This window comes from Stenotrophomonas sp. (genome assembly GCF_032066555.1).
GTDB lineage: Bacteria > Pseudomonadota > Gammaproteobacteria > Xanthomonadales > Xanthomonadaceae > Stenotrophomonas.
Window position 1 is genome coordinate 1 of the sequence record NZ_DAMBKV010000014.1, and the last position, 57,671, is coordinate 57,671.

Here is a 57,671-nt window from a genome sequence, read left to right on the forward strand (position 1 = left end):
GCCCCTCTCCCGCTTGCGGGAGAGGGGTTGGGGTGAGGGCAGCTGTTGCGGTGTTGGCGGGAAAGCCTCTGCCGAGCATGGCTCGGCACTACCTTGTTCCGGCATGCTCTAATCGCGCACCTGCTGCTGAAGGATGTTGTCGTTGTCTACTTCTGCTTTCCAGCCTGTGGCGGCCAATGAGCGCATCGCCACCTTGGACGTGCTCCGCGGCTTTGCCCTGTTCGGCATCCTGCTGATGAACATGGAAGCCTTCAGTGGCCCGTTGGACATGTCCTTCACCGGCATCGATCCGCATTGGCAGGGGGGCGACTACTGGGCCGATGCCTTCGTCTATGTCTTCGTGCAAGGCAAGTTCTTTACCCTGTTCTCGCTGTTGTTCGGTGCCGGATTCGCGGTGATGGCACAAAGGGCCAGCAGTGCCGGGCGCGACTTCACCCGCTTCTACCTGCGCCGCAGCCTGGGCTTGCTGATCATCGGTGTGTTGCACGCGCTGCTGCTGTGGTCAGGTGACATCCTGGTTGCTTATGCGCTGCTGTCCTTCGTACTGCTGGCCTTTCGCGAGGCCGCGCGCAGTTGGTTGCCGGCATTGGGAACACTGGCTTATCTGGGCGCAGCTGTACTGATGTTGCTGCTGGGAGCCTTGATGCAGTTCGCCCCTGCCGATGCCGCAAGCACACAGGCCGCTGCTGCGGTGAATGCGATCGAAGCGCAGCGGCAGGCGTACGCGCATGGCAGTTACCTGCAGGCGGTGGCGCAGCGCCTGCGAGACGTGGGGGCGTCACTGGGGGCGCTATTGGTCGTGGGCCCTCAGGTGTTGGGCATGTTCCTGATCGGCGCGTGGTTCGCGCGCAGTGGCGCCATCGCCGACACTGCGCGCTATCCGCGGCTGTGGGCGGGACTGCGTTGGTTGCTGTTGCCGGCGGGCCTGATGGTGATGCTGCTGGGTGTCTGGTTGCATCCGTATAACGCGCCGGGGCGATTCGATATGCGTAGTGCCGGTGCCTATGCGCTGACGGCGGTTGCCGGTTTGATGATGTGTCTGGGCTACCTCGCATGGGGTGTGCGCTGGAGTCGCCATCTGCAATGGTTGGCGCCGGCCGGGCGCATGGCTTTGAGCAATTACCTGGGGCAGTCCCTGGTGTGCACGCTGGTCTTCTATGGTTATGGCCTGGGTTGGTTCGAACAGATGGGGCGCGCCGCGCAACTGCTGTTCGCGGTTGCACTGTTCGCCTTGCAGGTGCTGCTCAGCCAGCTATGGTTGCGACGTTTCCAGTATGGCCCGGTAGAGTGGCTGTGGCGTGGGTTCACATACTTGCAATTGCCACCACTTCGGCGCTGATGCATTCGGGATACTAAAATCCGGGGGGTGAACTCCCCCAAAGACGACGTCCTTGTTGTTGGCGCCGGTGCGACCGGCTTGGCCACTGCGCTGGCGCTGAGCGAGGCGGGCCGGCAGGTGCGGGTGATTGACGCTGGCAAACTTGGCGGCGCGACCTCGCACGGCAACTGCGGCACCATCACTCCCAGCCACGCACCGCCGCTGGCGGCGCCGGGCGTGCCGCTGCGCGCCTTGCGCTGGATGCTGTCGCCGCAGGCACCGTTGTATATCCCTCCGCGCCTTGATCCCGCGCTTTGGCGCTGGCTGCTGAAGTTCGCTGCGCGCTGCAATCGACACGACTGGCTGCGCAGCGCGCAGGGGCGCGCCGCATTGTTGAACGACTCGCGGCAACGTCTGGCCGATTGGGTGCAGCACTATCAGCTGGATTGCGAGTTCGCCGAGAAGGGGCTGGATTATGTGTTCCGCCAGCAGCGCAATTTCGACGTCCATGCGGCCGAATGCGGCGCGTTGGCCGAGCTGGGTATCGCCACCGAGATTATCGATGGCGGTGCGTACCTCCGTGCTGAGCCCGCGTTCAATGATGGCGTGGTTGGCGCGATCCGTTTCCCGGGCGATGCCAGTCTGCGCCCTGACCGCTACACCGCCGAGCTGGGACGGATACTGCGCGCGCGCGACGTGTTGATCGAAGAAGACTGCTCGGTGCGGTCATTCGAACCGCACGGGCACGGCGTGCGCGTGCAGACCAATCGAGGCAGCCGCGATGCCTCCGAGCTGGTATTGGCGACCGGTGCTTGGTCGCCACGGCTGGCGGCCCGATTGGGGTTGCGCGTGCCCATCCAGGCCGGCAAGGGCTATTCCATCACCGGCAGCTGCGCGATGCAGGTGCCGAGCCGGCCGGTGGTACTGAAGGATCGTTCGGTATTTGTCATTGCCTGGGCGGAGCAGATGCGCCTGGGCGGCACCATGGAGTTTTCCGGGCAGGACCCGCGTTTGAATGGAACCCGCCTGCAGGCGCTGGAACAGGCAGCACGGCAGTATCTCCGCCAGCCAATTGGTGAGGTCATCCATGAGCGCTGGTACGGCTGGCGGCCGATGACCTGGGATGACATGCCGATATTGGGGCGCTCACCTTTGCATGCTCACGTCTGGCTAGCAGCGGGTCATGGCATGCTCGGCATCAGTATGAGCAGCGGGAGCGGACAACTGATGGCTGATTTGATCACCGGGCGGGCGCCCGCAATCGACCCTGCACCGTATCGTGTGGAGCGTTTCCAATGAGTGCGCGCAATTACGATGTGGTGGTACTGGGGGGCGGCTCGGGCGGCTTGGCTGCCGCATTCCGCGCAGCATCCTACGGCGCCAAGGTGGCGATGCTGGAGCCCGCGCCGCTGGGCGGGACCTGCGTCAACGTGGGCTGCGTGCCGAAGAAGGCGATGTGGCTGGCCGCGGACCTGGCCGAGCGCATTGGACTGGCGCGGCGGATGGGTTTCGATGTGCCGGCGGAGCCGGGGCTGGCCTGGTCGACACTGCTGGAGCGACGCCAGCAGTACATCACCAATATCCACTCCAGCTATCAGAAGCGGCTTGATGAAACCGGGGTGGTGCGGATCAGCAATCGTGGGCATCTGATTGATGCGCGCACCGTCGAGTGCGAGGACGGCACCCAGTTCCGGGCCGAACACATCGTCATCGCCACCGGCGCGCATCCGCTGAAACCGACTTTGCCCGGGGCCGAGCTGGGTGGTGTTTCGGATGATTTCTTCGCGCTGCAGGCGCGGCCCGGTCGCGTCGCCTTGATAGGCGGTGGTTATATCGCGGTGGAGCTGGCCGGGGTGCTGCGCGCCTTGGGCAGCGAGGTTGCGTTGCTGGTACGTGGGCAGCGTCTGCTGGACAAGTTTGATGCGGAAGTGGCGGACCAGTTGGCGGAAAACCTGCGGCTGCAAGGCGTGGAGCTTCACTTCGGTTGCAAGGTGGAAGCGTTGCAGCGGCAGCACGCGCAGATCCGCGCGCAGCTGCACAACGGCCCCGAGCAGGCGGTGTTCGACACGGTGTTGTTCGCGACCGGGCGCGGCCCGAACACGCCGGGGCTGGGCCTGGAACGGGCAGGGGTGAAGCTGGGCGAGAAGGGCCAGGTCGAAGTTGACGATTACCAGAACACCTCGGTACCCGGCATCTATGCGGTTGGCGACGTTACCGGTCGGGTGACCCTGACGCCGGTTGCGATTGCTGCCGCGCGCAGGCTGATGGACCGCGTATTGGGCGGGCAGTCTCAGGCCAGGCTCGATTATGAGAACGTTCCCAGCGTCGTGTTCGCGCATCCGCCGCTGGGCAGTGTCGGTCTGAGCGAGGAAGAGGCAGGCAAGCGTTTTGGCAAGGTCAGCACCTATTACAGCCGCTTCCGACCGATGCTGCAGGCGCTGGGGCAGGGTGAAGTGCGCAGCCTGTTCAAGATGGTCTGTGTTGGCGAGGACGAGAAGGTGGTTGGCATCCATCTGCTGGGCGAGGGCGCCGACGAAATCCTGCAGGGGTTTGCGGTGGCGGTGAAGGCCGGGGTGACGCGCAGGCAGATGGAGGAGACGGTGGCGATCCATCCGACCTCGGCCGAGGAAGTTGTGCTGATGCGCTGAGGGTGAGTGGGCAGCAGCAAAAGCAACAGCAACAGCAACAGCAACAGCAACAGCAACAGCACAAAGGCACCCCTCCTCAATCCTCCCCTGCGCTGCGCGCAAGGGAGGAGGCTGATCCTGCAGTCGCCGACAATGCTTCGGCCGTTGCTCCCTCCCTTTGCCGTAGGCAAGGGGAGGGTTGGGGAGGGGTGCAGTTGATCTTGCTTCTTCTCCGGTAAGAAACTTGGTCCTATCCGCCAGCCCGTACAAATCCCTTGGCGCCCATAATAGAAAGCCATCTCCCCCGGATGCCGTAACAGCGTGACTGCTCTAAACCAGCGCGAGGCAACCATGGCCACGCCAACACTACCCACCAGCTCGCGTCGCCTGTTGATCAGCGGCCTGCTGTTGGCGGCCACCGGCGCCATCGCTGCTTCCGGCAAGGCCGTGATCGTCAAACTCGCCTACCGGCATGGTGCCGATGCCACCGCCTTGCTTGCGCTGCGGATGATGATCGCGTTTCCGTTCTTCATCGCCATGGGCATGTGGGCGGCAAGGCGTGCGCAACCCTTGTCGGCTGGTGATCATTGGCGCGTACTGCTGCTCGGCTTCAGTGGCTATTACCTGTCGAGCTATCTGGATTTCCTTGGCCTGCAATACATCAGCGCCACGCTGGAACGGCTGATCCTGTATCTCAGCCCCACGTTGGTGGTGTTGATCGCATTGGTGATGCTCAAACAACGGCCCACCCGCATCCAGATAGCTGCCTTGCTGGTCAGCTATCTGGGTGTCTTGCTGGCCTTCGGCCATGACATCCAGCTCGAAGGCCGGCGTACCTTGATTGGCTCGGCCCTGGTGTTCGCCAGTGCGCTGAGCTATGCGGTGTATCTGTTCGGCAGTGGTCAGGCGGTGGCACGGATCGGTGCGGTGCGCCTGACCGCCTATGCCAGCATGGTGGCCTGCGTGCTGTGCATCGGCCAATACCTGCTGTTCCAGCCGTGGGCAGCGCTGTGGGAGTACGCGCCGCCGGTGTACTGGCTGTCACTGCTCAACGGCACGGTCTGTACCGTCTTGCCGGTGCTGGCGATCATGATCGGGGTCAAGCGGATTGGTTCCTCGCTGGCCGCACAGGTGAGTATGCTGGGGCCGGTTTCCACGATTGTGCTCAGCGTATGGCTGCTCGACGAACCGATGGGCATTTGGCAAAGCGCCGGGACGGTGCTGGTGCTGCTGGGCGTGCTGCTGGTGGGCAGCGGCGTGGCGAAGAAGAAGTGATGAGCCCGGAGGCCAGTGCCGCCGCTGGGCATGCACGCATCCTCGAGGCGATTCGTGCCATTCCGCGTGGGCAGGTGCTTGGCTATGGCGAAGTGGCGGCCAAGGCCGGGCTGCCCGGAAGGGCAAGGCTGGTGGCGCGCCTGCTGGGCAACAATGAGGACCCGGAGCTGCCCTGGCATCGAGTGCTGCGCTCGGACGGTCGCATCGCAATGCCGGAGGGCTCGCGCGGTTGGCGCGAACAGAGCCAGCGGCTGCGGGCCGAGGGCGTGGCGGTGGAGAACGGCAGGGTGAAGCGGCCCAAACCGCCGCGCAGCCTGGACGAGGCGATCTGGGGTCCTGGCTAGCCGCTGCGGCTATGATGTAGCCAGTTTCCCCGGATGCCATCATGTTCCCGCGCCTACCCAAGATCACCCAGACGCTGTTGATCGCCAACGTCGTCCTGTTCCTGCTGCAGCAATTGCCGCAAACGGCGGGCATCTTTACCCAGTTGATGCTGTGGCCGTTGGGTTCGCAGCAGTTCTTTGCCGACTCACCGGGGTTTGAGCCGTGGCAGCTGTTGAGCTATGGCTTCCTGCATGGCGGCTTCGGCCACCTGTTCTTCAACATGCTGGCGCTCTTCATGTTTGGTGCGCCGTTGGAAATGACCTGGGGTGAGAAACGCTTTCTGACCTATTACATGGTCTGCGTGGTCGGTGCCGGCCTGTGCCAGTTGCTGGTGGCCGCATTTGCCGGTGAATACAACCCGGTGTTGGGCGCCTCCGGTGGCGTGTTCGGGCTGCTGCTGGCCTACGGCATGTTGTTCCCGAACCAGCGGGTGATGTTGTTGTTCCCGCCGATCCCGATGAAGGCACGCACTTTCGTGATCGTGTTCGGTGCGATTGAACTGCTGCTGGGCTTCACCGGCTGGCAGCCGGGCGTAGCCCACTTCGCGCATCTCGGCGGCATGTTGTTTGGCTGGCTGCTGATCCGCTACTGGCGCGGCCAACCGCCGTTCAACAAGCGCGGCCCACACCTGCGCCGCGTCAAATAACAGGCAACTGTAGTGCCGAGCCATGCTCGGCAGGGGCTCTACCAACAGAGCCGAAAGATGTAGTGCCGAGCCATGCTCGGCAGGGACTCTACGAACAGAGCCGAAAGATGCAGTGCCGAGCCATGCTCGGCAGGGGCTCCACCAACAGAGCTGAAAGATGCAGTGCCGAGCCATGTTCGGCAGGGGCTCTACCAACAGAGCCGAAAGATGCAGTGCCGAGCCCTGCTCGGCAGGGGCCTCACCGGTAAAGCCCCTGCCGAGCATGGCTCGGCACTACAGTAAGAATGCAAAAAGGCGCGGAGTCCGCGCCTTTTTGCTTGCTTCAATACCGCATCAACGCCAGATCCTGATCTGCTCGGCGTCGGTACGCTGCATCGGCTGGCCCGGCTTGCAGCTGAAGCTGGCGCCAAACGCCGGCAGGTTGGACAGCGGTGCATTGCTGCGCCAGCGGCCCGGGGCGCGCACATCGGTACGCAGGCGCTGCAGTGCCTCGTTCGGCGATAGCTGCTGCGCCCACAGGCTGGTCCAGCCCTTGAAGAAGTCCTGCTTGTCGGCCTGCTTGGCATCGGCCTGAGCGGCACTGAATGCCTCCCAGGCGATCTCCATGCCCGACAGGTCGGCCATGTTCTCGTCGCGGGTCAGCTCACCATTGACCTTGGCATCCTTGACGCCGGGGAACGGGTAGGCGCTGTACTGCGCGGCGACACGATTGCCGAGCAGGGTCCAGGCGCTCTTGTCGGCCGGCGTCCACCAGCTGCGCAGTTCGCCCTTGGCATCGATCATCGCGCCCTTGACGTCGATCGCGCGGCTGACTTCATGCGCGACCAGGCCGCCGAAGGCACCGAACTTCTCGGCATTGCTGGCGTTGCTGGCAAAAATCGGGCCCTGCAGTGCGGCAGCGGTGACGATCAGGCGGTTCTGGGCGATGTCATAGGCAATGGAGGGCTGCTGCGGCAGCACGTCCCAGCGACGGTCGGCGTTGCCCTTGCCGATGCGCTTCATTTCCTGGGCATGACGCCAGGTGGAGGCGATCAGGATGTTGCCGCCAAAGCTGCCGCGGCCCATGGGCTGCACGGTGTAGTCCAGGTCGCGCAGCGGGGTGCCGATCTCGATCTTCATCGCGGCCAGCTTGGCCTCGGCTTCGGTCTTGGCCTCGGCGCTGAGCCAACTGCTGCGCTTGACGGCAGCGATCTGTGCCTCGCGGACCTGGTCGACCATGACGCCGGCCTGGCGGCGGGTGTCGCGGTTGAGGTAGGTCGCCGCGTATTCGTGGCCGAGCATCGGGCCGGCGGCCACGTTGATGGCGTCGAGCACGGCATCCGGACGCGACGGCGCGATGATCTGGCCACGCAGCACGCGGCCACGGAACTCGAACTCGGCGTCGCGGTAGGCCTTGGAGAGGTACGGGGCCATCGCGTCACCCACGCGCCAGCGCAGGTAGGCCTTCCACTGATTGGCCGGCAGGCGGCTGACCATGCCATTGAGCTGCTGGAACAGGGAAGGATCGGCCAGTGACACCAGGTCGTCGTTCACACCCTGAGCCTTCAGGAAGGCATCCAGCTGCAGGTTGCGATAGCGGCTGTTCAGGTCCTTGGTGGCGACCGGTGCGTAGTTGTTGAACGGGTTGTTGATGTCGGCCACCGAGTGGGCGCTGCGTGCCAGTTCGGTTTCCAACTGGATGACCAGCGCCGATTCGGCATCGAGCTGTGCGGCCGGGGTGCCGGTCAGCGCCAGGATCTGCTTCACATACCCACGGTAGCGGCCCATCAGCGCGACGGTGTCAGCATCGGTACGGGTGTAGAAGGCCGGGTCCGGCAGGCCGGTGCCGCCCTGCATGAAGTAACCGATGTGGCGGTCCAGCGCCTTCAAGTCCACGTCCGGGGCGAAGTTGAAGGCCACCGGGATGCCGACCTGATGCAGCGCAGCGATCGAGGCCGGGATGTCCTTGGCCTTCTTGATGGCGTTGATGCGGGTCAGCAAGGGAGCGATTGGCTTGGAGCCGTCGGCTTCCACGGCGGCCTCGTCCAGGCCGCTGGCCCAGAAATCGCCGAGCAGCTTCTGCACATTGCCCTGCGGCGCGGTCATTGCGCGATCCAGCAACTGGCGCTGCTGGGTACGGGTGTTGTCCGCCAGGGTGCCGAGGGCGCTGACCGCGCCGGTCTGCGGCACCGGATTGGCCTTCAGCCAGTTGCCGTTGGTGGTTTCGTAGAAGTCCGTACAGGCCGCGCTCACTGCCGGTGCCCGTGCCGCAGGCTTCTTGCGGGCGGCCTGCGCATCGTTGGTGGACAGCACGGTCACCAGGGAGAAGGCCAGGGCCAGGGTAAGTGGGCGAACGTTGGGCATGTGGTGCATATCCGCAGAAGGACAAAGTGGGCGGAGTTTAACAAGCTGGCGGCGGATTGGTGCCGGGGCAGGGCACGGAATTGGGTACTGCATCAAAACCGGTGGTTGTGGGAGCGGTGTGAGCCGCGAAGCCACTGCGGATGATGCGGCTGGTATTGACTGGTTTGCGTTGATTTCTGGCGTCTTGGGCTTGCTCAGCTTAGCGGCTTACGCCGCTCCCACATTCCTGTTACGCGGGCAAAAAGAAGGCCCGGCATTGCCGGGCCTTCTTCGGTGCTCACTGCGGGGCAGCGGTTACCAGATCACCACCTGCTTGTCGCCGGTGCGGACCATCGGCGAACCGGCCTTGCACTGGAACGCCGCAGCAAAGGTCGGCAGGTTCGACGGCGCACCCATGGCGCGGAACTGCGCCGGGGCGTGCGGGTCGGTGGCCAGGCGGACCTTGGCGTTTTCAGCGGTGTACTTGGTGCGCCACACGGTGGCCCAGTTGAAGAAGAAGCGCTGGTCGCGGGTGAAACCGTCAACCTTGGCGTCTTCCTTGCCGGCCGACGCCTTCTGCAGGGCGTCGTAAGCAGTGGCCAGACCGCCGAGGTCGGCGATGTTCTCGCCCAGGGTCAGCGAGCCGTTGACCTTCTGGTCGCCCACCTTGTACTCGTTGAACTGGTTGACCAGCTTGCCGGTCAGGCCGGAGAAGCCCTTGGCATCGGCCGGGGTCCACCAGTTCTCGAAGTTACCGGTCGGCCCGAAGCGGCTGCCCTGGTCATCGTAACCGTGGGTCATTTCATGGCCGATCACCGCGCCGATGCCGCCGTAGTTCAGCGCGTCGTCGGCGTTCGGGTCGAAGAACGGCGGCTGCAGGATGGCGGCCGGGAACACGATCTCGTTCTGCAGCGGGTTGTAGTAGGCATTGACGGTCTGCGGGGTCATGCCCCACTCGGTCTTGTCCACCGGCTGGCCGATCTTGCCCAGCGCCCACTTGTAGTTGAAGGCGTTGGCGGCGCGCACGTTGCCCAGGTAGTCATCGTGGGTGGTGCTCAGGCCCGACCAGTCACGCCACTTGTCCGGGTAGCCGATCTTCGGGGTAAAGGTTTCCCACTTGGCGATGGCCTTGGCCTTGGTCTCGTCGCTCATCCAGGTCAGGTTCTGGATGCGGTCCTTCAGTGCGTCGGCCAGGTTCTTGACCAGCACTTCCATCTTCGCCTTGGCTTCCGGCGAGAAGGCAACCTTGACGTACATCTGGCCGAAAGCATCGCCGGCATCGTTCTCGATGGTGCCCAGCACCTGCTTCCAGCGCGGCTTGATTTCCTTCTGGCCGTTCAGTTCCTTGCCGTAGAACGCGTAGTTCTCCTGCACGAACTCATTGCTCAGGTACGGTGCGGCACCGTCCACGGTATGGAAGCGCAGGTAGGCGCGCCACGCGGCCGGGTCGGTATCGGCCAGCATCTTGCTTACTTCCTGGTGGAAGGCGGGCATGGCCAGCGAGAATTTCTCCGGCGCGGTGATGCCCTGGGCCTTGAAGAACTCGGTCCAGCTGAAGTTCGGGGTCAGCTTGTCGGCATCGGCAACGGTGACCGGGTTGTAGTACAGCGAGACGTCGCGCGACAGCTCGACGCTGGACTTGGAGGCCTTGGCCAGGCGGGTCTCGAACTTGATCACCTCCTCGGCCTGCTTGGCGGCGTCGGCCGCGGCCACGCCGCTTAGCTCCAGCACCTTGGCCACGTGGGCCTTGTAGGCGTTGAGCTTGTCGGCCTTGCTGGCGTCGGTGTAATAAGTGGTGTCCGGCAGGCCCAGACCGCCCTGGCTGGCGTAGGCCATGTTCATGGTCGAGTTCTTGAAGTCCGCTTCCGGACCGAAACCGAACAGGAAGTTCTCGCCCTTGGCGGCGGTGCTGCGCAGGTAGTCGGCCAGTGCGGCGCTGTCCTGCAGGCCGTCGATGGCGGCCAGGTCGGCCTTCAGCGGGGTGATGCCCAGGCTGTTGATCTTGGCTTCGTCCATGCCCGAGGCCCAGAAGTCACCGACGATCTTCTCGATGCCGGTGGCGTTCTTCATCGCCGCGGCCTGCTCGGCCAGCTGGTGCTGCACGGCCACCGAACGCTCGTCGAGGATGGTGAAGGCGCCCCAGCTGGTGCGGTCGGACGGAATTTCGTTGGCGGTGAGCCACTTGTCATTCACGTAGCCGCCGAAATCGGTACAGGCGTCCTTGCTGGGGTCCAGGTCGGCGGCGGTGAAGGCGTTGTAGGCCGGCAGCTTGGACTCGTCCAGCTTCAGCTCGGTGGCGGCCGGCGCAGCGGCGGTGGCGGCGGGCGGGGACTGCTCTTCCTGCTTGGGGCAACCGGTCAGCGCGGCGGCGACGGCCAGCGACAGCAGGAGAATCTGGGGTTTGCGAACGATCACGGGAAAGGCCTCCAGGCCGATTTCAGAGCATGAGTGAGGCCCCGAAGCCGGGACCGAAGCAGGAAGATACGCCTGAAACCGATGAGGAAAGGGTGTAGAAGGTCATGGTCGCTCCCGGGTCTTTCCTATGGGCGGCAGCCGCTCGCCGGTGCTATACAGCGGGAATGACCAAGACATCAAGCAAGCAGTGGGATGCGATCCTGATCGGCGGCGGCCATAACGGCCTGGTGTGTGCGGCGTATCTGGCCAAGGCCGGCAAGCGCGTGCTGGTGCTTGAGCGGCGATCAGTGGTTGGGGGCGCGGCGGTCACCGAGGAGTTCCATCCCGGGTTCCGCAACTCGGTGGCCTCTTATACGGTGTCGCTGCTGCAGCCCAAGGTGATTGCCGAGCTTGAGCTGGAGCGGCATGGTCTGCGGGTGGTTCCGCGCAAGCTCAACAACTTCCTGCCGCTGGGCAAGGATGACTATCTATTGGTCGGTGGCGGACGCACGGCAGAACAGGTCGCGCGTTTTTCCGCACGCGATGCCGCGCGCCTGCCCGAGTACGAGCAGCGGCTTGAGATCTTTGCCGACGTGTTGCGGGCACAGGCGCTGCAGGCGCCGCCCAATATCAGCGGCAACGGTTGGCTGCGTGCCTTGCCTGAACTTTGGAAGGCAGGGCAACTCGGCCGACAGCTGCAGCGTCTGGATCCGGGCTTGCAACAGGAGTTGATGGATCTGTTCACCATCTCCGCCGCCGAATACCTGGACCGCTGGTTTGAGAGCGCGCCGATCAAGGCCTTGTTTGGCTTCGATGGCATCGTTGGCAACTACGCCAGCCCATATGCGCCGGGTACCGCCTACGTGCTGCTGCATCACGTGTTTGGTGAAAGCAATGGCATCAAAGGTGCCTGGGGGCATGCCATCGGCGGCATGGGGGCGATCACCCAGGCGATGGCGCGTTCGGCGGTCGAAGCCGGTGTTGAGATTCGTACTGATGCTGCCGTCAGCAAGGTGCTGGTCGAGCAGGGGCGTGCGATTGGTGTCGTGCTTGCTGATGGCGAAGTGCTGCGTGGCAAGGCCATCGTTGCAAACGTCAATCCGAAGCTTCTCTACGAGCGGCTTTTCGATCCTGCCGATGTTCCGGCGGCTACGTTGGAGCGCATGGCCAACTGGCGCTGCGGCTCCGGAACCTTCCGCATGAATGTGGCGTTGTCAAAGTTGCCGGATTTCAGCGTTTTGCCGGGGCAGGGCGACCATCTGACCGCAGGCATCATCATCGCGCCCAGCCTGGACTATATGGACCGTGCGTATCTGGATGCCCGCCAATATGGTTGGTCGCGTGAGCCGATAGTCGAGATGCTGATCCCCTGCACGCTGGATGATTCACTTGCACCGCCAGGACAACACGTCGCCAGCCTGTTCTGTCAGCACGTAGCCCCGCAGCTGCCAGATGGACGCAGCTGGGACGACCATCGCGAAGAAGTCGCGGATCTGATGATCGCTACTGTAGAGAAGCACGCTCCAGGCTTTGCGGACTCCGTCCTGGGCCGGCAGATCATGAGTCCGCTCGACCTGGAGCGCACCTTTGGGCTGATAGGAGGCGATATTTTCCATGGAGCACTGAGCCTCAACCAGTTGTTCAGTGCCCGCCCGATGTTGGGGCAGGCCAACTACCGTGGCGCAATCCCAGGGCTATATCTCTGCGGATCAGGTACCCACCCAGGCGGCGGCGTGACAGGTGCGCCGGGGTTCAATGCGGCCAAAACCTTATTGGCCGAGTGCTGACGGGGACGATTGTGTGACACCAGGAACGATAAACAAAGAGGAGGCGACTTGCGTCGCCTCCTCTTCTTGCAACTCAACTTCAACTGCTTATCAGAACTTGTACTTCAGACGCACGAACGGGGTGCGGCCGTAGTAGTCGTACTGCGTAGCGAACGCAGGCACATTGCCGTAACGCGTGCCGGCGCCGGTCGAGATTGATGGCGGCTTGGCATCGAAGACATTAGCCACGCCAACCAGAATCTGCCAGTCCGACTGGTCGTACGTCATCGACGCAGTATGGTAGTAGCGAGCGTCAGCAGTGATGTCGCGGTAGGAATCAGGACGGCCGAGATAGGTGAACTGTTCCTTCAGGTCCTTGTTCTTGGTTTCGGCGATGTACGAGGTCAGCCAGTTGAAGCTCCAATCGCCACGCTTGAAGGTCAGCCCCAAATTGGCGACCAGATCCGGACGGCCAATGAAGCCCAGCTGGTCCGAATTGCTCAGGCCGCTGGCCTCCGCGCTGTCGAACAACTGCATCACGTCTTCCAGCGTGTAGGTGACCTGCGAATCCACCGTGAACTTGCCGAAACCGAACTCGTGTTCCCAGTTTGCCGTCAAGTCCCAACCACGGGTGCGCTGCTTGTTGATGTTGATGTACTGCGCATGCACTTCGGTAATCCGGAAAGGTTCATTCGGATCAGTCGAAGGGTTACGGCTCATCAGGTCGCAGAACTTGTTCGGGAACGCCGTGGACCCGTAGCAGCCACCGACGATGTCGCTCGCATCCAGCGAGGCAATCTGGTCATTGACTTCATAGTCGAAGTAGTCGATTGCCACATTCAGATTTGCAAACGATGGCGTGAAGACCAGGCCGACGCTCTTGGCACGCGAGGTTTCCGGCTTCAGTTGGCCTGCGCCACCACTGGTGTAAATCGTTGCGCTGGAGCCATTGCCTGCGTAGTCGGGAGCAATACCCAAGGAGCCGCAGTTTGCCGCCAATTGGTCATTGCTCTTTTCACCCCAGCGGATGCACGGGTCGATCGCCGTCTGTTGCTGGAACCCGGTCTGGTTTCCAAGGTACAGCTCATACAGGCCCGGGGCGCGATACGAGGTGCCCAAGGTGCCGCGAACACGGAGCGCGGAATTGATCTGCCAGCTGAGGCCGACCTTCCACACGCTGTCCGACCCATCGACCGAGTCGTACTGGAACATACGACCGGAAGCATTGGCAGTCAGCGACTCGATGCCCGTGATGCCCTTGAGCAGCGGCACCTCGAGTTCCACGAACGCTTCCTTGACCTTGTCATTGCCCTTGGTCACATCTGCGCTGGAGGAGCCCCAGATGAAGCCATCGCGCGAGACCTGGCTCGGTTGATCGTCAATCTTGTAATAGCGGTACTCCAGGCCGGCAGCCATTCCCACAGCACCTGCTGGCAGGTCGAACAATTCACCGCTGAAAACGGCATTGACGGTAGCCTGGTCAAAGGTGGTCTTGCCTGTGTGCCAGATGCCGAGGATATCAACCAGCTCATCAACCTTGGCGCCACTCAGATAGCCTGGGTCGAAGAAATTCCCGGCGGGCGTACCACTATCTTCATAGCTGAGGTCGCCAGTCAGGCGAGTGTCAATGCCCAGGTTACGATAGGTGCCGCTGGAGCGACTGTAGTTCGCATTGACTTCCCAGCCCCAGGAATCTGTACCGGCAAACAGACCATCCAGCTTGTTGGCCAGGTAGTAATAGTCCACCTGGACCTGGGTGATGGATTTGAACGGCATGACGGGCTGGGCCATTCCGTTCACGGTGCCCGGTGCTTCCAGGATGGGGAAGAACTGACGCCAGCTGAAGTTCTCGGTGTCGCGCTGGTTGTAGAGGAACTGGCTCCTCCAATTGAACGAATCGAAGCCGAAATCAGCGGCCAAGTAAGCGGATTTACGCTCCTGGCGGTTGATGATGTGGGCTTCACCCCAACGATTGAAGTTGGATGGGATCTGCGTATAGGCCTGGGTGCTGCCGTTTGCGTAGGTCTTGTCCTGTCTTGGAGCATAGCCAGCGAACGGACCGTTTGTGCTGCCGTTTGCGGTAGGTACCCAAACCTTCGCGGTGCCGTATTCCGCGATGTAATTGTGTTGCAGGTTCAGACAGAACGGGCGCGGGCCGTAGATCGAGGCATCGGTGCGGTCAATACGGTTGCCGTCCGCATCCGTGACCCGATCTTCCGAGCAGTTGAGGAAGTCTCGCTCACCGCGGGTCAGTTCGTTATGGCGGTACCACTCGACGGCGGCGACGACGCTGCCCTTATCGAAGTTCCAGCCGTTGGCCAGCGAGGCGGCAAATACTTCGCCACCACCGTGCTGTGGGATGCGCGAGGTGACGGTCAGTTCAGGGCGCTCGAAATTCTTCTTGGTGATCAGGTTGACCACGCCAGCGACCGCGTCGGAGCCGTAGATCGAAGACGAACCGTCTTTCACAATCTCAGCGCGCTGCAGAATGGCAGTCGGGATGACGTTCAGGTCGAACGCGCCCACTGCACCACGGGTGCCTGCCGGGCCGGGACGCTGGCCGTCGAGCAGCACCAGGGTGCGATTGGCGCCAAGTCCACGCAGCGAGAAGGTCTGGACGCCAGTACCGCCATCAACCACGAAGCCACCAAACTGGTGGGTGATCTGCGTTTCGGCAGCGCCGATGGCGGACTTCTGCAGGAATTCGCCAACGTTGACCTGGCCTTGTGCCGTGTTGGTCTCGGTCTCGATGGTGAAGACGGGGGAAATGGTGTCGTAGTCAGCGCGGCGAAGCAGAGAGCCGGTGACGGTTACCTTGTCAAGGTCAGTTGCTCCGGCGTTCGTCTGCTGCTGACTTGACTTGTCGCTCTCGGAAGTAGTGGCTTCCTGTGCGAAGGCGGGAGCCGCCTGGAGGCAGGCCAGAACCGCAAGTGTCAGAGGCAGGCGAATTGGCGAAGTGTGTCCATTTGCTTTGCGCATGCTGCTTTTTCCCCGTCTTGTTATGTTTCGGTTAACTGAGTCTAGGTAGCAAGTAATGTAAATGCAAGGTGAATATCAAACATTTGTAACTATTTTTGTTGCAGGCCCATTCAGCCCTTCGCGAGGCGAAGGGCTGGGGAGGGGGGTCAAAGCCCGTTCGGGCCGCAATCGCTGCGCAGGAAGCTCTCCATCAGCGGAAGCGTTGCCTGGTAGTGCCGGGGGTACCACGGCATGCTGTGGGGCATGTCCGGGATCAATTCGAACTTGGCTGCTACCTTGCCTTGGACCGCGTTGTAGAAGCCGCGGGCATGGAAGGCGGGTGTGCGTACATCGCGGTCACCCACGTAGAGCAGTACGGGGATGTTGGCGTTGGCGGTGTGCTGCATTGGGTCCATGCCCTTGACCGTTTGCCCCTGGAGGATGCGCTGGAGGCGGTTTTCGCTCCAGGACACGCCAAGGCGAGCCAGGTCGGTCACCGGGGCGCCTGCAATGGCGCACTGGAACGGTGAAGGACTGCGAACTGTGGCTGCTGCGGCGGCAAAACCGCCATAGGAGTAGCCAAAGATGGCAATGCGGTCCTTTGCTGCGATGCCCTGGGAAACCAGCCAGGCGGCAGCATCATCGTTGTCATCCTGCATGGTCAGGCCCCACTGCTTGTCGCCTGCAATCCAGTGGTCGCGGCCGAAGCCGGTGCTGCCACGGTACTGTGGGCGGACTACCGCGTAGCCGCGGGACGTGAAGTACGGGACCCAGCCGGATACGTCCCAGCCTGTGTAATCACGTGCCCACGGACCGCCGTGCGGGTGCACGAGCGCCGGCAGGGTGGCATCACCCTCCTTCCAGCCTGCTGGCAGGTCAAGAATCGCCGGGATCTTGCGGCCGTCGCGCGCTGTGTAGGTGATCCAGCGTTGTTCGCCGATCTGATTGCTGTCGATCCAGGGGCGTTCGCTACCCAATTGGGTCACGTTCTTCTTGTCTGTAAGGACAAAGTAGGAGGTCGGTTTGCTTGCGCTGCTGGTGGTGTAGAGCACCCTGGACAGGTCGTCGTTATAGCCTGTGATGCTGACGTACTGCCCTGGGTAGGCCTGCTTCAGGCTGTCGCTCAGTGCCTTCATCTGTGGGTCGACGTAAATGGCTTCGCGGCGCGGGCCGTCTACGTAAAAGCCGAGAACCTGATTGAAGTTGCTTGGGCGTGTGCCCAGGATCAGGTTGCCGATTGGGTACTCGGGGTGAGCTGCCAGCGGTTCCTTGTCAAAGGCTTTGGTCGCAGGGTCGTACTGCCATGCCTGGACCTGATCAGAGAACTTGTCAGTCAGGATGTAGAGCTTGCCCGTAGCGTCATCGATTCCGGCCACTTCCATGGTGTAGCGGTCGCTGAGCTTGGTTGTAAGGGCATCGTGCTTGTCGAATTGCCCGTTGCCCTTGTTCTTGATCAGGATCTGCTGTTCGTAATCGTTCGACCCAAGGGGTTCGATCTGGCTGCGGGTAAGCAGTTCGCCGTTCCGTGGATGGAAGAGGCCCGGTGCGGAACGTGTGCCGCCACGGAACAGTAGTTCGGTCTTTCCGGTGACAAGGTTGAAAAGATAGTAATTTGCCGACAAGGTCAACTCATTCATCTGCGAGATGATGACTTTGTCAGGATCAAGCGGAAGCGAGTGGACCAGCGATGCAGAGCCGGCCAATTCCAGGCAGCGCTGTGTCTGCTCGCTGACGCCGAGCTTGCGGGTGTTGTCGGCGAACGCTTCGTCGAACTTCGTTTGGCTTGGGTCTGTCAGATAGGCTTTGGTCAGGAAGGTCTTGGTGGCGCCAGTGGAGTTGCCCTCGCCACAGCCTGACAACTGGCCGGTGAATTCCTGACGGCCAATGACCAGTGTCTTTCCTGCCTTGAGTGCGCTGGCGGCGATGAACTTCATTCGATCACCCGAAGGGGTGATGGAAGTGGGGCCGCTGCCCAGCTTGTCCATGTCCCAGTTGGCCAGTGCGGTATCGCCATTGTTGCTGCCTGGCGCGGCGATGATGGCGACGAGCCTTTTGCCATCCGCGCTCATTGTCACGGACTGAATGGCCGGGATCTTCGCAAAGCTCTCCGTCGGTAAGGGGGTTGGGGCGGCCTGGGTGGTTGTCGCAGCCAGAACAATGCTGGCTGCGAGGGCAAACTTGGCGCACTTGAGTTGTTTCATCGATGTGACGTCCTTGGCTGTGGCTTATGTGCCGAGTCGTGGCACATTTGCGTCGAAGATGAATGAATGCTGTATTTTCGTCAATGCTGTGGCTTGTTTTTACGTGGGGGTCTTTGATTTTTCTCGCGAAAGTCGGGTGTGGCACTATCTCGGCCAACTCTTTTGAATTCTTCACGTCATGCAGCTTTACGATCAGTCCCGCCCAGCCACTCATCGTGTGCAAAAGGGGCTCTCCCCCCATCCGCGTATCCGCAATGTCATTGCGGTCGGTTCGGGCAAGGGCGGGGTGGGCAAGTCCACCACGGCGGTGAATCTGGCCTTGGCGCTGAAAGCGCTGGGCGCCAGGGTTGGTGTGCTGGACGCCGATATCTACGGCCCCAGCGTGCCGGCCATGCTGGGCCTGAGCGGGCGGCCGGAGAGCCCGGACAACAAGTCCATCGAGCCGCTGCGGGCATTCGGGGTCGAGGCGATGTCGATCGGTTTCCTGATCGAGCCGGACTCCCCGATGATCTGGCGCGGTCCGATGGCCACTTCCGCGTTGACCCAGCTGTTCAACGACACGTTGTGGGGTGACCTGGACTTCCTGCTGATCGATCTGCCGCCGGGTACCGGTGACATCCAGCTGACGCTGTCGCAGAAGATCCCGGTGGCCGGCGCGGTGATCGTTACCACGCCGCAGGACATTGCCACGCTGGATGCGCGCAAGGCTTTGAATATGTTCGAAAAGGTCGAGGTGCCGGTGTTGGGCATCGTCGAGAACATGGCCATGCACACCTGCAGCAGCTGCGGTCATGTCGAGCATCTGTTTGGCGAAGGTGGCGGCCAGCGCATGGCCGAGCAGTACGGGGTGCCGTTGTTGGGCTCGCTGCAGCTGGACATCGGCATCCGCGAGCAGGGTGATGTGGGTGCGCCTATCGTGGTTGCGCAGCCCGATTCGGCCGCGGCGAAGGCCTATATGGCGGCGGCGCAGCGGATGGCGGAAGAATTGGCCAAGCGCCCACGCGCCAGCATTCCAATCCTGTCCTCGTTGATCTGAGGCAGTCGCCAGCTGGGTAGCAAGCAAGGCCCGCTCAGCGGGCCTTGCCTTATATAGAGTGTGCAGAAATTGCTGGCAGGCGATTGCTTGCCGGCTCCTGGCCGGCTCTAGGCTAGAATCGACCACCCCCGGCCGCAGGCATGCTGCGGCACAACGTGAACAGGATCACTGAATGAGCATCAAGAGCGACCGTTGGATCCGCCAAATGTCCGAACAGCAGGGCATGATCGCGCCGTACGAAGCCGGCCAGGTCAAGCAGGTGGATGGCCAGCGCATCGTCAGTTACGGCACCTCCAGCTATGGCTACGACGTGCGTTGCTCGCGTGAGTTCAAGGTGTTCACCAACATCAACTCGACCATTGTCGACCCCAAGCACTTCGACCCGAAGAGCTTTGTCGATATCGAGGCCGATGAATGCATCATCCCGCCGAACTCCTTTGCGCTGGCGCGCACGGTGGAGTTCTTCCGCATCCCGCGTGACACCCTGGTGGTGTGCCTGGGCAAGAGCACCTACGCGCGCTGCGGCATCATCGTCAACGTCACGCCGCTGGAGCCGGAATGGGAAGGCCACGTCACCTTGGAATTCAGCAACACCACGCCGCTGCCGGCGCGCATCTACGCCAACGAAGGCGTGGCGCAGATGCTGTTCTTCCAGGCCGACAAGGATGACATCTGCGAGACCTCGTACAAGGATCGTGGCGGCAAGTACCAGGGCCAGACCGGTGTTACCCTGCCGCGCACCTGAGTGCGGCCTGGGCTGAAATGAAAAAGGCGCCGTCAGGCGCCTTTTTCTTTATGCAGGATCCGGCGGAGCGGCTTATTTGCCGCGCCCGAACAGCATGCCGATACCGACGGCCACCAGGATGGCCGGCCACCAGGTGGCGAGCATGGTGCCGATGTTGCCGTTGATCCAGCCGAGGTTCTTGGCCAGGAAGAACAGGCCAACGATGATCAGGATCAGGGCGGCGATCAGATTGGAGCGCATCGGCTTGCGGAGTCCGTAAGGAAGAAGGTGCTTATCGTAGCCGCTGGCGCCAGATTTCGACACGTTGGGCCAGCACCTCCGGATCGAAGCGCTGTGCCTTGCCGCTGCCCCAGACCGGGCCCGGCCACGCGGCGTCGTTCTCGTTGCGGCCGATCAGATGCACATGCAACTGGCGCACAATGTTGCCGAGCGCACCGATGTTGATCTTGCTGACGTTTGGCTTGTGCTTGAGGTGCTGGGAGATCTGGTTGATCTCGGCCAGCAGCAGGCGTTGCTGGGCACCGTCCAGGTCGATCCACTCGCTGGCATTGGGCACGCGCGGTACCAGCACGACCCAAGGGAAGCGGTCGTCGTTCATCAAGCGGATCTGCGACAGGGGGCCATCGGCAATCAGCACGCTGTCGGCGGCAAGGCGGGTGTCAAGTACGAAATAGGACGTCACAGCTTCGGTCATCGCAGGTTCTCGCTGAAGAAGGCCAAGGTGCGTTCGCGCGCCAGGTCGGCGCTGGCTGGGTGGTAGTGCATGCCGACCTCGCGGTTGAAGGCGTGGTCGGCTGGATAGACATATACAGGCAAGTCGGGTTGTTTTTCACGGTGCGCTGCAACGGCGGCGGCCGGGATCGAGGCGTCCTGGTCGCCAAAGTGGAAGATGGCCGGGGCTATGAACGCTGTGTCCAGGAACGGCACGTTGCGCGCGCCGTAGTAGCTGGCCGATGGCAGGCCCAGCCGTTGCGCGGCCAGCATGGCGATGGTGCCGCCCCAGCAATAGCCGACCGTGCCGACCTTGCCGTAGGGCGCCAATGCCGCAGCGGCGGCTTCGACCACGGTTACCGCGCGGTCCACGCCCAGCTCGTCGACCAGCGCCTTGCCGCGGCTGACGCCGTCCGCGTCATAGTCCAACTGCAGGTCCGGCTCGATCAGATCAAAAAAGGATGGCGCCAGCACCGCATAGCCCTCGGCGGCGTACTGCTCGGCGACATGGCGGATGTGCGCGTTGGCGCCGAAGATTTCCTGTATGACCACCAGGCCGGCGCGTGGGCTGCCGGAGGGCAGGGCCTGCCAGGCGCGGACCGGGTCGAGTGGGGTGGGGAGGGTGATCCACTGAGACATGAGGGGCTCCGGGGTAAGGGGCGAAAGGCGGAGTTCCTTCTCCCGCCTGCGGGAGAAGGTGCCCCGAAGGGGCGGATGAGGGGAGCTTTTAGAGCGGGGTCTGCTTGCTAGAAGCTTCCCCTCACCCCAACCCCTCTCCCGCTCGCGGGAGAGGGGCTCTAGTCAGTCATTCCCGCAATGAGACTGATTATCAGCTCTCCTGCGTATTAAGCCAGCCGCAGGGCGTCGCGGCCGTGGCCCGGTATACTGCCCGGCTTTCCGGCCCTGCTGCCATTCCGGCCCGGCCCCAGGATTTCCAGATCATGTCCCAGCTGAACCCCAAAGTCGGCTTCGTCAGCCTTGGCTGCCCGAAGGCCCTAGTCGATTCCGAGCGCATCCTCACCCAGCTGCGGGTGGAGGGCTATAGCATCGTGCCGTCCTACGACTCGGCCGATGTGGTGGTGGTCAATACCTGCGGCTTCATCGACTCGGCCGTGGCCGAATCGCTGGATGCGATTGGCGAGGCGATGAACGAGAACGGCAAGGTCATCGTCACCGGCTGCCTGGGCAAGAAGGGCGACATGATCCGCGAGCATTACCCGGACGTGCTGTCAGTGTCCGGTCCGCAGGACTACACCACGGTGATGGAGGCGGTGCATGCCGCGCTGCCGCCCAAGCACGATCCGTTCGTCGACCTGGTGCCGGACTACGGCATCAAGTTGACCCCGCGTCACTACGCGTACCTGAAGATTTCCGAAGGCTGCAACCACCGTTGCAGCTTCTGCATCATTCCCTCGATGCGTGGCGACCTGGTGTCGCGCCCGGTCGACGAGGTGCTGCGTGAGGCCGAACGTCTGGTCAAGGGCGGCGTGCGCGAGCTGCTGGTGGTGTCGCAGGACACCTCGGCCTATGGCGTGGACCGCAAGTACGCGCCGGGAACCTGGCGCGGCAAGGAGTACGCCACCCGCATGAAGGCGCTGTGCGAAGGCCTGTCCGAGCTCGATGCCTGGACCCGCCTGCACTACGTCTATCCGTACCCGCACGTCGACGACGTGGTGCCGCTGATGGCCGAGGGCAAGATCCTGCCGTACCTGGATATTCCGTTCCAGCACGCCAGCCCGCGCATCCTCAAGCTGATGAAGCGCCCGGGTGCGGTCGACAAGACCCTGGAGCGCGTGCTGCGCTGGCGCGAGATCGCGCCGGACATCACTGTGCGTTCCACTTTCATCGTCGGCTTCCCGGGCGAGACCGATGCCGAGTTCGAGCAACTGCTGGACTTCCTCGATACCGCACAGCTCGACCGCGTCGGCGCCTTCGCCTACTCGCCGGTGGAAGGTGCTACCGCCAACCAGCTGCCGGACCCGGTACCGGAAGAAGTGAAGCAGGAGCGACTGGCCCGCTTCATGGAAAAGCAGGCCGCCATTTCCGCAGCCAAGCTCGAAGCCAAGATCGGCAGCGTGCAGCAGTGTCTGGTTGATGGCATCGAGGACGGCATCGCCGTGGCTCGCTCCAAGGCCGATGCGCCGGAGATCGACGGTCTGGTGCATATCCAGAATGCCGATGAGGCCAAGCTGCGGGTCGGTGACTTCGTCAACGTCGAGATCACCGACAGCGACGAGCACGATCTGTTCGGTGATGCGCTCATCGAAGCCAAGGCTGCGCCGTTCGACCTCAAGGTGCTGTGACCACAGCGCCGGCCGCAAGCGATGCCGGCGTGGGCCGGCGTCGTTTTATAGCGCCATTGCGCGGCCAGGTGGATCCGCGCTGCTTTGATCATCCGCTGTTCGCGGATTTCCACGGTTTTGAAGCAATGATGCATTCGGTCGATTGGCCGGGCATCGATGCGTTGAATGCGCTGTTGCCCGTGCAGGGCAAGCGCTTCGTGACCCAGGACGACGCGCTGCTGGATGACGGCTTGCACTACGAACAGCGTATTGCGCAGGGCCGTATCGCCACCCGCGCGCAGAACTGGCATGACCTGTTCAACGCGCTGGTGTGGGCACGCCACCCCGTGATCAAACGCGCACTCAATGCGCAGCAGTGCCGGCATATCGCAGTGATGGGGGCAAGCCAGCGCAATCGCGCGCAGGCGGCGTTGACCCAGTTCGATGAAACCGGGCTGATCGTGCGTGTCCGCGATGCAGGCTTGCTGACGGCATGGGATCGACATGACTGGTCAGCACTGTTCGATCCGGATGGCTGGCGCGAAGGCGATATCGCGGTCTGCGCGGTGATTGGCCATGCGCTGATGGAGCAGGCCTTGCTGCCCGATCGATTGCTGGTAGGGAAGTGCCTGGTTGTCGTTGGCGATGACGAAGTGGCTTGCGTCGCCGCAGTGGCGGCGGCAATCGAAGGCGATGCCTTGCTTGTCGACCCTGCCGAGTTGCGGCCACTGCCGCTGGCCGGCATCCCCCATTGGCATGCGCCCCAAGACGCGGCCTTTTATCAATTGACCGACTACTTTCGCCCGCTACGCGAAGGGCGGGTTTATCCGCAGCCGCTCAGGCTCAGCCGTAGCTGACGTCGAGGATCGCGAAGCGGGTCAGGCCGCCGGGCAGTTCCACAGCGAATTCGTCATCGATGCGCTTCTTGAGCAGCGCCCGTGCCAGCGGCGAATCGATGCTGATCCAGCCCGCTGGCGCATCGGTTTCGTCGGGACCGACGATCCGGTAGATGACGGTCTGTCCGGAGTCGACGTTCTCCAGCTCAACCGTCGCGCCGAAGAACACGGCTTCCGGGTCGCTGGGCGTGGTGTCGACCACACGCAGGGCTTCCAGCCGCTTGCTGAGGTAGCGCACGCGGCGGTCGATCTCGCCCAGCTGCTTCTTGCGGTAGGTGTACTCGGCGTTCTCCGAACGATCACCTTCGGCGGCGGCCGCCGCCAACGCCTTGACCACTTCCGGCCGCCGTTGCCGCCACAGTTCGTCCAGCTCGGCCTTGAGCCGGGCATGGCCCTGGGCGGTGATCAGGGCGGTACTTTTTTCTGCAGGGGGACGCCAGCGGCTCATTGCGGTCATGCATTGCGTGGATGCGGGCATGGTAGCCGGGCTTGCTTGCGCAAGGCCAATCGATGCCCGAAGCTTCGCGTTCTCTGACAAGGAAGTTCGGTCGATGTTGATCCTGCCGCTGCACAAGCCACTCAACCTGAGCACGCTGCCCGTGGTGACCGTGTTGCTGGTGCTGGTCAATATCTATGTGTTCTTTGCCTGGCAGGCCGGCGACGAAGAAAAGGTACAGGCGACGCAGGCCTGGTACCAGCAGTCGGGACTGGCGGAGTACGAAGTGCCAGCGTATGAAAAACACCTGCGTCTGGGTGCACAAAGCGAAGCGCTGGCCGAACTGCAGTCCGTTCCTGTGGCACAGCGGGGCGGTTACGTTGGCATGGCGACTTTGAGCGATGTCGCGTTCCAGCGAGCGCTGGAGAACGGTGGCCTGTTCGAGTCGGAAGACGAGCAGGCGGCTTGGGCGCCGTTGCGCCGCGCGTATCAGGCGCAGCTGGACCAGGTATTCACCCTGCGGCATATCCTGCGCAGTTCGGAGTGGTCGCCGAAGCGACTGCTGTCGGCGGCGTTCCTGCACGGCAGCGTGATGCACCTGCTGGGGAACATGCTGTTCCTGGTCGTGTTGGGGCTGTTGCTGGAAGGTGCACTTGGCGCCTGGCGTTTCCTCGGGCTGTATCTGCTGGGGGCGGTCGGCTCCAGTGTCGCCAGCGTGTTGTGGCGTTGGGGCGAGGTGGGGGGCGGATTGGGGGCATCGGGCGCGATCGCGGCCGTGATGGGTGCCTTCTGCGTGGTATGGGGAATGCGGCCGGTGCGCTTCTTCTATTGGTTCGGGGTCATCTTCAACTATGTGCGCGCGCCGGCGATCTGGCTGTTGCCGCTGTGGCTTGGTTGGGAAGTGTTCAACCTGCTGACCAATGACGAAGCCGGAATCGGCTTTGATGCCCACGCCGGCGGTTTGATCTGCGGTGCGCTGCTGGGTGCCGTCCTGGTGTTGACCCGGCAGACCCGCGAAGCGTTCATGGCCGACGAGGTCGAAGCGTCGGCAAGCGATCAACGCTGGGAACAGGCGCAGCAATACATGGGACGCCTGGAGAATGCCGCGGCCGAGCGCGTGCTGGCTGAGCTGGCCGTCGAGCAACCGCAGCGGTTGGATGTTGCACTGGCGCGTTATCGCGTGGCGGCCAACGCCGGCAAGTTGGACGATCAGCGCGTGCGCGCAGCGGACGTGCTGCGGCTGGATGCTGATGATGCGAACAGCTTGGCCGCGCAACGGGGCATCGTGCAGCAGCTGCTGCACGAGGGTGTCGTCGCCGAACTGGCGCAACCTGCGTTCGAGCGCTGCCTCAAGGCCGGCTGGCTGCAGGAAGCGGAAGCAGTATGGGAACAGGCGACGCAGTTATCCGGTGAGGCGCAGGCGCAGGGGTGGCTCCGGCTGGCCTTGCGACACGGCGAGGCGCATGCGCATGCGCAGCGCCGCCGCCTGCTGGAATTGCTGCAACAGCGGTTTGGTAGCACGCCGCAGGCCGGCAAGGCGCGTTTCCTGCTGGAGAACGACTGAAGGGAGTGCCGCATCAGCTTCAAGGCGAGCAAGGTCGGTCTGCTGGTACCACTCCGTAGCCCGGGTAAGCGCAGCGCACCCGGGGCTGCTGCCGCACGAACGGAGATCCGCCCAGATGTCCTTGCTTCCCGGGTGCGCTGCGCTTACCCGGGCTACGTTGGCTGTGCGGCGGTGCTCGCAAGCGTGCTGCGTCAGGCCGGACTGACCTGCAAGGCCTGCCTGGCGGCCTCGAGCTTGCGGCGCTGCTCCTCGTCTTCGCAGCGTTGCAGCGCCTCGTCGATCAGTTGCAGTGCCTCGGCGTCGCGGTTGTAGCGTTCGCCCAGCAGCAAGGCGGCCTGCAAGGCCCATTGCGCTGCCTCCGGCGCACGCGGCCACGCCTTGAACATGGCCCGCAAGGTATCCATCTGCAGTTGCAGCTGCCCGCCGAGGCGCGCGCGTTCGGCCAGTTGTGCGGCCTGCTGCGGATCGGCCGGGGTAAAGTCCGGGTCGACTTCGAGCATGTCGCGCAGTACGTTCATCGCCTCGCGCTCCTGCTTTTCGATCAGAAGACGGTTGATGTACTGGCGGGCATGGTCGCGCAATGCATCCGATGCGCCCTTGCGTCGAAGCAGGCGTTGGTACAACTCGTGCACTGGCAGACTCACCGCGCGTGAGCGCACCGAGCCACGCAGGGCATCCAGGGCGGCATCGAGTTGGCCTTCGCGGACGAAGTGCTCGGCCTCATCCAGCAGCCGCTGGTCCGGGTCATGCAGCGCCAGGGTGTCGTAAGCACCTTCCGGTTCGAAACCCAGCGCCTCGTGGTACTGGTAGACCAGATAGCCGAGCAGGTGGAAGGCGCTGAACAGGCCCCAGATGCTGAAGAAATTGAGTACCAGCTCGCCGACAACGGGCGGCATGAACGTGTGCAGCCATTGGCCGGCAGTCAAGGCGCTGGCCTGGATGACGAACAGCAGCAGGAAGGCCGCCAGGTAAGGCCAGCCGATGCGGAAGGCGATGGTGATCGAGGTGGCCGGATTGGCGGCGTGGCGCAGGCTGCCATCCATCGCCAGCGAGATCACGCAGCCCGGCTGCAGCAGGACCACCGCACCCAGTGTCAGCAAGCCGATCACCGGGCCAGTGAAGATCGCCACCGCCACCACGAAAATGCCCATGAGTATCATCAGCCCCAGCAGCCGGATGACGGTGCCATCGCTGCTGCTGAGGGTGTTCTCCGGGGAGGACATGCGGCCGTTGGCGGTTTCGCGCAGCACCTCGAAGGCGTAACGGTAGATCGCCACCCAGGTGATGATGCCCAGCAGCCAGCCAATCGCCGGCAACCAGGTCAGCAGGGTGCACAAGGTGAGCGCGATCAGCGAGTACAGCGCCGGCCCTCGCACAGGATAGAGCGTGATCGCAGGCAGTCGCTGCCAGAACGGTTGTGGACGTTGCGCGCTCGCGCCGCGTTTGCGGTCTTCCATGACATCCCCCTGGGTCAGGCAATGATTGTGGCCGTAGCGGGGGTGGGCCGGCAATGGGCCGGTCAGTGCGGTAGCGGGCCGGCCCATTGCCGGCCCGGTATTGCTGCTCAGCGCTTGCCGCCGAAGATGCTGCCGAGGATGCCGCGCACGATCTGGTTGCCCAGTTTGGTGCCGACGGTGCGCGTGGTCTGCTTGGCCATGGTTTCGATCATGCCCTGGCGGCGCTTGGTACCAAAGATCGCATCCTTGATGCTCTGGCCGAAGCCACCTTCCTGTGCCTCGTCCTGCTGGCGCGTACGCGCTGCGGGTGCCTGTTCGGCGGCCTTCTCCGCGCGTTGCGCCAGCAGTTCGGCGGCGGACTCGCGGTTGACGGCGTTGTCATAGCGGGTGCCGACCGGGCTGCCGGCACGCACCTGGGCGCGCTCGGCATCGGTGATCGAGCCCATCCGGCAGCGCGGCGGCGCGATCAGGGTCTTCTGCACCGGCGAGGGAATGCCCTTGTCCTGCAGCGTGGACACCAGCGCCTCGCCGGTGCCTAGCTGCGACAGGGTGGCGACCACGTTGAGCTTGGGGTTCTGCACGAAGGTTTCGGCGGCGGTCTTGACCGCCTTCTGGTCGCGCGGGGTGAAGGCCCGCAGCGCATGCTGCACGCGGTTGCCGAGCTGGCCAAGGATGTTGGCCGGCACGTCGTCCGGGAACTGCGAGCAGAAGTACACGCCCACGCCCTTGGAGCGGATCAGGCGTACCACCTGCTCGATGCGCTGCACCAGCGCCGCCGGCGCGTCGTCGAACAGCAGGTGCGCCTCGTCGAAGATGAAGACCAGCTTGGGCTTTTCCAGGTCGCCCACTTCCGGCAGCTGCTCGAACAACTCTGACAGCAGCCACAGCAGGAAGGTGGAATACAGGCGCGGCTTGAGGATCAGCTGGGCGGCGGCAAGGATGCCAATCACGCCGCGGCCATCGTGGTTGACCCGCATGATGTCGGCCAGTTCCAGCGCCGGCTCGCCGAAGAAGGCTTCACCGCCGTCCTGCGACAGGCGTAGCAGCGAGCGCTGGATCGCCGCCACCGACTGCGCGCTGACCAGGCCGTATTCGGTGGAGATGTCCTTGCGCTCCTCGGCCACCAGGCCGAGCAGGGCGCGCAGGTCGTCCAGGTCGAGCAGCAGCAGGCCGCGGTCATCGGCCAGCTTGAAGACGATGTCGAGCACGCCGGACTGGGTGTCGTTGAGTTCGAGGATGCGGGCCAGCAGGGTAGGGCCCATCTCGCTGACGGTGGTGCGCACCGGATGACCGAGCTTGCCGTACAGGTCCCAGAACACCACCGGGCTGGCGGCCGGGGCAAAGCCGTCGACGCCGATCTCGGCGGCGCGCTGGGCCAGCTTCTCGCCGCCTTCGCCGGCAACCGCAAGGCCGGCCACGTCGCCCTTCACATCGGCCATGAACACCGGCACGCCCAGCCGCGAGAAACCCTCGGCCAGCGTCATCAAGGTCACCGTCTTGCCGGTACCGGTGGCGCCGGCCACCAGGCCGTGACGGTTGCCGAAGCGCGGGAGCAGGGTGACGGCGATGTCGTCGGTGACGCCTTTGCCGAGCAGGATCGGGTCCATGGAGGCACTCATTGATGAATGAAGGAAGGATTCTAACGGCCGACTGTATCGCGGCGGTGGCAATGTTGCCCCCGGGTCAGTCTGCCAGCTACCCTGCCTCACCTTTGTCATGCAGTGCTGCTGATGCCCGTATCCCTGTTACCTGCTCGTCGTTGGTCGTTGCTGCTGGCGACCTCGTTGTTGACCGTGGCTCCGGCCGCCCAGGCGATCTCAGCCCGCGACAAGGTCAAGGTTGATGCCATCGAAGCGCGGATGACGGCGGCCGAGAAGCGTTACAGCGATGCGCTGGTGCTGGTTGCCAATGCCGACCCCAAGGGCACTACCGAGGGCGACGCGGCGCTGGAAGACATGGAGGACGTGATCAGTGCCTGCATCGCGCAGAAGGGCTGCCAGGTCAGCAACCTGCTGGCGACCTATAAACGCCTGCTCAAGCAACGGGCTGATGCCAGCGGCGACGCGGAAGGTGAAGATGGCGGCCCATTGGAAGCCGATCCGGACCATATCGCGCCGTTGGTGGCCGACGTGCCTGAAGCCGCGCGTGCGGCAGCACTGCTGAACGATCATCGCCATGCCTTCGACGACATGGTCGAGTACAACCCGGCCATCCAGGCCGGCATCCGTCGCTGGCTCACCGATATGCGGCCCTCGCTGCTGACCAGCTATGAGAACTACATGAACCTGCGCGGGATCATGTGGCCCGAATGGGAGAAGGATGGCCTGCCCGAAGCGCTGCTGTTCGGCATCATGGCCAAGGAATCCAATGGTCGCGTGCATGCCTCCTCGCGCGTTGGCGCGGCCGGGCTGATGCAGTTCATGCCGGCCACTGGCCGCCGTTTCGGATTGGGTCCGGACGGCACCGGCTTCGATACCCGCTTTGATCCGCGCAGCGCAGCCAGTGCCAGTGCCGATTACATGAATGAGCGCATGCGCGGGCTCAACAAGAACATCGAATACGCCTTGGCTGCCTATAACGGTGGCGAAGGCCGTGCCGCGCGCATCTACCGCGAAACCGGCGGGCAGAGCTTCTGGACCGATACCTCGTACAACCAGTTCCCGGGCGAGACCAAGGATTACGTGCCGATGGTGATCGCCGCTGCGTGGATCTTCCTGCATCCGCAGCAGTACGGCGTGGAATTCCCCAAGCTCAACGCGCAGCCGGCGACACTCCGCCTGGCCAAGTCGACCACCATCTACGAGCTGACCATCTGCCTGGGCAGCACCGGTACCCGTGACGGTTACATGCGCGCGCTGCGCAATCTCAATCCGCGTTATGAGGCCGATGGCTGGATTCCGGGCGGCACCACCATCAATGTCACCACTCGCATTGCTGGCTTGTACAACCGTTACTGCGTCAGTGGCCCGCGCGCCGATCTGGCCCGTGCGCTGATAACGGCGGACCTGAATGCCGCGATCAAGCGCCCCTCGGCGGCGACGGTTACCGGTAGCGTGGCAGTGGGTGATGTACAGGCGATGCAGGCCGCGCAGGCGGTGGCGCCGGTGGCAGCGCCGGCACCGCGTCCGGCTGCGCCGGCACGTCGGCCGGCAGTACGCAGCTACAAGGTTGCCCGCGGCGACACCCTCGGCGGTATCGCCAACCGCTTCCAATGCGAATTGCCGGCCTTGGCGCGCGCCAATGGCCTGCGCGCGCCGGCTTACGCACTCAAGCCCGGGCAAAGCCTGAAGCTGGAAGGCTGCGGCCGTTGAACCAGGAAGGGCGCCGAAAGGCGCCCTTTTTTGTTTGGTTTTGTAGGAGCGGCGTAAGCCGCGAAGCTGGGATGATTTCAGCGCTCAGAGCTTCTGCAGTCTGAGGGCCTATCTGCTTCGCGGCTTACGCCGCTCCTACAATCGGACGCGCCGCTGTCAGCGCAGCTTGGCCAGCGCCTGTCCCAGCTGCACGGGGCTCTCGGCCGTCAGCGAGGGGTCAAAATCGGCAACGCCCGGCGGCAGCAGCACGATCACGGTCGAGCCGTAGTTGAAACGCGCCATTTCGGCAAAACGCTCCAGGGTGATGCCCTTGCCGCGCCAATCCTTGCGGGTGATGCGGTCGCCGTAGGCGGGGATTTCCTCGCCACTCCACACCGTTTCCACGCCGCTGACCAGCAGCGCGCCGACCATCACCTGCACCATCGGCCCGAAATCGGTGTCGAAGTGGCAGACCAGGCGCTCGTTGCGGGCAAACAGGCGCGGCACATTGGCCACCGCATCGGTGCCCACGCTGAACAACCGACCCGGTACGTGCACGGTCTCGCGCAGGGTGCCAGTCCACGGCATGTGCACGCGGTGGTAGTCGCGCGGCGACAGGTACACGGTGGCATACAGACCGTTGTTGAACGGCACCGCGTCGGCGGCGTCGCCGAGCAGTTCGGCGGCGGTGAACGACTGGCCCTTGGCCTGGAAGATGCGGCCATCCTCGATCGGCCCCAGCTGGCTGATGTGGCCGTCGGCCGGCATGGTCAGGGTGCGCGGATCGGCGGCGGGCACGCGTGCGCCCGGCTTCAGGGCACGGGTGAAGAAGGCATTGAAGCTGGGGTAGCTGCGTGGGTCCGGATTGGCGGCTTCGGCCAGGTTGACGTTGAACTTGGCGGTCACCGTGTCGATCAGCCAGCGCGAGATGCGCGGGTTCTGCGAATAGGCCAGCGAGCGGGCCATTGACGACAGCAGGCGGTGCGGCAATACGTAGGTGAGGCGTGTAACCAGACTCATGGTGCGGATTTCTCGGTGAGCTTGATCAGGTCGCTGGCAATTGCCTGCGGGTTGAACGGGGGGCGCATCAGGCCGGCCAGCCGGCCCTGCGGGTCGAGCACGGCGATGCTGGCGGAGTGGTCCATGCTGTAGTCGTCCGGGTTCTGCTCGAAGTGCTTGCCCGGGGCCTTCTGGAACACCATGCCCAGCGAGGTGGCAAAACGCTCCAGCGAGGGCACGTCGGCGGTGGCGGCAATGGTGTCCTTGTGGAAGGCATGGGCGTACTCGCCCAGGCGGTTCGGGGTGTCACGCTCAGGGTCCACCGACACCAGCACCACGCGCGGGCGCAGGCTGTCGGGGATGGTTTCCCATTGTTTCTGGGCCTGGGCCAGCTCGGTCAGGGTGGTCGGGCATACGTCCGGGCAGGAGGTGAAGCCCAGGAATACCAGGGTCCAGTGGCCGCGCAACTCGCCGGGGATCAGGCGGGTGCCATCGGATTGGGCCAGGTCGAACTCCGGCAGGGTACGCGGGGTGCCATAGAACAGGATGCTGCTGGTGCCCTCGCTGCCCTTGTTGGAGGGGCCGAAGACCTTCTGCGCCAACAGCAGGCCGAGGCCGGCGGCCAGGGCGATGGCCAGGATGATGCCGGTGTTTCGATTGAACATGCGCGCGGGCTTCCGTTCGGGTACGGCGGCAGGACAGGGCGTCCGCCGTGGGCGGGATACGGGAGTGTAGGGGATTGCAGGCGTACATCCCGGTGGTTTGGCCGGCGTTTGGGTGCCTTTTGGAGGCCAAAGCCGAAGTTTCGGCTGCAACTGGGCAGTCAATATACCGGTCGGATGCCTATAATCGCAGACCTTTCAAGTATTTCCGTATTGCCATGACTGCCGAAGCGGCCGCTGAACTCCATACGATCGTCGATCTGATCCGCTACGGCGCAAGCCGTTTCAATGCTGCCGGGCTGAGCTTCGGCCACAGCTATGACAACGCGCTGGACGAGGCCACCCAGCTGACCCTGCACAGCCTGCACCTGCCACCGGACCTGGGCCCGGCCTATGGCGCGGCCAAGCTGTTGCTGGAGGAGCGGCAGCGGGTGCTGGCGCTGTTCCAGCGCCGCATCGACGAGCGCCAGCCGGCCGCCTACCTGACCGGTGAGGCCTGGTTTGCCGGCCTGAGCTTCAAGAGCGATGCCCGCGCGCTGGTGCCGCGCTCGCCGATCGCCGAGCTGATCCTCAATGGCTTCGAGCCGTGGTTGGCTGGCCGTGACGTCCATCGTGCGCTGGACCTGTGCACCGGCTCGGGCTGCATCGCCATCGCCATGGGCCATTACTACCCCAACTGGCAGGTCGATGGCAGTGACGTCAATGATGCCGCGCTGTCGCTGGCAGTGGAGAACAAGGAGCGCCTGCTGGCCCACAACGTGGAGCTGGTCAAGAGCGATCTGTTCGCGGGACTGCAGGGTCGCGTCTACGACCTGATCGTGACCAATCCGCCCTACGTCACCAATGACGAGACCGACGCGCTGCCCAAGGAATACCAGCACGAACCGGATCTGGCCCTGCGTGCCGGCGACGACGGCCTGGATCTGGTGCTGAGGATCCTGCGTGACGCGCCGGATCACCTGACCGAAGACGGCCTGCTGATCTGCGAAGTGGGCGATTCCGAACAGCACCTGATCAAGCTGCTGCCGGAGGTCTACATGTCCTGGATCGAGTTCAAGGTCGGGCAGATGGGCATCTTCGCGGTCGAGGCGGCTGAACTGCGTGCGCACCATGCACGCATCGCCGAGCTGGCAGCTGCGCGGGCGTAAGCCTGTTTTTGACGTCATCCTCGCGCAGGCGGGGATCGCTCTTGCCTTGGCGCAGGAGTCGCAATGAAACAACCCGCCGTCTATCTTCTGGCATCGAAGAAACACGGCACGCTCTACATCGGCGTCACCAGCAACCTGGTGGCGCGGACCTGGCAACACCGGCAGCATTTGGTTGATGGTTTTAGCAAGCGCTACAACGTGGACAAGCTGGTCTGGTACGAGCTTCACGGGTGCATGGAAGCGGCGATTCTTCGAGAGAAGCAGCTGAAGAAGTGGAACCGGGAATGGAAGTTGCGGTTGGTGGAAGAGGTGAATCCCGAGTGGCGGGATTTGTGGGATGAGATAGTTGGGTAGTGTTTTGGTTTTGGTTTTGGTTTTGGCTTTGGCTTTGGCTTTGGTTTTGGTTTTGCTTTTGGTGTTGGCTTTGGCTTTGGCTTTGGCTTTGGCTTCGAGCCCTTGCTTTCAAGGTCGTCATTCCCGCGAAGGCGGGAATCGCTCTGGCTCCGGCCTTTGCTTGGCTGGCGTGAGGCAAGAGCACAGGCAAAAGCAAAAGCAAAAGCGATTCCCGCCTTCGCGGGAATGACGGCTTAAGGGCAACCGCAAGAGCAACCGCAAGAGCAACCGCAAGAGCAACCGCAAGAGCAACCGCAAGAGCAACCGCAAGAGCACAACGGCATTGAATACCTTCGGACAACTCCTCCGCGTTACCACCTTCGGTGAATCCCACGGGCCGGCGATCGGCTGCGTGATCGATGGGTGTCCTCCCGGTCTGGAGATCACGCCCGAGGAATTCGCCCACGATCTGCAGCGCCGGGCCACCGGCAAGAGTCGCCATACCTCGGCACGCCGTGAGGCCGACGAGGTCGAGATCCTGTCCGGCGTCTATGAAGGCCGCACCACCGGTACGCCGATCGCCCTGCTGATCCGCAACACCGACCAGCGCAGCAAGGACTACAGCAACATCGCCCAGCAGTTCCGCCCGGGCCATGCCGACTACAGCTACTGGCAGAAGTACGGCATCCGTGACCCGCGTGGCGGTGGCCGCTCCTCGGCGCGCGAAACCACCATGCGCGTGGCCGCTGGCGTCATCGCCAAGAAGTGGCTGCTGCAGCGTTTCGGTGTCAGCGTGCGCGGCTATCTGTCGCAGCTGGGCGAAATCACCCCGGCCGGTTTTGACTGGAGTGCGGTCGAAGACAATCCCTTCTTCTGGCCCGACGCCAACCAGGTGCCGGCGCTGGAGGCCTATATGGATGCGCTGCGCAAGTCCGGTGATTCGGTCGGTGCGCGCGTCACCGTGGTTGCCGACGGCGTGCCGCCGGGCTGGGGCGAGCCGATCTACGGCAAGCTCGATGGCGATATCGCGGCGGCACTGATGAGCATCAATGCGGTCAAGGGCGTGGAGATTGGCGACGGCTTTGCCAGCGCCGCGCAGAAGGGCACTGAGCACCGTGACCTGATCACCCCGCAGGGTTTCCAGTCCAACCATGCCGGCGGCATCCTCGGGGGTATTTCCACCGGCCAGCAGATTGTCGCGGCCATGGTGCTCAAGCCAACCTCCAGCCTGCGCCTGCCTGGTGCCACGGTGGATACGGCCGGCAACGCGGTCGAGGTCATCACCACCGGTCGCCACGATCCCTGCGTCGGCATCCGTGCAACGCCCATCGCCGAGGCGATGCTGGCACTGGTGTTGATGGATCAGGCCATGCGCCATCGCGCCCAGTGCGGCGATGTCGGTGACATCAGCCCGCGTATTCCCGGTCAGCTCGATGGCTGATCGGCGGCCCCGCGTCTGGGTATCGCAGCCCCTGTTCGACGATACCGTCGCGCAGCTGGCGGCGTACTGCGACGTGGTTGCCACCGCACAGGTGAGCGCCCACAGCGGCGCTGAAATCGCGGCCCGCTTGGCCGAGGTCGACGGCGCCCTGGTCACCCTCAACGACCGCATCGGTGCGGCGGAAATCGCCAATGCGCCAGCGTTGAAGATGATCGCCAATGTCGGCGTTGGCTATAACAACCTGGATGTTGCCGCGCTGAGCGCGGCCGGTATCGTTGCCAGCAATACCCCCGACGTCCTCACCGAAACCACCGCCGATCTAGGTTTTTCGCTGCTGATGGCGGCGGCACGCCGCATCGTCGAGTCCGACCGCTGGCTGCGCGAGGGCCAGTGGGGGCAGTGGTCGTTCACCACCATGCTCGGTGCCGACCTGCACGGCAGCACGCTGGGCATCCTGGGCATGGGCCGGATCGGCCAGGCCATTGCCCGCCGTGGTCACCACGGCTTCGGCATGAAGGTGCTGTACCACAATCGTTCGCAGCTGCCGGCCGAACAGGAGCAGGCGGTCGGTGCCCGCTACGTCGATTTCGATACGCTGCTTGCCAGCGTCGATCACCTGGTGCTGGTGTTGCCGTATACCGCGCAGAACCATCACCTCATCAATGCCGCCGCACTGGCCAGGATGAAGCCCAGCGCGACGCTGGTGAACATCGCCCGTGGCGGTATCGTCGATGAGTTGGCGTTGGCCGATGCATTGGCCAGTGGCCGGCTGGCGTCGGCGGCACTGGACGTATACGAGAACGAGCCCAATGTGCGCCCGGAGCTGTTGGCGCTGCGCAATATCGTGCTGACCCCGCATATCGGCAGCGCCTCGCTGGCAACGCGCCGGGCGATGGTGCAGTTGGCGGTCGACAACCTGCTGGCCGGCCTGGGCATCGGTGCCGATGCCGGGCAGCCGGCCAATGCCCTCAATGCCGAACTGCTGACCAACGGCGCCGCGCGTCTGTGCGTGGCCGGCAAAAAAATCGACGACAAAAAACGATAGGGAGCCTCCGTGGCTGTGCGCTGGAGGTTCCCCGAACCTGGCTCGATGTGTGTCTACCCCCTCCTATCTTTCGAGTATCCCCATGAGCAATGAAGCCCGTCGTTTCCACGTAGCCGTTGTTGGCGCCACCGGCGCCGTCGGCCAGACCATGCTGGCCATCCTGGCCGAGCGCAATTTCCCGATCAGTAAGCTGACCCTGCTTGCCTCCGAGCGTTCGGCCGGCCAGCAGGTCGACTTTGAAGGCGACAAGATCACCATCCAGGACCTGGCCACGTTTGATCCGGCTGGCGTGGAGATCGCGCTGTTTTCGGCCGGTGGCGGCATTTCCAAGGAGTTTGCGCCGAAGTTCGCGGCTGCCGGTGCGGTGGTGATCGACAACTCCTCCACCTTCCGTTACGACGACGACGTGCCGCTGGTGGTGTCCGAGGTCAACCCGGAGGCAGCCAAGAACCGTCCGCGCGGCATCATTGCCAACCCGAACTGCTCGACCATGCAGCTGATGCCGGTGCTGGCCCCGATCCACCGTGAGTACGGCATCGAGCGCATCAACATCGCCACCTACCAGTCGGTGTCCGGCGCAGGCCAGACCGGCATGGAAGAACTGGGCAAGCAGACCGCGCAGCTGCTGGGCTTCCAGGAGATCGAGCCGAAGAAGTTCCCGATGCAGATCGCTTTCAACCTGATCCCGCATATCGATGAGTTCCTGGACAACGGCTTCACCAAGGAAGAAATGAAGCTGGTCTGGGAAACCCGCAAGATCCTCGGCGACGACAGCATCCTGGTGAACCCCACCGCGGTGCGCGTGCCGGTGTTCTACGGCCACTCCGAGGCTGTCAACATCGAGACGAAGAAGAAGATCAGCACCGAGCAGGCCCGTGAACTGCTGGCAGCCGCGCCGGGCGTGAAGGTGGTGGACGAGCGCAAGGCAGGCGGCTATCCGACCCCGGTGACCCACGCCTCGGGCACCGATCCGGTCTATGTCGGCCGCATCCGCGAGGACATCTCGCACCCGCGCGGGCTGAACATGTGGGTGGTGGCCGACAACATCCGCAAGGGTGCCGCGTTGAACGCGGTGCAGGTCGCCGAACTGGTCGCCAACGGCGGCTGAGGCACGCAACGACGCCGGCTTGATGCCGGCGTCGTCGCTTCCGGGCGGTACAGCGGTATTCGAAAGCCGGGCCAGCCGTTATATTGGCCGCCATGAAACTATGGGGCAGGGGCGCGATGCGCCCATTACAAGGTGTGCTGGTGCTCGGCCTGGCGCTGTTCAGTAGCGCTGCGATGGCATTGGGGCTGGGCAACATCCGGGTCCTGTCCAAGCCGGGCCAGCCCTTGCTGGCAGAAATTCCGGTCATCACCAGTGATCCGGGCGAGCTGGACAATGCCAAGGCCGGGCTGGCCTCCGCGGCAACCTTCGAGCGCGTGGGTCTGGCCGCGCCGACCGGCCTGGTAGGGGAATTGCAATTCCAGTTTGCGCAGGACCGCGATGGCCGCGCGGTGATCCGTGTCACCAGTGCCGCGCCGGTCGAAGTGGCGGCAGTGGGCTTCCTGATCGAGGTTGATTGGGGGCAAGGCCGCCTGGTGCGCGAGTACTCCGCGCTGGTGGCGGCACCCGAGGCTGCAACCGCGGTGGCCGAACCGGTGATCGAAGCGCCGGCAGCGGCACAGTCCAACCTGATCGTACGCGAACCAGAGCCGCTGCCCACGCTGCCTGCGCCGGCGCCAGCCACGCCTGCGCCGACCCCGGCGGTTGTCGCTGCACCACCAGCGCGCCCCGTACCGGCCGCGATCACGACCAGCGAAGGCCAGCTGGCCCCGGTGCAGCGCGGTCAGACCCTGTCGCAGATCGCCCGCGAGTTGTCGCGCGAGAGCGGCGTCTCCTTGAACCAGACCATGGTCGCGCTGATGCGCGCCAATCCGGAAGCCTTCATTCGCGGCAACATCAACCTGCTCAAGCAGGGTGCGGTGTTGCGTACCCCGGCACAGGAAGAGCTGGCGCGGGTGGATGCTTCCGAGGCGCGTGCCATCGTTCGTGACCAGGCGGCGCAGTGGCGGCAGGCGCGGGCGCCGATCCCGCAGCCGGCAGTCGCCGATGCGGCGCAGGCACCGGCCAAGGCCGCTGCAACCGCAGCGTCGGGTGCGCTGCCCCCGGGGGCGCGCCTGGAAATCGCCCCGGCGGTGGCCGGTGCGCAACAGACAGCAGGAATGACGACCGGTCTTGATGCCGGTGGTGAGGGTGACATGTTGGCCAACGAACAGCTGCAGCAAGCCAAGGAAGAGCTGGCAACGCGTGACGCGGAACTGCAGGAACTGCGTGATCGCGTCGGCGAGCTGGAGAAACTGCAGAAGCAGCAGCAGACCTTGATTGCGATGAAGGATTCGGACCTGGCGGCTGCGCAGCAGAAGCTGGGTGAGGCGGCCAAGCGCGATGGCGCAGGTTCGTTCGGCTGGGCTTGGCTCGGACTGGTGCTGTTGCTGCTCGGTGCGCTTGCCTGGGCACTGGGACGGCGCCGCAAGCCGCTGCCGGTAGCGCCGCCGCGTGATGACGTCGCCGGTGACCGCCTGGCTGCTGCACTGCCGGTGATGGGTGCCGCCGCAGCCGTGCCGGAACAGCTGGATCCGCAGGCCTCTGATGCTGTATTCGATGCGATGGAGGACACGGATGTGCAGATGCCGCCGGCCGCGCAGCCAGCTTCGCCGGAGGCTTATGAAGAGCCCATGCCGGCGTGGCTGAAATCCAGTCCCACCGCTCGCGTGGAACCGGTGTTGCCGACCGCAGCGCCGCAGGTACCGCACAAGCCGGTGCTGCTGTTTGAAGCCTCGCGTCAGTTCGATGTCGTCGCCGAGCCGGTGCCCGCGCAGCCTGAGCCCGCAGCCGCCGATGAAGCCAGTTGGCTGGCAGGCGACGTGGCAGCGATCGCGCCGTTGAATCCGGCACCTGCCGGTCGTGAGCGCCTGGAACTTGCCATCGCCTATCTGGATCTGGGGGATGCCGAAACCGCCCGGACCCTGCTCACGGAAGTGGCGACCAGTACTGACCCGCAGGCGCGCAACGAAGCGCTGGAACTGCTGGCCCGCATGGTTTGACGGAGACTCCAGATGAAGCGCGAACGCCGGATTGACTATGTGGAATTTGCGTCGCGCGACCCGGCGGCCAGCCGCGGCTTTTTCGAGCAGGTGTTTGGCTGGAAGTTCGAAGACTACGGGCCCGATTACACCGCCTTTGATGATGGCGAGCTGCAGGGTGGCTTCTTCCGCGGCACGCCGTTGACCGCCAGCGCGGGCGCTCCATTGGTGGTGCTGTACGCTGCCCAGCTCGGCCCGATGCTGGCGGCGGTGACTGCGCAGGGGGGCGACGTGGTCAAGCCCATCTTCTCGTTCCCGGGCGGTCGCCGGTTTCAGTTCACCGAGCCGGGCGGCAACGAGCTTGCGGTGTGGTCCGAGCGCGACAGCGACTGAGTCGCTCCTGGATCGCGCGGCTCCAACAGGATTATCAGAGGTTCAATGATGCGCTATGCGCTGGGCGTGGAGTACGACGGCAGCGAGTTCAAGGGCTGGCAACAGCTCGGTGAGAGCGGCTGTGCAAGTGTGCAGGCTACCTTGCAGGAGGCCTTGTCCTCGGTCGCCAATGCACCGATCAGTGTGGTCTGCGCCGGGCGTACCGACGCTGGCGTGCACGGTGAATGCCAGGTGGTGCATTTCGACAGCGACGTCGAGCGCGCCCCGCGCGGCTGGGTGCTGGGTACCACCACCCGACTGCCACCGTCGGTGTGCGTGCGCTGGTGTGTGCCGGTGGTGGATGATTTCCACGCGCGCTTCTCGGCCAAGGCGCGGCGTTACCGCTATCGCATCCTCAACCGACAGGTGCGGCCGGCCCTGTACCGGCAGATACTGAGCTGGGATCGACGCCCGCTGGACGCCGATGCCATGCATCGCGCGGCGCAGGCCCTGCTCGGCGAAAACGATTTTGGCGCGTTCCGCAGTGCCCAGTGCCAGGCCCTGCATGCACGTCGCGAGTTGCAGTCGATAGCCGTGCATCGCCAGGGCGAAGTGGTGGAGGTCGAAGTCCAGGCCAACGCCTTCCTGCATCACATGGTGCGCAACATCGTTGGCTCGCTGCTGATGGTAGGGTCGGGCGAAAAGCCGGAAAACTGGATCGGCGAGTTGCTGGCAGGGCGCGATCGCAACCTGGCCGGTCCAACCGCGCCGCCGCAAGGCCTGGTATTCGTCGGGCCGCTGTATCCTGAGCACTGGAAACTGCCGGACGAGGTGACCCTGTGAGCCGTACGCTGTTTCGCACCCGCATCAAGTTCTGCGGCATGACCCGCGCTGGGGACATCCGCCTGGCCAGTGAGCTGGGCGTGGACGCCATCGGTTTCATTTTCGCCAAGGGCAGCGCACGCCGGGTTGCACCCTCGGAGGCGCGCGCGATGCGCCAGGCAATTGCGCCGATGGTGGAAGTGGTCGCCCTGTTCCAGCACAACAACCGCGAGGAGATCCGCGAGGTGCTGCGTGCGGTGCGGCCGACCCTGCTGCAGTTCCATGGCGACGAAGACGATGCCTTCTGCCGCAGTTTCAACATGCCTTACCTGAAGGCGATCGCCATGGGGGGGCGCAGCGAGGTCACCGCGCGTGGCCTGCACCAGATGTACCCGCATGCAGCGGGTTTTCTGTTTGACAGCCATGTGGCGGGTGGCAGCGGTGGCACCGGGGTGGCATTCGACTGGTCGCAGATTCCACCGGGTGTGCATCGGCCGTACCTGCTGGCCGGGGGCATACGCCCGGAAAACGTGCATGACGCCATTCTCGCCACCCAGCCCTGGGGTGTGGATGTGTCCAGCGGCATCGAGGTGTCGCCGGGGATCAAGGACGGCTACAGGATGCGGCAGTTCGTCGAGGAAGTGCGCCGTGCCGACCTGCATGTCGAGCAGGACTGAAGATATCTGCTGAATACGCAGGCGTGTTTCACGCGGCAGTACCGCGATATGTCGCACTCTTTGGGACACGGCTGCGGGCCACGTCCGCGCTGATTCCCTTATGATGGCGATCTCGGCGACAAGCACGGATGCCTGCGGGGAGGGGCGGTAGCTGTTGCGGCTTCGATGCCGGGACAGGTCTCGCAAGGCAGCTGGGCGCCACAAGGAAAGTGTGCATGGTGGAGTTTCTGGAAGTAGCGCTGTCCTACCCGACGTTGCCGTACAGCGTCGTGTTGTCGTTTGCGGTCATCTACTGGCTGCTGGCAGCGACCGGCATCGTCGATGACGGCGGAATCGGCAGCGGTGACGGTGCCGACTTTCATTCCCATGGCGGCGAACATGGCGCGACCGGCATTGCCGCGATGTTCGCGCGGCTCGGCCTCGGTGGTGCACCGACCATGCTGGTGGTGTTGCTGCTGGCCTTTTTCGGCTGGACCATCACCTATCTGGTTCAACTCTTCTTCCTGCAGTCATTGCCGGCGCCGTTGCGCTGGGGCATCGGCACGGTGGTGGCCATTGCTGCGCTGGTTCCCGGTGCGGTGGTATCGGCCTGGGTGCTGCGGCCAATACGCCGACTGCTGCTCAAGCTTCGCCCGGTTGCCCAGGAGTCCATCCTCGGCCGGCTTGCCCAGGTGACCTCACCGGAAGTCACCGCCACGCAGGGCTATGCCAGCATGGACGACGGCGGCGCCGGTCTGATCCTGCATGTGCGTGTACGCGATGGCAGCCGTTTGCCGCGTGGCCAACGTGTAAGGCTGGTGGAATACCTGCCCGACAAGAATCACTACCTGGTGGTCGCCGATACCGACCTGCCAGGCTTGGACGTTTTCCCTTCTGATGTATCAGGCGACAAGGAGATCCACTGATGAGTACTGCTGCGCTGGCCCCTTTCATTATCGGGGTTGCTGCCCTGCTGGTGTTTTTCCTTGGTTTGGCGGGCTTGTTCAAAGCCTTCTACAAGAAGGTTGACCAAGGCACCGCGCTGATCGTCAACGACATGAGCTCGCAGCCGAAGGTGCACTTCACCGGCGCCTTGATCATTCCGGTGCTGTACCGCGCCGAGCACATGAAGATCAGCCTGATCACCCTGCAGGTTGATCGTCGTGGCAAGGAAGGCCTGATCTGCCGCGACAACATGCGTGCCGACATCACCGTGGCATTCTACCTGCGCGTCAACGAAACCCAGGCCGACGTGCTGCGCGTGGCCAAGGCCATCGGCGCTGACCGCGCCTCGGACAAGAACGCGGTCGACGACCTGTTCAACGCCAAGTTCTCCGAAGCCCTGAAGACCGTGGGCAAGAAGTTCGACTTCACCCAGCTGTTCGAGAAGCGCCAGGAATTCCGCGACGAGATCATCGCGGTGATCGGCAATGACTTGAACGGTTACGCGCTGGAAGACGTGGCCATCGACTACCTGGAGCAGACGCCCAAGTCGCTGCTCGACCCGAGCAACATCCTCGACGCCGAAGGCATCCGCAAGATCACTGAACTGACGGCTGCGCAGAACGTGATCACCAACGAACTGGCACAGAACGAGCGCCTGGCGATCACCAAGAAGAATGTAGAGGCCAAGGAGGCCACGCTGGCCCTCGAACGCCAGCAGGCCGAGGCCGAAGCACGCCAGCGCCGCGAGGTGGAAACCATCCGTGCCCGCGAGGAAGCCGAGACCCTGAAGGTGCAGGAAGAGCAGCGCCAGCTGTCCGAGAATGCCCGCATTGAAGCGCAGCAGCTGATCGACATCCGCGACCAGAACCGCCTGCGCGAAGTGGAAGTGGCTGAGCAGAACCGCCAGCGCGCCGTCGCCATCGAAGTCGAGCGCGTCGCACGTGCCCGCCAGCTGGAGCAGGTCACCACCGATCGCGAAGTGCAGCTGCAAGGCGTGGAGCGCGACAAAGTGGTCGAGCAGGGCAAGATGGACGTGGCCAACATCACCCGTGAACGCATCTCCATCGACAAGACCGTGGCGCAGGAAGAAGAGCGCATCAAGGAAGTACGCCAGGTATCCGAGGCGGATCGCCTGAAGCAGGTCGCCATCCTCGAAGCCGAGGCGCAGGCGCAGGAAGCCATGCTCAAGCAGGTCAAGGAAGCCGAGGCCAGCGAAGCCGCGGCCAAGCACCGCGCGGTGGAGATCACCACGCTGGCACAGGCCGAGTTCGATGCCGCCGGCAAGCAGGCCGAAGCCAAGAAGGCACTGGCCGATGGCGTGCGCGCCGAGCGTGCCGCACCGGGTCTGGCCGATGCCCAGGTCAAGGAAGCCAGCGCGCTGGCCATCGAGAAGGTCGGTATTGCCGAAGCCCGCGTGGTCGATGCGATGGCCGATGCCAACCTGAAGCAGGGTACGGCCGAAGCCAAGGTGCTGGCCGAGCAACTGGCCGCGCGTGCGCAGGGCGAAGAGCAGATGGGCCGTGCCAAGGCAACGGCAACCGAAACGCTGGGCGTGGCCGAAGCCACGGTCATCGAGAAGAAGCTGTTCGCCGAAGCCGACGGTTTGACCCGCAAGTTCCAGGCCATCGATTCGCTGGGCGATACCGCGCGCGGCCACGAAGAGTTCCGCATGACCCTGGAGACCGGCCTGCGCCAGGCCTTGGCGGCGATCGATGCCGGCAAGGAAGTGACCAAGGAAAATGCCGAGGTCATCGCCAGCGCGCTGCGCAACGCCAAGATCGACATGGTCGGCGGCGACGGTGGCATGTTCGAGAACCTGGTCAAGGCGGTGTCGCTGGGCAAGTCGATTGAAGGCCTGACCGACAAGAGCCCGATCGTGCAGGACCTGATGCAGCGCTACCTGGGTGTGGACATGTCCGCGCGCGGCTTGCCGGCGCGCCGTATCGGCGATACGTCTGCAGCGAATTCGGACGCAGGCTGAGTGAAGCCATGCCCCGCGCGGTTGTACCGCGTGGGGCGTTGATGCGCCGCCTGGCTGAAGCTGGTGGCACACGAGGATGAGGGCGTCAGGGATTCCGTCCCGAGGGCGGAATCTGCCGATGTCAGAGCAGGGAACAATCGATGGCCGATACAAATCTGGACGCCGCCAACACGTCGGAAGGCGGCTCCATCGCCGACCAGGCGGTGGCGCAGGGCGGTGCCTATGAGGTGCTGCGCAAACGCCTGAGCGATCAGGGCGCACGTCTGCGGCAGGTGGTGGACGCGCTGAACCAGCGCCGGCTGCAGGAGTTCGGCGACAGCCGGATGGAAGTAATCGGACGTTTCCGCATCCGCAGCGAGAACAACTGCGTTGGCCGCGATGTGGTGCAGGTCGGCGATGACCTGCTGCTGTTCGGCTACAACGTCTTCATCGGCTTGAAGACCCAGACCCGCATCGAGGATGTGTTCGGGCTCTACCGTCTGGTCGATGGCGCCGAAGGCTACGACGTCACCCCGGTTGACCTGAAGAGCAGTTTCCTGGCGCAGGCCGGTTTCGTCCATGACTTCGGCGAGCTCTACGCGTACTACAAGAATGCGCGCCTGTTGCAGCTGATCGTGCGCGACGGCAAGTTGCTGGCCGCGTTCCAGATCGGCGAGCGCAGCACCGACGTGCGTGTATTCCGCTGGGCGATGGCGCCCAGTGGCGAGCTGACCTATATCGATGCACGTGGCGAGCGCGATATCGCACTGCCGCCGCCCTTCGATTTCGAGTGGGTGCGTGCTGGCCGTGACATGTTGATCACCGGCCGCTTTCCGCACCTGAACATCCTCGACACCATCTTCGTCGAGACCACCGGTGGTGACCTGACCATCAAGGTCGAGAACAATACCGAGACAGGGCAGGGCGTTTACAGCGAGCCGGTCGAGGACAGCACCCAGTCGGTGGACGACGCGACCATTGATTTCGCCAGGGTCGGTTCGCTGATCCTGCTGAAGATCCAGCCCTACCGCGAAGATAGCTGGCGTGGCCTGATCTACAACACGCTGACCGGCAAGGTGGTGCGTAACGACGCCATTGTCCAGGCCTGCGTGCAGCTGCCCGATGACCATGGCGTCATCTTTCCCGGTGGCTATTACCTGCAAAGCGGCGAGCACAAGGCGTTCGACGCCTCGATGCAGGGCATGCGTTACAAGCGCTCGATCCGTTCGCCCAACGGCGAGGACATGCTGTACATCTTCTACGAGCGCGAAGCCGGCAAGTCGGCGCTGTTCGTCTACAACAGTATCCAGCGCATATTGCAGAATCCGGTGTTCGGCTTGGGCTACGCCTTCATGCGTGATGGTCGCATGGTCCTGTTCAATGCCGAGAATGACGAGCCTACCCGCGTCCATCCGATGCAGGTATGGCAGACCCCGTTCAGCAGTGATGAGTTTGCTGCGCACACGCCGACCGGTACCAGTTTCATGGCCCGCATCGGCAATGCCGAGCTGGTGCGTGGCATCTCGAATCTGCTCGATCTCGGTCGCGAGATCGACAGCCGCGAGGTGTCGTTGCCGCGCTACGAGCTGCTGACCCATAACGCGCGCCGTCTGTTCGACGCCCACCATTGGCTGGACGATGCCAACTGTGACGGTGCCGCGACGCTGCTGCGCGAGATCAGCGCCACCGGCGAATCGATGCTCGACGAGTATGAGAAGGTCGAGAGCATCCGCAAGCAGTCGGCGCAGGCGATGGCCGAGGTCACCACCGCGCACAAGACGCTGCTTGGGCGGTTGCAGCCGCAGAACTGGACGAAGATCGGCGAGTTCGTCGAATCGCTGGGCGAGATCGGCAAGCTGCGTGGCCGCCTGCTGACCGTGCGTGACTTCCGTTATGTGGACGTTGCCGCCATCGACGCAATGAATGCGTCGCTGCAGGAGGCGCATGACCGGGTGGGTGCAGCGGCGGGTGAATTCCTCGGCAGCGACAAGGCACTGCAGCCGTTTGCCGATCGACTGCAGGAGCTGGACGCGGCCGCACAGGTGGCACAGACCGCCAAGCAGCTGTCCGAGCAGATCGCGCAGATGCAGGGGATGTCGGGCGATCTGGATATGTTGTCCGAGCTGATGGCCAGCCTGAAGGTGGACGATGCCGCGCAGCGCACGCGCGTTGTCGAAGCCATTTCTGCCATCTACGCCAAACTCAATCAGGCGCGCGCACGTGCGGACCAGCGCCGTCGTTCGCTGGGCTCGGCCGAAGCCGTGGCCCAGTTCGGCGCGCAGTTCTCATTGTTCAGCCAGGCCATCACCAGTGCGCTGGGACTGGCTACCGATCCCGAACGTGCCGATGAGCAGTTGTCGCGCCTGATGGTGCAGTTGGAGGAGCTGGAGAGCCAGTTCGGCGAGCACGAACAGTTCCTCGGTGACATCCTCAACAAGCGCGAGGAGCTGCTCGATACCTTCGAGTCGCACAAGCAGACGCTGCTGGATGCGCGCCAACGCAAGGCGCAGTCGGTACTGGACGCCGCCAACCGCATCCTTGATGGCCTGGCCAAACGCACCGAACGCTTCACCACCGTTGATGAGCTGAACGCTTTCTTCGCCGGTGACCCGCTGATCCTGAAGTTGCGTGAGCTGGCCGATCGCCTGCGCGACTACAAGGACAGCGTCAAGGCCGACGACGTGGAAGCGCGGCTCAAGGGTGTGCGCGATCAGGCGGTGCGGGCGCTGCGGGATCGCAGTGACCTGTTCGAAGGGGGTGGCAATGTCATCCGCCTGGGCCGGCACCGTTTCAGCGTCAACACCCAGCCGCTGGACCTGACCATCCTGCCGCGCGGCGATGGTCTGGCCGTGCATCTGACCGGCACGGATTACTACGAATCCATCGTCGATCCAGAACTGGACGAACTGCGCGACTATTGGCCGGTGACGCTGGATTCGGAGTCACCCGTACTCTATCGCGGCGAGTATCTGGCGGGCCTGCTGCTGGACGCGGCCATCAACGGTCGCGATGGCCTCAGTGTCGAGTTGTTGCTGCGCGATGCCGCGCAAGCCGATGCATTGGCCAAGCGGGTACGTGATTTCGCTGCGCCGCGCTACCGCGAAGGCTACGAGAAAGGCATTCACGATCACGATGCCACGCTGATCCTGCAGGCGTCATTGCCGCTATACCAGGCGGCAGGTTCACTGGTGCACGCAGCGGGTCCACGCGCGCTTGCCTTGTTGTTCTGGGCGCGCGAGGGCAAGCGTGAAGAGGTCAGCCAGTGGGTGGAGCGTGCCGCCGGCGCGTTCGCCATCGCCAAGTTGTTCAGTGTGCGGGACGGGCTTGAAGCCTTGCGTGCGGAGATCGCGCTCGCATTGCTGGCCTTCCAGGAAGAGCATGGCTTGCCGTTCGACAGCGGCGTGCCCGCCTTGGCCGCCGAGTATCTGCTCGCCGAGCTCGGCAACGGCGAGCCGACCTTCTCCTTCAGCGGCTATGCACGGCAGCTGCTCAGTGGCCTGCGCGAGCAGCTGCAGGCTGCCGGCCAAGCCGATGCATTTGACCGCAGCCTGCAACGGTTGAACACGCGACTGGCCCTGCAATGGGCGCAGGCGCTGCAATGGTTGCAGGCAATGTGCGGCCAGCCGAAGTTCGCCGCCATGGCCGGCTATGTGCCGGAAGCCGCTGCGATGCTGCTGGGCGAACGGGCCTTGCGCAGCCAGGTACGCGAGGTGACCTTGATTGCCGATGTTGCTGGCCTGCTCGGTGAGCATGCGCGCGTCACCCAAGGCCACCTGCAGTTGGCGGTGGATGATTTCCTGCAGCGCTGGCAGTCGCATCGCCGCCAGTTCCAGCCCGGTTTTGAGCGCTACCAGGCGCTGCGCCATCGCATCAGTGCGCGCGAACGCGATTCGCTGCGGCTGAGCGAGTTCCAGGCGCGGCCGCTGAGCTCCTTCGTTCGCAACAAGCTGATCAATGACGTCTACCTTCCCATCATCGGCGACAACCTCGCCAAGCAGATGGGTACGGTGGGTGAGAACAAACGCAGCGACCTGATGGGCCTGCTGATGATGATCAGTCCGCCCGGTTACGGCAAAACCACGCTGATGGAATACGTGGCCAACCGTCTGGGCTTGGTCTTCATGAAGATCAATGGTCCGGCGCTGGGTCACGAAGTGCGCTCGCTGGATCCGGAGCAGGCACCGGATGCCACCTCGCGGCAGGAGCTGCACAAGCTCAACCTGGCGCTGGAGATGGGCAACAACACCATGCTGTATGTCGACGACATCCAGCACACCCATCCGGAGTTCCTGCAGAAATTCATTTCCCTGTGTGACGGCACCCGGCGCATCGAGGGCGTGTGGAAGGGCCGCACCAAGACCTATGACCTGCGCGGCAAGAAGTTCTGCGTGGTGATGGCCGGCAACCCGTACACCGAGTCCGGTGAAGTGTTCAAGGTGCCGGACATGCTGGCCAACCGTGCCGATATCTACAATCTCGGTGATGTACTCGGCGGCATGGAAGAGGCCTTCAAGCTCAGCTATATCGAAAACAGCCTGACCTCCAGCCAGGTGTTGGCGCCGATGGCGACCCGTGACCTGGCCGACCTGTACCTGCTGGTCGACAAGGCCTTGGGCAAAGAGGTTTCGACCAATGCGCTCAGTCACGCCTACAGCGGCGCGGAGATCAACGAGATCGTCGCCACCCTGCAGCGGCTGATGCAGGTGCGCGAAGTGGTGTACCGGGTCAACCAGCAATACATCGCCAGCGCCGCGCAGGCCGACAAGTACCGTGTCGAGCCGCCGTTCCGGTTGCAGGGCAGCTACCGCAACATGAACAAGCTGTCGGAGAAGATCTCGCCGGTTATGAATGCCGCCGAGCTGCAACAGCTGGTCACCGACCATTACCTGGGTGAATCGCAGTTGCTGACCAGTGGCTCCGAGGAAAACCTGCTCAAGCTGGGTGAGCTGCGCGAAGTATTGGATGCGACGCAGCTGGCGCGCTGGGAGCAGATCAAGCGCGACTTCATGCGTGACAAGGCGATGGGCGGCGACGATGCCGACACCGGTGCGCGGGTGGTGGCGCAGTTGGCCGATATTGCCAGTGGCCTGCAGGGCCTGCGTGCTGATGAGCCCGCGCCGGTTGCTGCGGTCGCGCCGCAGGTCGAGGCACCGTGGGAGCAGATCGTGGCCTTGCTGCAGTCGGTTGCCGAGCGTCCCGCAGCGGTGGTCGCAGCACCACCTGCGGCGGTGGCGCCGGTTGCACCAGTGCAGGATCTGACCCCGTTGTTGCAGGTATTGGCGACAGCCCAGCAGCGCCAAGGCGAGGTTGGCGATGTCCTGGCCGGCCTGGCCACGCAGCTGCAGGAGTGGTTGTCCAAGGACGGCGGCGCGGGCAGCAAGCCAGCACCACGCGTGCGGCGCGCGCGCACGCCGGAAGAGAAGGCACTGGACGAAGCGCTGATGCGGCATTTCTACGGCGGCAATGTGGTGGTGCCGGGGCAGCAGGGCAGTCGTGGCAATGCAACGCCGGACGATGCCTGATGTGACGCCGCCAGTGTTGCCGCTGCCTCCGCAGCCAGCGCTGCAGCCCGATGACGCGCTGGCCGTGGCCAGCTACGGCGCGGAACTGCTGGACGCGATCGAGCAGATGCTGGGTACGCCGCAGACCGGCGTGGCGGCAGCGCGGCTGGTCGCGGAGATGGACAATATCCGCCAGGCGATGTCGGCAGCCGATGGTCGCCAGCTCCGTCGTTCCGTTGGCTTGCTGGGCCGATTGCTGGGGCGTGATGTCGAGGCGCAGGCGCGGGCTGAGCAACTGGCGAGGCAGTTGGATGTCTGCTTGCTGCGTGCCGATGGCTGCGTACAGGAGTTGCTGCAGGAGCTTGAGCTAAATCTGCAGCAGGTCGCCCGGATGCAGGTGGCGGTGGCGGCTATCGAGGAGTGGGCGGGCGCCGGTGAGGCGATTCCGGCGCCGGTTGACACCCTGGCACAGGCCGCGCTGCAGCGTCGTCTGCAGCACCTGCGCGGGCTCGCCCAGTTGCGCTATACCGAGGCCAGGCAGCTGCGTTTGCTGCACGCCCAGGGGGTGGAGCTGATCGAACGCTACCAGCGTATCCGCGACGTATTGTTGCCGCTTTGGCGGCAGCAAAGCCTGGCTCTGCGCGCAGCCGACAGGCAGGCGCAACTGGAACAGGCTGCGCAGGCACAGGCCCGGATTCTGGACGAGGTGACGGCGATGCAGGCTAGACTGCGCTGAGAACCTTCCCGCACATGATTGCTTGCGCGCCGCGTGGCGCCACTTGCTCAAGGAGAACTGCTGATGACCCAGGATACATTGCCGCTGCCGGCCGGCCCCTCCGCCGATGTTGATGGCACCCTGCTGGTCGCCTTGGGCCTGAGCGAAGCGGACCGCCCGCAGATCGCGCAGATCGTGCGCACGCTGGACGACATCAGTCCGGGCAACCTGCATGTATTCGGCCGCGAGGCGGCGGGCAAGAGTGCGGCCTTCTCCAGTCAGTTGCTGGACCATGTGCGCAACCGCGACCTGGATGCCTCGGGCGAAAAGCTCGGTGAGGTGGTGCGCATTGCCCGCTCGCTGAAGCTGGACGGTTTGAACGAGCGTTCCAAGGTGCCGGTGATCGGTGGCCTGATCGACCGCATGCGTGCCTCCAAGGGCGAGCTGGTACAGAAGTTCAGTGACACCAACCAGCAGATCGAACAGTTGCTGCGTGATGTCGGCGCGCAACAGGCGCTGATGGGCCAGCGCGTCGGCGAGTTCGATCGCATGCACACCATCGTTCGCGACGAGCGGCAGAGCCTTGGCCTGCACATCGCTGCCGGCAAACAGCGGCTGGCCGAACTCAACAGCGAATTGCACGCGCTGGTTGGCCTGGAGGATCCGCAGTCGCGTATCCGTCGTGGCGAGATCGACAATGCGATCCGCCTGCTCGACAAACGCGTGGGTGATTTGACCGTCATGCAGCATGCGGCCGACCAGACGCTGCCGATGATCCGCCTGATCCAGGCCAATGCGATCCAGCTGATCGAGAAATTTAACGCCGTACGCGACATCACCATCCCGTCGTGGAAGCGCCAGTTCGCCATCCAGCTGTCGCTGGGCGAGCAGAAGAACGCGGTCGATCTGTCCAATGCCATCGACGATGCCACCAATGAGCTGATGCGCCGTAACGCCGATCTGATGCGGCAGACCTCGGTGGAAACGGCCAAGGCCAACCAGCGTGCGGTGATCGATGTGGCCACCTTGCGTCATGTCCACGAGCAGTTGATCGCGACCGTGGAAGAGGTGCGCAGCATCCACCGCGAAGGCATGCAGCAGCGGCAACAGGCGGAGGTCGAGTTGGCGCGCCTGCGCGAAGATGTGCAGCAGCGGCTGGCACAGCCGACGCAGGGCAGCTGAATTTAGGGGGGCGTTGTTTGTGGGGGCGGCGTAAGCCGCGAAACCGCTGATGCGTCAGACACCGCTGGCACCAGCGCAGTCACCCCCTCTCTTTGCCGAAGACAAGGCTTGTCTCCCTCCCTTTTGCGCAGCAAAGGGGAGGGTTTGGGAGGGGTAGGCTTTCAGGCCTTTCAAGCATTGCCAGCTTCACGGCTGACGCCGCTCCTACAAATGCCTAAAGCAGCTGCTTGCGCAGCCAATCCGCCAGTGCAGCCACACGCGGGTCCTGCTGCTCGCCGGTCGTGCACAAGGCCCAGCAGCCTTCCGTCTCAACAAAGCCCCACGGCGCGATCAAGCGGCCGTTGACCAGATCGTCGGCGACCAGGGGCTCCGGCGCAATCGCGATGCCCAATCCGGCGACTGCCGCTTCCAGCATGTAGTACAGGTGCTCCAGGCCGGTCCCATAAGTCAGCGCATCCGCATCAATGCCATTGCGTGCAGCCCAGGTTGGCCAGGCCTGGGGGCGCGAGCGCGTATGCAGCAGCGCATGCTCGCGCACGGCATCGACAGGCTGCCGGGCCAATACATGCGCGCCATGCATTGATGGGCTGAACACCGGGCCGATCCGCTCGGGTGCCAGCGTGTGTACCTGCCAGCCGTTGGGCCAGGGCGCCTGGCCGAGCATCAGCGCTGCATCCAGCCCATCCAGGCGCGGGGCGAAATCGCCATCCTGTGCCGCCAGGTGCAGGGTCAGGCCGGGCAGATCACGCTGCAGGTCCTGCAGGCGCGGGATCATCCAGCGGGCCAGCAGGCTGCCGGGGCAGCCCAGCACGAAGGCATCGGTGCGCTGCGGTCGGCGCAGCGAGGAAATGCAATCGCGCAGTTGCGAGAACGCGCCTGAGGTTGCTTCCAGCAAGCGATGGCCGGCGGCGCTGGGGCGGATGCCGCGGCCGTCGCGTTCAAACAGGGTCAGTCCCAGTTCTTCCTCCAGTGCCCGCAGTTGCCGGCTCACCGCGCCATGGGTGACATGCAGTTCGGCGGCAGCCTGGCTGACGCTGCGCAGCCGTGCCGCGGCCTCGAAGGCACGCAAGGCATTGAGCGAGGGCAGGGATTGACTGGTCTTCATGTGAGTTTTTCTAACATGAGGTGGCTGAATTATCCATTTTTATGACATCGGCCCTGCGTTAGAGTGCTTGCCTGTTCCTTGTAGCCGTGACGCCATGACTGATCCGTCGATCTCCGATTTCCACGCCTTCCCTGATGCGCGTGGGCACTTTGGCCGTTTTGGTGGCAGCTTCGTCGCCGAAACCCTGGTTGGGCCGCTGCAGGAACTGGCAGCTGCCTATGACCAGGCCCGGGTCGATCCGTCCTTTATTGCCGCCTACGACAAGGATCTGAAGCACTACGTTGGCCGCCCCAGCCCGATCTACCACGCCGAGCGCCTGAGCAAGGACGTGGGCGGCGCGCAGATCCTGCTCAAGCGCGAAGACCTGAATCACACCGGCGCGCACAAGGTGAACAACACCATTGGCCAGGCCTTGCTGGCCGCGCGCATGGGCAAGACCCGCATCATCGCCGAGACCGGTGCTGGCCAGCACGGCGTGGCCTCGGCCACAGTTGCCGCGCGGCTGGGCCTGGAGTGCGTGGTGTACATGGGCGCCACCGATATCGAGCGGCAGAAGATAAATGTCTATCGGATGAAGTTGCTTGGCGCCACCGTGGTGCCGGTCAGCAGCGGCTCGGCCACGCTCAAGGACGCACTCAACGAGGCGATGCGCGACTGGGTCACCAATGTGCGCGACACCTTCTACATCATTGGCACCGTTGCCGGTCCCGACCCGTACCCGCGCATGGTGCGTGACTTCAACGCCATCGTTGGCCGCGAGGCGCGTGCGCAGATGCTGGAGGACTACGGCCGTCTGCCCGATGCGATCACCGCCTGCGTCGGTGGCGGCTCCAATGCGATCGGCCTGTTCCATGCCTTCCTCAACGACCGCGAGGTCAAGATCTACGGCGCCGAAGCTGCCGGCGATGGCATCCATACCGGTCGTCACGCCGCCTCGATCTCGGCCGGTCGCCCCGGCGTGCTGCACGGCAATCGCACTTATGTGTTGTGTGATGACGATGGCCAGATCACCGAAACCCATTCGATTTCCGCCGGGCTGGATTACCCCGGTGTCGGCCCCGAGCACTCCTTCCTGTCCGATACCGGTCGCGCCCAGTACGTGGGTATCACCGATGAGGAAGCGCTGGCTGCCTTCCATCGCTTGACCCGCATCGAGGGCATCTTGCCGGCACTGGAATCCAGTCATGCGGTCGCCCATGCGATCAAGCTGGCGCGTGAATTGCCCAAGGACGCGCTGGTGCTGTGCAATCTGTCCGGTCGTGGCGACAAGGACGTGCACACCATTGCCGCGCGCGAAGGTCTGGTGCTGTGATGGCGGGCCTCCCGTGCAATCCATTGTTGCGCACGCCGTTGCTGCTGGGTCTGGCCGCGGCCTTGGCAGCGTGTGCGCCGTCCTCCCCGGCGCCGGAACCGGCGGCACCTGCAGCGGCGACCGATCTGCCGACGGCGCCGGCGGCTGCACCGGCTCCGCCGGCCCCTGCGCCGAAGCCTGTCGCCAGCGTCCCGGTCGAGCTGGGCCAGGTGGGCGAGCTGCGCATCGGTGCGCCGTTTGGCAAGGCTCCTGGCGACAAGGCCTTCGTCTCGGCCGGCATGCGCGAAGCGATGGAAGGCGATTGCGAGTATTACGACAAGGGCTCGCTGCCTGAAGGCATGTCGATGATGGTGATTGCCGATCGCATCGCCCGTTTCGAGGTGGACGCTGTCGATGACCCCGGCGAGCGCGTGAGCGCACCGCCAGCCGGTGCAGTGGCGTTGCCATATGGCTTGTGGGTCGGCATGACCGTCAGTGAGGCCAAGCAGCGCTTGCCGGCCGGTGTGGTCACCAGTCCGCACGCTTACAACTCGCCGAACGGCGACTACCTGACCTGGACCGACAAGGACGCCAAGCTGGCCCTGCGCCTGGAAACACTCAATGGCCTGGTTACCTCCATCTACTGGGGCCGGCCCGATGCGGTTGAACTGATTGAAGGATGTGCCTGAGATGGCTGTTACCCGAATTGATGAATGCTTCGACCGCCTGCGTAGCTCCGGCCGCAAGGCACTGATTCCCTTTATTACCGCCGGCGATCCCTCGCTGGAGGCGACCGTGCCGGTGATGCATGCGCTGGTTGAGGCTGGTGCTGACGTAATCGAGCTTGGTGTGCCGTTCTCCGACCCGATGGCCGATGGCCCAACCATCCAGCGCAGTTCGGAACGCGCCTTGGAACGCGGGGCGGGGCGGCAATACGTGCTGGATACGGTGGCGCGTTTCCGCCAGACCGACACGACAACCCCGGTGGTGTTGATGGGTTATCTGAATCCGGTCGAGATCCGTGGCTATGCGCGTTATGCCGAGGAGGCAGTGGCCGCAGGCGTGGACGGCATTCTGCTGGTCGATCTGCCGCCGGAAGAGGCTGATGAGCCGCGCGCCGCGTTTGCGGCCGCCGGGCTGGCCTTGATTCTGCTGGCCTCGCCGACCAGCAGTGATGCGCGCCTGGACAGTCTGTGCCAGACGGCGCAGGGCTATCTGTATTACGTGAGCTTTGCCGGGGTGACCGGCGCGTCCGAACGCCTGGACAGTACGGCCGCCAGCGAGCGCCTGCGCCTGTTGCGTAGTCGTTCAAGTGCACCGGTGGTAGCCGGCTTCGGCATCAAGGACGCGGCCAGTGCGGCGGCGATGGCGGTGGATGCTGATGGCGTGGTGGTTGGCAGTGCGCTGGTCTCGGCAATGGTTGAGACGGCGGACCCGGCGGCTGCGGCGGCGACGTTCCTCAAGCCGCTGCGCGAAGCCCTCGATCGCTGAGCCGCGTGACCGGTAGTGCCGAGCCATGCTCGGCAGGGGCTTTCCCGGTAAAGGTGCAATGTAGTGCCGAGCCATGCTCGGCAGGGGCTTTCCCGGTAAAGGTGCAATGTAGTGCCGAGCCATGCTCGGCAGGGGCTTTCCGGGTAAAGGTGCAATGTAGTGCCGAGCCATGCTCGGCAGGAGCTTTCCCGGTAATGCCCCTTGCCGAGCATGGCTCGGCACTACAGGGGGCTAAACATACGCGGCAGTAGGGGTTGCGCCAGATTCGGTGCTGCGACTTGGTCGCACTGGTGAGCTAGACTGTGGGCCCTGTCGTGGCCGCAAGGCCGCCCTGAACGGAATTGTCATCCCGCATGAGTTGGCTCAGCAAGTTGATGCCGTCCGGCATCCGTACCGACAACACGCCCTCCAAAAAACGCAGCGTCCCCGAGGGGCTGTGGGAAAAATGCAATAGCTGCGGCGCGGCCCTGTACCGCCCGGAGCTGGAAGAAAACCTTGAGGTCTGCCCGAAATGCGGGCACCACATGGCCATCCGCGCGCGCGCGCGTCTGGCCGCGCTGTTCGATGCGGACAGCACCAGCGAGATCGCCGCCCGCCTCGGGCCGACCGATGTGCTCAAGTTCAAGGACCAGAAAAAGTACGTCGAGCGCATCAAGGCCAGCCAGAAGAGCACCGGCGAGTACGATGCGCTGGTGGCCATGCGCGGCCTGCTGAAGGGGCGCCCGTTGGTGGCGTCGTCCTTCGATTTCGCCTTCATGGGCGGCTCGATGGGGTCGGTGGTCGGTGAGCGTTTCGCCCTGGCTGCGGAAACCGCGCTGGAGATCGGTTCTCCTTATGTGTGCTTCTCCGCCTCCGGTGGTGCGCGTATGCAGGAGGGCCTGTTCTCGCTGATGCAGATGGCCAAGACCTCGGCCGCGCTGGCCAAGCTGCGCGAAGCCGGTCTGCCGTACATCTCGGTGCTGACCCATCCCACCACCGGTGGCGTGTCGGCCTCGTTCGCGATGCTGGGTGATATCAACATCGCCGAGCCGCAGGCGCTGATCGGCTTTGCCGGCCCGCGCGTGATCGAACAGACCGTGCGCGAGAAGCTGCCGGAAGGCTTCCAGCGTTCGGAGTTCCTGCTCGAGCACGGTGCCATCGACCAGATCTGCGACCGTCGCGAAATGCGTGACCGCCTGGCCGACCTGCTGGCCATGCTCGGCCGTCAGCCGCAGCACGAAGAAGCCGCTGCCTGATGAGTACGCGCAAGTATTTTGGTACCGACGGCATCCGCGGCCGGGTCGGCAAGGGCGTCATTTCCGCCGATTTCGTGCTGCGGGTCGGCAATGCGCTGGGGCGTGTGCTGGTTGCACGCAGTGGCGACGCCCAGCCGACCGTGGTGATCGGCAAGGACACGCGCATCTCCGGCTATATGTTCGAGTCGGCGCTGGAAGCGGGCCTGGTTGCCGCAGGCGCCAACGTGCAGCTGATCGGGCCGATGCCGACCCCTGCGGTGGCCTTCCTGGCGCATACGCTGGGTGCCGATGCCGGCATCGTCATCAGTGCCTCGCACAACCCGCACTACGACAACGGCATCAAGTTCTTCTCGGCCGAGGGCGAAAAGCTCGATGACGCGACCGAGCTGGCACTTGAGGCGGCGATGGACCAGCCGTTTTCGACGGTGGAATCCGAGCAGTTGGGCAAGGCGGTGCGGGCGCGCGATGCGGTCGGCCGTTACATCGAGTTCTGCAAGGCCAGCGTGCCGCGTGATTTCTATCTGCGCGGGCTCAAGGTCGTGCTCGATTGCGCCCATGGTGCTACCTACCACGTCGCACCGCTGCTGTTCCGTGAGCTGGGCGCGGACGTGACCGCGATCGGCGCCGAGCCGAATGGCATCAACATCAACGATGGCGTTGGCTCCATGCACATCGACAACCTGGCGCGCAAAGTGACCGAGGTTGGCGCCGATATCGGCATTGCCTTCGATGGCGATGGCGACCGCGTGTTGATGGTCGATCACACCGGTGCTGCGGTGGATGGCGACGGCTTGCTGTACGTGCTGGCCAGGGCATGGCAGGCCAATGGCCGCCTGCGTGGTCCGGTAGTCGGTACGCTGATGACCAATTACGGGCTGGAGCAGGCGCTGGAGCGTCTCGGCATCCCGTTCATCCGTGCCAATGTCGGCGACCGCTATGTGCATCAGGCCCTGGTTGAAGGCAATGGGGTGCTTGGCGGTGAGGCTTCCGGTCATATTCTGTGCCTGGACCGGGCGACCACTGGCGATGCCATCGTCAGTGCACTGCAGGTGCTGCAAGTGCTGGGTGACGCTGGCGTCAGTCTGCGCCAGGCACTGCAGGGCCTGGTGATGGTGCCGCAGAAGACGATCAATGTGCGCCTGGAGACGGGTGCGCGCGAAGTGGTCGCGAGTGCGCCGGTACAGGCCGCGCTGGCTGCCGCGCAGGCGGCGGTGGCCGGGCGGGGCAGGGCATTCCTGCGGCCGTCGGGTACCGAGCCGGTGGTGCGGGTCACAGTCGAGGCCGATGAGGCCGGGTTGATGAGCGCTACGCTTGAGGCGCTGGCCGCTGCGGTTCGTTCGGCTGCCGCACAGGTTTGAGCTGGATCATAGTGGTGTTGCCGGGACGTCGGTTTC

The 57,671-nt window shown here is 64.0% G+C and carries 45 protein-coding genes; 32 read left to right on the top strand and 13 right to left on the bottom strand.

Annotation, left to right across the window (positions count from 1 at the left end):
* Positions 1 to 133 precede the first annotated feature (133 nt).
* The 6 genes from RT131_RS14755 to RT131_RS14780 all read left to right on the top strand — a co-directional run bounded on the left by RT131_RS14755 (position 134) and on the right by RT131_RS14780 (position 6,250).
* Positions 134 to 1,339: a DUF418 domain-containing protein gene (locus tag RT131_RS14755; RefSeq protein WP_313173554.1), complete on the top strand. Its 1,206-nt coding sequence runs from the start codon at positions 134 to 136 to the stop codon at positions 1,337 to 1,339.
* A gap of 27 nt (positions 1,340 to 1,366) precedes the next feature.
* Positions 1,367 to 2,617, top strand: a complete 1,251-nt coding sequence (locus RT131_RS14760) for an FAD-dependent oxidoreductase (RefSeq protein WP_313173555.1) — start codon at positions 1,367 to 1,369, stop codon at positions 2,615 to 2,617.
* Complete coding sequence (gorA, locus tag RT131_RS14765) at positions 2,614 to 3,966, top strand: glutathione-disulfide reductase (protein WP_313173556.1); 1,353 nt, start codon at positions 2,614 to 2,616, stop codon at positions 3,964 to 3,966. The genes RT131_RS14760 and gorA overlap by 4 nt, the downstream gene beginning before the upstream one ends.
* Positions 3,967 to 4,296: 330 nt before the next feature.
* Positions 4,297 to 5,220, top strand: a complete 924-nt coding sequence (locus RT131_RS14770) for a DMT family transporter (protein WP_313173619.1) — start codon at positions 4,297 to 4,299, stop codon at positions 5,218 to 5,220.
* Positions 5,220 to 5,564 carry an MGMT family protein gene (locus tag RT131_RS14775; protein WP_313173557.1) on the top strand — a complete coding sequence of 115 codons (345 nt, stop codon included), beginning with the start codon at positions 5,220 to 5,222 and terminating at the stop codon, positions 5,562 to 5,564. The genes RT131_RS14770 and RT131_RS14775 overlap by 1 nt, the downstream gene beginning before the upstream one ends.
* Before the next feature lie 41 nt (positions 5,565 to 5,605).
* Positions 5,606 to 6,250 carry a rhomboid family intramembrane serine protease gene (locus RT131_RS14780; protein ID WP_313173558.1) on the top strand — a complete coding sequence of 215 codons (645 nt, stop codon included), beginning with the start codon at positions 5,606 to 5,608 and terminating at the stop codon, positions 6,248 to 6,250.
* A gap of 333 nt (positions 6,251 to 6,583) precedes the next feature.
* Here the strand turns inward: RT131_RS14780 and RT131_RS14785 are convergent, their stop codons facing one another.
* Positions 6,584 to 8,593, bottom strand: coding sequence for a M13 family metallopeptidase (locus RT131_RS14785; protein WP_313173559.1), 2,010 nt, complete (start codon positions 8,591 to 8,593; stop codon positions 6,584 to 6,586).
* Between the two features lie 294 nt (positions 8,594 to 8,887).
* The gene (locus RT131_RS14790; protein ID WP_313173620.1) at positions 8,888 to 10,984 is read right to left on the bottom strand and encodes a M13-type metalloendopeptidase; all 2,097 of its coding nucleotides are present in this window, start codon (positions 10,982 to 10,984) and stop codon (positions 8,888 to 8,890) included.
* 167 nt (positions 10,985 to 11,151) lie between these two features.
* On the opposite strand from RT131_RS14790, the gene RT131_RS14795 reads away from it, so the two are divergent.
* Entirely contained in the window at positions 11,152 to 12,753 is a 1,602-nt protein-coding gene (locus tag RT131_RS14795) for an NAD(P)/FAD-dependent oxidoreductase (RefSeq protein WP_313173560.1), read from the top strand.
* A 90-nt stretch (positions 12,754 to 12,843) separates the two neighbouring features.
* Here RT131_RS14795 and RT131_RS14800 read toward each other — a convergent pair whose 3' ends face one another.
* Both RT131_RS14800 and RT131_RS14805 read right to left on the bottom strand, forming a co-directional pair.
* Positions 12,844 to 15,711 (bottom strand): TonB-dependent receptor, encoded by a 2,868-nt coding sequence (locus RT131_RS14800; protein WP_313173561.1) that lies wholly within the window; start codon positions 15,709 to 15,711, stop codon positions 12,844 to 12,846.
* Positions 15,712 to 15,857: 146 nt separating this feature from the next.
* A complete protein-coding gene (locus tag RT131_RS14805; RefSeq protein WP_313173562.1) occupies positions 15,858 to 17,891 on the bottom strand; it encodes a prolyl oligopeptidase family serine peptidase in 2,034 nt (677 codons plus the stop codon).
* Between the two features lie 178 nt (positions 17,892 to 18,069).
* Here RT131_RS14805 and apbC point away from each other — a divergent pair, with 178 nt between their 5' ends.
* Complete coding sequence (gene apbC, locus RT131_RS14810; RefSeq protein WP_313173563.1) at positions 18,070 to 18,927, top strand: iron-sulfur cluster carrier protein ApbC; 858 nt, start codon at positions 18,070 to 18,072, stop codon at positions 18,925 to 18,927.
* A 172-nt stretch (positions 18,928 to 19,099) separates the two neighbouring features.
* Positions 19,100 to 19,672: a dCTP deaminase gene (dcd, locus tag RT131_RS14815; RefSeq protein ID WP_313173564.1), complete on the top strand. Its 573-nt coding sequence runs from the start codon at positions 19,100 to 19,102 to the stop codon at positions 19,670 to 19,672.
* Positions 19,673 to 19,744: 72 nt separating this feature from the next.
* Here the strand turns inward: dcd and RT131_RS14820 are convergent, their stop codons facing one another.
* From RT131_RS14820 to RT131_RS14830, 3 genes are read right to left on the bottom strand one after another with little or no spacing between them, the layout of a single operon-like run.
* Entirely contained in the window at positions 19,745 to 19,912 is a 168-nt protein-coding gene (locus RT131_RS14820) for a DUF5668 domain-containing protein (RefSeq protein ID WP_170183049.1), read from the bottom strand.
* A gap of 31 nt (positions 19,913 to 19,943) precedes the next feature.
* Positions 19,944 to 20,366, bottom strand: a complete 423-nt coding sequence (locus tag RT131_RS14825; RefSeq protein ID WP_313173565.1) for an HIT family protein — start codon at positions 20,364 to 20,366, stop codon at positions 19,944 to 19,946.
* A complete protein-coding gene (locus tag RT131_RS14830) occupies positions 20,363 to 21,022 on the bottom strand; it encodes a dienelactone hydrolase family protein (protein ID WP_313173566.1) in 660 nt (219 codons plus the stop codon). Before RT131_RS14830 ends, RT131_RS14825 begins: the two co-directional genes overlap by 4 nt.
* Before the next feature lie 302 nt (positions 21,023 to 21,324).
* Here RT131_RS14830 and rimO point away from each other — a divergent pair, with 302 nt between their 5' ends.
* Positions 21,325 to 22,686 carry a 30S ribosomal protein S12 methylthiotransferase RimO gene (rimO, locus tag RT131_RS14835; RefSeq protein ID WP_313173567.1) on the top strand — a complete coding sequence of 454 codons (1,362 nt, stop codon included), beginning with the start codon at positions 21,325 to 21,327 and terminating at the stop codon, positions 22,684 to 22,686.
* On the top strand, positions 22,683 to 23,522 hold the full coding sequence (locus tag RT131_RS14840) for a DUF3025 domain-containing protein (RefSeq protein WP_313173568.1): 840 nt from the start codon (positions 22,683 to 22,685) through the stop codon (positions 23,520 to 23,522). Before rimO ends, RT131_RS14840 begins: the two co-directional genes overlap by 4 nt.
* Here RT131_RS14840 and greB read toward each other — a convergent pair.
* On the bottom strand, positions 23,509 to 24,009 hold the full coding sequence (greB, locus tag RT131_RS14845; protein ID WP_313173569.1) for a transcription elongation factor GreB: 501 nt from the start codon (positions 24,007 to 24,009) through the stop codon (positions 23,509 to 23,511). The genes RT131_RS14840 and greB overlap by 14 nt on opposite strands.
* A 103-nt stretch (positions 24,010 to 24,112) precedes the next feature.
* Here greB and RT131_RS14850 point away from each other — a divergent pair, with 103 nt between their 5' ends.
* On the top strand, positions 24,113 to 25,561 hold the full coding sequence (locus RT131_RS14850) for a rhomboid family intramembrane serine protease (RefSeq protein WP_313173570.1): 1,449 nt from the start codon (positions 24,113 to 24,115) through the stop codon (positions 25,559 to 25,561).
* Positions 25,562 to 25,752: 191 nt separating this feature from the next.
* Here the strand turns inward: RT131_RS14850 and RT131_RS14855 are convergent, their stop codons facing one another.
* A complete protein-coding gene (locus RT131_RS14855) occupies positions 25,753 to 27,018 on the bottom strand; it encodes a hypothetical protein (protein ID WP_313173571.1) in 1,266 nt (421 codons plus the stop codon).
* Positions 27,019 to 27,125: 107 nt separating this feature from the next.
* The gene (locus tag RT131_RS14860; RefSeq protein ID WP_313173572.1) at positions 27,126 to 28,625 is read right to left on the bottom strand and encodes a helicase HerA-like domain-containing protein; all 1,500 of its coding nucleotides are present in this window, start codon (positions 28,623 to 28,625) and stop codon (positions 27,126 to 27,128) included.
* A gap of 123 nt (positions 28,626 to 28,748) precedes the next feature.
* On the opposite strand from RT131_RS14860, the gene RT131_RS14865 reads away from it, so the two are divergent.
* Complete coding sequence (locus RT131_RS14865; protein ID WP_313173573.1) at positions 28,749 to 30,329, top strand: transglycosylase SLT domain-containing protein; 1,581 nt, start codon at positions 28,749 to 28,751, stop codon at positions 30,327 to 30,329.
* 156 nt (positions 30,330 to 30,485) lie between these two features.
* Here RT131_RS14865 and asd read toward each other — a convergent pair whose 3' ends face one another.
* The gene (gene asd / locus RT131_RS14870) at positions 30,486 to 31,328 is read right to left on the bottom strand and encodes an archaetidylserine decarboxylase (protein WP_313173574.1); all 843 of its coding nucleotides are present in this window, start codon (positions 31,326 to 31,328) and stop codon (positions 30,486 to 30,488) included.
* The gene (locus tag RT131_RS14875; RefSeq protein ID WP_313173575.1) at positions 31,325 to 31,972 is read right to left on the bottom strand and encodes an SCO family protein; all 648 of its coding nucleotides are present in this window, start codon (positions 31,970 to 31,972) and stop codon (positions 31,325 to 31,327) included. Before RT131_RS14875 ends, asd begins: the two co-directional genes overlap by 4 nt.
* Positions 31,973 to 32,187: 215 nt before the next feature.
* Between RT131_RS14875 and prmB the strand changes: the two genes are divergently transcribed.
* The 14 genes from prmB to RT131_RS14945 all read left to right on the top strand — a co-directional run bounded on the left by prmB (position 32,188) and on the right by RT131_RS14945 (position 51,155).
* The gene (gene prmB, locus RT131_RS14880) at positions 32,188 to 33,117 is read left to right on the top strand and encodes a 50S ribosomal protein L3 N(5)-glutamine methyltransferase (RefSeq protein ID WP_313173576.1); all 930 of its coding nucleotides are present in this window, start codon (positions 32,188 to 32,190) and stop codon (positions 33,115 to 33,117) included.
* A gap of 63 nt (positions 33,118 to 33,180) precedes the next feature.
* Entirely contained in the window at positions 33,181 to 33,471 is a 291-nt protein-coding gene (locus RT131_RS14885; RefSeq protein WP_313173577.1) for a GIY-YIG nuclease family protein, read from the top strand.
* Between the two features lie 322 nt (positions 33,472 to 33,793).
* A complete protein-coding gene (gene aroC / locus RT131_RS14890) occupies positions 33,794 to 34,891 on the top strand; it encodes a chorismate synthase (protein WP_313173578.1) in 1,098 nt (365 codons plus the stop codon).
* On the top strand, positions 34,884 to 35,936 hold the full coding sequence (locus RT131_RS14895) for a D-glycerate dehydrogenase (RefSeq protein ID WP_313173621.1): 1,053 nt from the start codon (positions 34,884 to 34,886) through the stop codon (positions 35,934 to 35,936). The genes aroC and RT131_RS14895 overlap by 8 nt, the downstream gene beginning before the upstream one ends.
* An 82-nt stretch (positions 35,937 to 36,018) precedes the next feature.
* Entirely contained in the window at positions 36,019 to 37,044 is a 1,026-nt protein-coding gene (locus RT131_RS14900; RefSeq protein WP_313173579.1) for an aspartate-semialdehyde dehydrogenase, read from the top strand.
* Between the two features lie 116 nt (positions 37,045 to 37,160).
* Positions 37,161 to 39,023 carry a FimV/HubP family polar landmark protein gene (locus RT131_RS14905; RefSeq protein WP_313173580.1) on the top strand — a complete coding sequence of 621 codons (1,863 nt, stop codon included), beginning with the start codon at positions 37,161 to 37,163 and terminating at the stop codon, positions 39,021 to 39,023.
* Positions 39,024 to 39,035: 12 nt separating this feature from the next.
* Complete coding sequence (locus tag RT131_RS14910; RefSeq protein ID WP_313173581.1) at positions 39,036 to 39,395, top strand: VOC family protein; 360 nt, start codon at positions 39,036 to 39,038, stop codon at positions 39,393 to 39,395.
* A gap of 48 nt (positions 39,396 to 39,443) precedes the next feature.
* Entirely contained in the window at positions 39,444 to 40,217 is a 774-nt protein-coding gene (truA, locus tag RT131_RS14915; protein ID WP_313173622.1) for a tRNA pseudouridine(38-40) synthase TruA, read from the top strand.
* Complete coding sequence (locus tag RT131_RS14920; RefSeq protein WP_313173582.1) at positions 40,214 to 40,873, top strand: phosphoribosylanthranilate isomerase; 660 nt, start codon at positions 40,214 to 40,216, stop codon at positions 40,871 to 40,873. The genes truA and RT131_RS14920 overlap by 4 nt, the downstream gene beginning before the upstream one ends.
* Before the next feature lie 215 nt (positions 40,874 to 41,088).
* Positions 41,089 to 41,778, top strand: coding sequence for a hypothetical protein (locus tag RT131_RS14925; protein ID WP_313173583.1), 690 nt, complete (start codon positions 41,089 to 41,091; stop codon positions 41,776 to 41,778).
* Positions 41,778 to 43,778 (top strand): hypothetical protein, encoded by a 2,001-nt coding sequence (locus RT131_RS14930; RefSeq protein WP_313173584.1) that lies wholly within the window; start codon positions 41,778 to 41,780, stop codon positions 43,776 to 43,778. The genes RT131_RS14925 and RT131_RS14930 overlap by 1 nt, the downstream gene beginning before the upstream one ends.
* Positions 43,779 to 43,918: 140 nt before the next feature.
* Entirely contained in the window at positions 43,919 to 49,279 is a 5,361-nt protein-coding gene (locus RT131_RS14935) for a DNA repair ATPase (RefSeq protein WP_313173585.1), read from the top strand.
* Complete coding sequence (locus RT131_RS14940; protein WP_313173586.1) at positions 49,272 to 49,994, top strand: hypothetical protein; 723 nt, start codon at positions 49,272 to 49,274, stop codon at positions 49,992 to 49,994. The genes RT131_RS14935 and RT131_RS14940 overlap by 8 nt, the downstream gene beginning before the upstream one ends.
* A gap of 63 nt (positions 49,995 to 50,057) precedes the next feature.
* Positions 50,058 to 51,155, top strand: coding sequence for a toxic anion resistance protein (locus RT131_RS14945; RefSeq protein ID WP_313173587.1), 1,098 nt, complete (start codon positions 50,058 to 50,060; stop codon positions 51,153 to 51,155).
* Positions 51,156 to 51,369: 214 nt separating this feature from the next.
* Here RT131_RS14945 and RT131_RS14950 read toward each other — a convergent pair whose 3' ends face one another.
* Positions 51,370 to 52,260: a LysR family transcriptional regulator gene (locus tag RT131_RS14950; RefSeq protein WP_313173588.1), complete on the bottom strand. Its 891-nt coding sequence runs from the start codon at positions 52,258 to 52,260 to the stop codon at positions 51,370 to 51,372.
* A gap of 94 nt (positions 52,261 to 52,354) precedes the next feature.
* Between RT131_RS14950 and trpB the strand changes: the two genes are divergently transcribed.
* The 5 genes from trpB to glmM all read left to right on the top strand — a co-directional run bounded on the left by trpB (position 52,355) and on the right by glmM (position 57,635).
* On the top strand, positions 52,355 to 53,572 hold the full coding sequence (gene trpB / locus RT131_RS14955; protein ID WP_282266633.1) for a tryptophan synthase subunit beta: 1,218 nt from the start codon (positions 52,355 to 52,357) through the stop codon (positions 53,570 to 53,572).
* A complete protein-coding gene (locus RT131_RS14960) occupies positions 53,572 to 54,240 on the top strand; it encodes a hypothetical protein (protein ID WP_313173589.1) in 669 nt (222 codons plus the stop codon). The genes trpB and RT131_RS14960 overlap by 1 nt, the downstream gene beginning before the upstream one ends.
* A 1-nt stretch (position 54,241) precedes the next feature.
* Positions 54,242 to 55,042 (top strand): tryptophan synthase subunit alpha, encoded by an 801-nt coding sequence (trpA, locus tag RT131_RS14965; RefSeq protein WP_313173590.1) that lies wholly within the window; start codon positions 54,242 to 54,244, stop codon positions 55,040 to 55,042.
* Positions 55,043 to 55,395: 353 nt separating this feature from the next.
* A complete protein-coding gene (accD, locus tag RT131_RS14970; RefSeq protein ID WP_313173591.1) occupies positions 55,396 to 56,277 on the top strand; it encodes an acetyl-CoA carboxylase, carboxyltransferase subunit beta in 882 nt (293 codons plus the stop codon).
* Positions 56,277 to 57,635, top strand: coding sequence for a phosphoglucosamine mutase (gene glmM, locus RT131_RS14975; protein WP_313173592.1), 1,359 nt, complete (start codon positions 56,277 to 56,279; stop codon positions 57,633 to 57,635). Before accD ends, glmM begins: the two co-directional genes overlap by 1 nt.
* The last annotated feature ends 36 nt before the right edge of the window (positions 57,636 to 57,671 follow it).

Coding starts and splice junctions, on each gene's coding strand:
- RT131_RS14935 (WP_313173585.1), top strand. CDS start 43,919: ATGGCCGATACAAATCTGGACGCCGCCAACACGTCGGAAGGCGGCTCC.
- apbC (WP_313173563.1), top strand. CDS start 18,070: ATGCAGCTTTACGATCAGTCCCGCCCAGCCACTCATCGTGTGCAAAAG.
- RT131_RS14800 (WP_313173561.1), bottom strand. CDS start 15,711: ATGCGCAAAGCAAATGGACACACTTCGCCAATTCGCCTGCCTCTGACA.
- accD (WP_313173591.1), top strand. CDS start 55,396: ATGAGTTGGCTCAGCAAGTTGATGCCGTCCGGCATCCGTACCGACAAC.
- RT131_RS14940 (WP_313173586.1), top strand. CDS start 49,272: ATGCCTGATGTGACGCCGCCAGTGTTGCCGCTGCCTCCGCAGCCAGCG.
- RT131_RS14805 (WP_313173562.1), bottom strand. CDS start 17,891: ATGAAACAACTCAAGTGCGCCAAGTTTGCCCTCGCAGCCAGCATTGTT.
- RT131_RS14855 (WP_313173571.1), bottom strand. CDS start 27,018: ATGGAAGACCGCAAACGCGGCGCGAGCGCGCAACGTCCACAACCGTTC.
- RT131_RS14925 (WP_313173583.1), top strand. CDS start 41,089: ATGGTGGAGTTTCTGGAAGTAGCGCTGTCCTACCCGACGTTGCCGTAC.
- RT131_RS14900 (WP_313173579.1), top strand. CDS start 36,019: ATGAGCAATGAAGCCCGTCGTTTCCACGTAGCCGTTGTTGGCGCCACC.
- dcd (WP_313173564.1), top strand. CDS start 19,100: ATGAGCATCAAGAGCGACCGTTGGATCCGCCAAATGTCCGAACAGCAG.
- RT131_RS14910 (WP_313173581.1), top strand. CDS start 39,036: ATGAAGCGCGAACGCCGGATTGACTATGTGGAATTTGCGTCGCGCGAC.
- RT131_RS14820 (WP_170183049.1), bottom strand. CDS start 19,912: ATGCGCTCCAATCTGATCGCCGCCCTGATCCTGATCATCGTTGGCCTG.
- RT131_RS14865 (WP_313173573.1), top strand. CDS start 28,749: ATGCCCGTATCCCTGTTACCTGCTCGTCGTTGGTCGTTGCTGCTGGCG.
- RT131_RS14830 (WP_313173566.1), bottom strand. CDS start 21,022: ATGTCTCAGTGGATCACCCTCCCCACCCCACTCGACCCGGTCCGCGCC.
- RT131_RS14930 (WP_313173584.1), top strand. CDS start 41,778: ATGAGTACTGCTGCGCTGGCCCCTTTCATTATCGGGGTTGCTGCCCTG.
- RT131_RS14885 (WP_313173577.1), top strand. CDS start 33,181: ATGAAACAACCCGCCGTCTATCTTCTGGCATCGAAGAAACACGGCACG.
- RT131_RS14770 (WP_313173619.1), top strand. CDS start 4,297: ATGGCCACGCCAACACTACCCACCAGCTCGCGTCGCCTGTTGATCAGC.
- RT131_RS14960 (WP_313173589.1), top strand. CDS start 53,572: ATGGCGGGCCTCCCGTGCAATCCATTGTTGCGCACGCCGTTGCTGCTG.
- rimO (WP_313173567.1), top strand. CDS start 21,325: ATGTCCCAGCTGAACCCCAAAGTCGGCTTCGTCAGCCTTGGCTGCCCG.
- RT131_RS14780 (WP_313173558.1), top strand. CDS start 5,606: ATGTTCCCGCGCCTACCCAAGATCACCCAGACGCTGTTGATCGCCAAC.
- asd (WP_313173574.1), bottom strand. CDS start 31,328: ATGAGTCTGGTTACACGCCTCACCTACGTATTGCCGCACCGCCTGCTG.
- glmM (WP_313173592.1), top strand. CDS start 56,277: ATGAGTACGCGCAAGTATTTTGGTACCGACGGCATCCGCGGCCGGGTC.
- gorA (WP_313173556.1), top strand. CDS start 2,614: ATGAGTGCGCGCAATTACGATGTGGTGGTACTGGGGGGCGGCTCGGGC.
- truA (WP_313173622.1), top strand. CDS start 39,444: ATGCGCTATGCGCTGGGCGTGGAGTACGACGGCAGCGAGTTCAAGGGC.
- RT131_RS14850 (WP_313173570.1), top strand. CDS start 24,113: ATGTTGATCCTGCCGCTGCACAAGCCACTCAACCTGAGCACGCTGCCC.
- prmB (WP_313173576.1), top strand. CDS start 32,188: ATGACTGCCGAAGCGGCCGCTGAACTCCATACGATCGTCGATCTGATC.
- trpB (WP_282266633.1), top strand. CDS start 52,355: ATGACTGATCCGTCGATCTCCGATTTCCACGCCTTCCCTGATGCGCGT.
- RT131_RS14950 (WP_313173588.1), bottom strand. CDS start 52,260: ATGAAGACCAGTCAATCCCTGCCCTCGCTCAATGCCTTGCGTGCCTTC.
- RT131_RS14895 (WP_313173621.1), top strand. CDS start 34,884: ATGGCTGATCGGCGGCCCCGCGTCTGGGTATCGCAGCCCCTGTTCGAC.
- greB (WP_313173569.1), bottom strand. CDS start 24,009: ATGAGCCGCTGGCGTCCCCCTGCAGAAAAAAGTACCGCCCTGATCACC.
- RT131_RS14775 (WP_313173557.1), top strand. CDS start 5,220: ATGAGCCCGGAGGCCAGTGCCGCCGCTGGGCATGCACGCATCCTCGAG.
- RT131_RS14785 (WP_313173559.1), bottom strand. CDS start 8,593: ATGCCCAACGTTCGCCCACTTACCCTGGCCCTGGCCTTCTCCCTGGTG.
- trpA (WP_313173590.1), top strand. CDS start 54,242: ATGGCTGTTACCCGAATTGATGAATGCTTCGACCGCCTGCGTAGCTCC.
- RT131_RS14795 (WP_313173560.1), top strand. CDS start 11,152: ATGACCAAGACATCAAGCAAGCAGTGGGATGCGATCCTGATCGGCGGC.
- RT131_RS14755 (WP_313173554.1), top strand. CDS start 134: ATGTTGTCGTTGTCTACTTCTGCTTTCCAGCCTGTGGCGGCCAATGAG.
- RT131_RS14945 (WP_313173587.1), top strand. CDS start 50,058: ATGACCCAGGATACATTGCCGCTGCCGGCCGGCCCCTCCGCCGATGTT.
- RT131_RS14905 (WP_313173580.1), top strand. CDS start 37,161: ATGCGCCCATTACAAGGTGTGCTGGTGCTCGGCCTGGCGCTGTTCAGT.
- RT131_RS14860 (WP_313173572.1), bottom strand. CDS start 28,625: ATGGACCCGATCCTGCTCGGCAAAGGCGTCACCGACGACATCGCCGTC.
- RT131_RS14825 (WP_313173565.1), bottom strand. CDS start 20,366: ATGACCGAAGCTGTGACGTCCTATTTCGTACTTGACACCCGCCTTGCC.
- RT131_RS14875 (WP_313173575.1), bottom strand. CDS start 31,972: ATGTTCAATCGAAACACCGGCATCATCCTGGCCATCGCCCTGGCCGCC.